Origin of the sequence: Arsenophonus symbiont of Ornithomya chloropus (assembly GCF_964026495.1) — a bacterium.
Taxonomy (GTDB): domain Bacteria; phylum Pseudomonadota; class Gammaproteobacteria; order Enterobacterales; family Enterobacteriaceae; genus Arsenophonus.
Map to the genome: position 1 here is coordinate 865,070 of NZ_OZ032148.1, position 57,671 is coordinate 922,740.

The 57,671-nt window shown below is 24.7% G+C and carries 43 protein-coding genes, 2 tRNA genes and 1 pseudogene (2 of these 46 running past the window's edge); 17 read left to right on the forward strand and 29 right to left on the reverse strand.

What is annotated here, in order from left to right:
- Nucleotides 1–66, forward strand: the 3' end of a protein-coding gene (locus ABNS14_RS03225) for a major outer membrane lipoprotein (RefSeq protein WP_348666292.1). It extends 171 nt beyond the left edge of the window; only the last 66 of its 237 coding nucleotides appear in the window; its start codon lies beyond the left edge, outside the window; its stop codon occupies nt 64–66.
- A 79-nt stretch (nt 67–145) separates the two neighbouring features.
- Here the strand turns inward: ABNS14_RS03225 and ABNS14_RS03230 are convergent, their stop codons facing one another.
- From ABNS14_RS03230 to sufA, 6 genes are all read right to left on the reverse strand, one after another.
- A complete protein-coding gene (locus ABNS14_RS03230) occupies nt 146–1,093 on the reverse strand; it encodes a L,D-transpeptidase family protein (RefSeq protein ID WP_348666294.1) in 948 nt (315 codons plus the stop codon).
- Nucleotides 1,094–1,179: 86 nt separating this feature from the next.
- Nucleotides 1,180–1,596, reverse strand: coding sequence for a cysteine desulfuration protein SufE (gene sufE / locus ABNS14_RS03235; RefSeq protein ID WP_348666296.1), 417 nt, complete (start codon nt 1,594–1,596; stop codon nt 1,180–1,182).
- 33 nt (nt 1,597–1,629) lie between these two features.
- A complete protein-coding gene (locus tag ABNS14_RS03240; protein WP_348666298.1) occupies nt 1,630–2,886 on the reverse strand; it encodes a SufS family cysteine desulfurase in 1,257 nt (418 codons plus the stop codon).
- Nucleotides 2,887–3,561: 675 nt separating this feature from the next.
- Nucleotides 3,562–4,308 carry a Fe-S cluster assembly ATPase SufC gene (sufC, locus tag ABNS14_RS03245; RefSeq protein ID WP_348666300.1) on the reverse strand — a complete coding sequence of 249 codons (747 nt, stop codon included), beginning with the start codon at nt 4,306–4,308 and terminating at the stop codon, nt 3,562–3,564.
- Between the two features lie 44 nt (nt 4,309–4,352).
- Nucleotides 4,353–5,798 carry a Fe-S cluster assembly protein SufB gene (gene sufB / locus ABNS14_RS03250; RefSeq protein ID WP_348666301.1) on the reverse strand — a complete coding sequence of 482 codons (1,446 nt, stop codon included), beginning with the start codon at nt 5,796–5,798 and terminating at the stop codon, nt 4,353–4,355.
- Between the two features lie 56 nt (nt 5,799–5,854).
- On the reverse strand, nt 5,855–6,220 hold the full coding sequence (sufA, locus tag ABNS14_RS03255; RefSeq protein WP_348666302.1) for a Fe-S cluster assembly scaffold SufA: 366 nt from the start codon (nt 6,218–6,220) through the stop codon (nt 5,855–5,857).
- Nucleotides 6,221–7,670: 1,450 nt separating this feature from the next.
- On the opposite strand from sufA, the gene ydiK reads away from it, so the two are divergent.
- Nucleotides 7,671–8,735 carry an AI-2E family transporter YdiK gene (gene ydiK, locus ABNS14_RS03260; RefSeq protein WP_348666303.1) on the forward strand — a complete coding sequence of 355 codons (1,065 nt, stop codon included), beginning with the start codon at nt 7,671–7,673 and terminating at the stop codon, nt 8,733–8,735.
- Between the two features lie 416 nt (nt 8,736–9,151).
- Here ydiK and nadR read toward each other — a convergent pair whose 3' ends face one another.
- From nadR to ABNS14_RS03285, 5 genes are all read right to left on the reverse strand, one after another.
- Nucleotides 9,152–10,396: a multifunctional transcriptional regulator/nicotinamide-nucleotide adenylyltransferase/ribosylnicotinamide kinase NadR gene (nadR, locus tag ABNS14_RS03265; RefSeq protein WP_348666304.1), complete on the reverse strand. Its 1,245-nt coding sequence runs from the start codon at nt 10,394–10,396 to the stop codon at nt 9,152–9,154.
- Nucleotides 10,397–10,624: 228 nt separating this feature from the next.
- Nucleotides 10,625–11,335, reverse strand: a complete 711-nt coding sequence (gene deoD, locus ABNS14_RS03270) for a purine-nucleoside phosphorylase (RefSeq protein ID WP_348666305.1) — start codon at nt 11,333–11,335, stop codon at nt 10,625–10,627.
- Nucleotides 11,336–11,822: 487 nt separating this feature from the next.
- Nucleotides 11,823–12,008, reverse strand: coding sequence for a hypothetical protein (locus ABNS14_RS03275; protein ID WP_348666306.1), 186 nt, complete (start codon nt 12,006–12,008; stop codon nt 11,823–11,825).
- A gap of 392 nt (nt 12,009–12,400) precedes the next feature.
- A complete protein-coding gene (locus ABNS14_RS03280; RefSeq protein WP_348666307.1) occupies nt 12,401–12,685 on the reverse strand; it encodes a hypothetical protein in 285 nt (94 codons plus the stop codon).
- A 400-nt stretch (nt 12,686–13,085) separates the two neighbouring features.
- Nucleotides 13,086–14,378, reverse strand: a complete 1,293-nt coding sequence (locus ABNS14_RS03285; protein ID WP_348666308.1) for a NupC/NupG family nucleoside CNT transporter — start codon at nt 14,376–14,378, stop codon at nt 13,086–13,088.
- 1,214 nt (nt 14,379–15,592) lie between these two features.
- On the opposite strand from ABNS14_RS03285, the gene ABNS14_RS03290 reads away from it, so the two are divergent.
- Nucleotides 15,593–16,924: an MATE family efflux transporter gene (locus tag ABNS14_RS03290; protein WP_348666309.1), complete on the forward strand. Its 1,332-nt coding sequence runs from the start codon at nt 15,593–15,595 to the stop codon at nt 16,922–16,924.
- A 171-nt stretch (nt 16,925–17,095) separates the two neighbouring features.
- Here the strand turns inward: ABNS14_RS03290 and ABNS14_RS03295 are convergent.
- Nucleotides 17,096–17,177: transfer RNA gene (locus ABNS14_RS03295), tRNA-Leu, on the reverse strand.
- 554 nt (nt 17,178–17,731) lie between these two features.
- The gene (gene efp / locus ABNS14_RS03300; RefSeq protein ID WP_348666310.1) at nt 17,732–18,307 is read right to left on the reverse strand and encodes an elongation factor P; all 576 of its coding nucleotides are present in this window, start codon (nt 18,305–18,307) and stop codon (nt 17,732–17,734) included.
- Nucleotides 18,308–18,374: 67 nt separating this feature from the next.
- Between efp and epmB the strand changes: the two genes are divergently transcribed.
- Complete coding sequence (gene epmB, locus ABNS14_RS03305) at nt 18,375–19,385, forward strand: EF-P beta-lysylation protein EpmB (RefSeq protein ID WP_348666311.1); 1,011 nt, start codon at nt 18,375–18,377, stop codon at nt 19,383–19,385.
- A gap of 631 nt (nt 19,386–20,016) precedes the next feature.
- Here the strand turns inward: epmB and groL are convergent.
- The 8 genes from groL to dnaQ form a co-directional block, all read right to left on the reverse strand.
- Nucleotides 20,017–21,654: a chaperonin GroEL gene (groL, locus tag ABNS14_RS03310; protein WP_348666312.1), complete on the reverse strand. Its 1,638-nt coding sequence runs from the start codon at nt 21,652–21,654 to the stop codon at nt 20,017–20,019.
- A 47-nt stretch (nt 21,655–21,701) separates the two neighbouring features.
- Complete coding sequence (locus ABNS14_RS03315) at nt 21,702–21,995, reverse strand: co-chaperone GroES (RefSeq protein ID WP_348666313.1); 294 nt, start codon at nt 21,993–21,995, stop codon at nt 21,702–21,704.
- A 282-nt stretch (nt 21,996–22,277) separates the two neighbouring features.
- Complete coding sequence (gene fbaA, locus ABNS14_RS03320) at nt 22,278–23,354, reverse strand: class II fructose-bisphosphate aldolase (RefSeq protein ID WP_348666314.1); 1,077 nt, start codon at nt 23,352–23,354, stop codon at nt 22,278–22,280.
- Between the two features lie 46 nt (nt 23,355–23,400).
- Entirely contained in the window at nt 23,401–24,573 is a 1,173-nt protein-coding gene (locus tag ABNS14_RS03325) for a phosphoglycerate kinase (RefSeq protein ID WP_348666315.1), read from the reverse strand.
- A 94-nt stretch (nt 24,574–24,667) separates the two neighbouring features.
- On the reverse strand, nt 24,668–25,684 hold the full coding sequence (gene epd, locus ABNS14_RS03330) for an erythrose-4-phosphate dehydrogenase (RefSeq protein ID WP_348666316.1): 1,017 nt from the start codon (nt 25,682–25,684) through the stop codon (nt 24,668–24,670).
- A gap of 296 nt (nt 25,685–25,980) precedes the next feature.
- Nucleotides 25,981–27,978: a transketolase gene (gene tkt, locus ABNS14_RS03335; protein ID WP_348666317.1), complete on the reverse strand. Its 1,998-nt coding sequence runs from the start codon at nt 27,976–27,978 to the stop codon at nt 25,981–25,983.
- Between the two features lie 240 nt (nt 27,979–28,218).
- A tRNA-Asp gene (locus ABNS14_RS03340) sits at nt 28,219–28,295 on the reverse strand.
- Nucleotides 28,296–28,391: 96 nt separating this feature from the next.
- Complete coding sequence (gene dnaQ / locus ABNS14_RS03345; RefSeq protein ID WP_348666318.1) at nt 28,392–29,156, reverse strand: DNA polymerase III subunit epsilon; 765 nt, start codon at nt 29,154–29,156, stop codon at nt 28,392–28,394.
- Between the two features lie 63 nt (nt 29,157–29,219).
- On the opposite strand from dnaQ, the gene rnhA reads away from it, so the two are divergent.
- Nucleotides 29,220–29,681: a ribonuclease HI gene (rnhA, locus tag ABNS14_RS03350; protein WP_348666319.1), complete on the forward strand. Its 462-nt coding sequence runs from the start codon at nt 29,220–29,222 to the stop codon at nt 29,679–29,681.
- On the opposite strand, the gene ABNS14_RS03355 is transcribed toward rnhA, so the two are convergent.
- Nucleotides 29,674–30,411 carry a methyltransferase domain-containing protein gene (locus ABNS14_RS03355; protein ID WP_348666320.1) on the reverse strand — a complete coding sequence of 246 codons (738 nt, stop codon included), beginning with the start codon at nt 30,409–30,411 and terminating at the stop codon, nt 29,674–29,676. The two genes, rnhA and ABNS14_RS03355, sit on opposite strands and share 8 nt — an antisense overlap.
- A 39-nt stretch (nt 30,412–30,450) precedes the next feature.
- Here ABNS14_RS03355 and gloB point away from each other — a divergent pair, with 39 nt between their 5' ends.
- Nucleotides 30,451–31,206, forward strand: a complete 756-nt coding sequence (gene gloB, locus ABNS14_RS03360) for a hydroxyacylglutathione hydrolase (RefSeq protein ID WP_348666321.1) — start codon at nt 30,451–30,453, stop codon at nt 31,204–31,206.
- 91 nt (nt 31,207–31,297) lie between these two features.
- On the opposite strand, the gene eno is transcribed toward gloB, so the two are convergent.
- Together eno and ABNS14_RS03370 are read right to left on the reverse strand one after the other, a co-directional pair.
- Nucleotides 31,298–32,599: a phosphopyruvate hydratase gene (gene eno, locus ABNS14_RS03365; protein ID WP_348666322.1), complete on the reverse strand. Its 1,302-nt coding sequence runs from the start codon at nt 32,597–32,599 to the stop codon at nt 31,298–31,300.
- A 51-nt stretch (nt 32,600–32,650) separates the two neighbouring features.
- Nucleotides 32,651–34,285, reverse strand: coding sequence for a CTP synthase (locus tag ABNS14_RS03370; RefSeq protein WP_348666323.1), 1,635 nt, complete (start codon nt 34,283–34,285; stop codon nt 32,651–32,653).
- Between the two features lie 2,483 nt (nt 34,286–36,768).
- On the opposite strand from ABNS14_RS03370, the gene mtnN reads away from it, so the two are divergent.
- Nucleotides 36,769–37,497, forward strand: a complete 729-nt coding sequence (mtnN, locus tag ABNS14_RS03375; protein ID WP_348666324.1) for a 5'-methylthioadenosine/S-adenosylhomocysteine nucleosidase — start codon at nt 36,769–36,771, stop codon at nt 37,495–37,497.
- Between the two features lie 21 nt (nt 37,498–37,518).
- On the opposite strand, the gene erpA is transcribed toward mtnN, so the two are convergent.
- Complete coding sequence (erpA, locus tag ABNS14_RS03380) at nt 37,519–37,863, reverse strand: iron-sulfur cluster insertion protein ErpA (protein WP_348666325.1); 345 nt, start codon at nt 37,861–37,863, stop codon at nt 37,519–37,521.
- 220 nt (nt 37,864–38,083) lie between these two features.
- Between erpA and hemL the strand changes: the two genes are divergently transcribed.
- Nucleotides 38,084–39,370: a glutamate-1-semialdehyde 2,1-aminomutase gene (gene hemL, locus ABNS14_RS03385; protein WP_348666326.1), complete on the forward strand. Its 1,287-nt coding sequence runs from the start codon at nt 38,084–38,086 to the stop codon at nt 39,368–39,370.
- Nucleotides 39,371–39,421: 51 nt separating this feature from the next.
- Here hemL and mrcB read toward each other — a convergent pair whose 3' ends face one another.
- Complete coding sequence (gene mrcB / locus ABNS14_RS03390) at nt 39,422–41,758, reverse strand: bifunctional glycosyl transferase/transpeptidase (RefSeq protein WP_348666327.1); 2,337 nt, start codon at nt 41,756–41,758, stop codon at nt 39,422–39,424.
- A gap of 945 nt (nt 41,759–42,703) precedes the next feature.
- Between mrcB and dksA the strand changes: the two genes are divergently transcribed.
- The 3 genes from dksA (at nt 42,704) to folK (ending at nt 45,658) form a co-directional block, all read left to right on the forward strand.
- A complete protein-coding gene (dksA, locus tag ABNS14_RS03395; protein WP_348666328.1) occupies nt 42,704–43,159 on the forward strand; it encodes an RNA polymerase-binding protein DksA in 456 nt (151 codons plus the stop codon).
- Between the two features lie 612 nt (nt 43,160–43,771).
- Nucleotides 43,772–45,100: a polynucleotide adenylyltransferase PcnB gene (gene pcnB, locus ABNS14_RS03400; RefSeq protein WP_348666329.1), complete on the forward strand. Its 1,329-nt coding sequence runs from the start codon at nt 43,772–43,774 to the stop codon at nt 45,098–45,100.
- Nucleotides 45,101–45,178: 78 nt separating this feature from the next.
- The gene (folK, locus tag ABNS14_RS03405) at nt 45,179–45,658 is read left to right on the forward strand and encodes a 2-amino-4-hydroxy-6-hydroxymethyldihydropteridine diphosphokinase (protein WP_348666330.1); all 480 of its coding nucleotides are present in this window, start codon (nt 45,179–45,181) and stop codon (nt 45,656–45,658) included.
- Between the two features lie 924 nt (nt 45,659–46,582).
- Here the strand turns inward: folK and ABNS14_RS03410 are convergent.
- From ABNS14_RS03410 to hpt, 3 genes are all read right to left on the reverse strand, one after another.
- On the reverse strand, nt 46,583–47,353 hold the full coding sequence (locus ABNS14_RS03410; RefSeq protein ID WP_348666331.1) for an ABC transporter permease: 771 nt from the start codon (nt 47,351–47,353) through the stop codon (nt 46,583–46,585).
- The gene (locus ABNS14_RS03415) at nt 47,350–48,297 is read right to left on the reverse strand and encodes an ABC transporter ATP-binding protein (RefSeq protein WP_348666332.1); all 948 of its coding nucleotides are present in this window, start codon (nt 48,295–48,297) and stop codon (nt 47,350–47,352) included. Before ABNS14_RS03415 ends, ABNS14_RS03410 begins: the two co-directional genes overlap by 4 nt.
- A 451-nt stretch (nt 48,298–48,748) precedes the next feature.
- The gene (gene hpt, locus ABNS14_RS03420; RefSeq protein ID WP_348666333.1) at nt 48,749–49,285 is read right to left on the reverse strand and encodes a hypoxanthine phosphoribosyltransferase; all 537 of its coding nucleotides are present in this window, start codon (nt 49,283–49,285) and stop codon (nt 48,749–48,751) included.
- Between the two features lie 2,305 nt (nt 49,286–51,590).
- On the opposite strand from hpt, the gene sapB reads away from it, so the two are divergent.
- From sapB to ABNS14_RS03450, 6 genes and pseudogenes are all read left to right on the forward strand, one after another.
- Nucleotides 51,591–52,556: a putrescine export ABC transporter permease SapB gene (gene sapB / locus ABNS14_RS03425; protein ID WP_348666334.1), complete on the forward strand. Its 966-nt coding sequence runs from the start codon at nt 51,591–51,593 to the stop codon at nt 52,554–52,556.
- Nucleotides 52,543–53,433, forward strand: coding sequence for a putrescine export ABC transporter permease SapC (sapC, locus tag ABNS14_RS03430; RefSeq protein WP_348666335.1), 891 nt, complete (start codon nt 52,543–52,545; stop codon nt 53,431–53,433). The genes sapB and sapC overlap by 14 nt, the downstream gene beginning before the upstream one ends.
- 4 nt (nt 53,434–53,437) lie before the next feature.
- The gene (locus tag ABNS14_RS03435) at nt 53,438–54,430 is read left to right on the forward strand and encodes an oligopeptide/dipeptide ABC transporter ATP-binding protein (protein ID WP_348666678.1); all 993 of its coding nucleotides are present in this window, start codon (nt 53,438–53,440) and stop codon (nt 54,428–54,430) included.
- Nucleotides 54,427–55,236 (forward strand): putrescine export ABC transporter ATP-binding protein SapF, encoded by an 810-nt coding sequence (sapF, locus tag ABNS14_RS03440; RefSeq protein ID WP_348666336.1) that lies wholly within the window; start codon nt 54,427–54,429, stop codon nt 55,234–55,236. Before ABNS14_RS03435 ends, sapF begins: the two co-directional genes overlap by 4 nt.
- A gap of 180 nt (nt 55,237–55,416) precedes the next feature.
- Nucleotides 55,417–56,202 (forward strand): enoyl-ACP reductase FabI, encoded by a 786-nt coding sequence (gene fabI, locus ABNS14_RS03445; RefSeq protein ID WP_348666337.1) that lies wholly within the window; start codon nt 55,417–55,419, stop codon nt 56,200–56,202.
- Between the two features lie 921 nt (nt 56,203–57,123).
- Nucleotides 57,124–57,671: pseudogene (locus ABNS14_RS03450) on the forward strand (nucleotide sugar dehydrogenase); it runs 612 nt beyond the window's last position.

Genomic DNA, 57,671 nt, shown 5'->3' on the forward strand with positions numbered 1-57,671 from the left:
GCTAAAGATGAAGCTGATCGTGCTAATCAACGTTTAGACAATCAAGTACGTACATACAAAAAATAATTTAATTATTTATAACATTTGATGTATTTATTGATAAATAAGGTACCTAAAATATAGGTGCCTTATTATTTAAAGGTTTTTACTTTAGAAAAGTATTTATATCATTACAATTTATTTTATTGACTTTTACCGGCATTCCAGAACGTCGTGCAACAACTTCATCAACTAATTTTTTATCAATATCTTCTTGCTCTAAAAAAAATTTAAACTCATCACTGTATACTAATGGCATTGTTTGTGGATCATCGTACTCTGTTTTTGATAATGGTTGATGTACTTCTATATAATAACTACCATCAGATTCTTTATGATATTTAATAGGTTCATCAATTACTTGTACACGGGTTCCTAAAGGAATAGAATGAAATAATGTTTTTATATCTTCGGATCTCAAACGAATACATCCAGAACTAACACGTAATCCAATACCAAAATTGGCATTAGTACCATGAATAAGATATTGTCCTTTATCATAAGATAAGCGTAAAGCATAAAGTCCCATGGGGTTATCAACTCCAGGAGGTAAAACATCTGGCAAAATCACCCCATCCATAGCATAACGTTTACGAATATCAGATGTAGGAGTCCAAGTAGGATTCTTAATCAATTGATTTACAGTAGTTAACATTGTAGGTGTATCAGCTCCTAATTGACCAATACCAATTGGATAAACAATAACTTTATTTATATTTTTAGGAAAATAATATAATCTTAATTCTGGTAAATTAATAACAATTCCATCATGTTTCGTTGCTGGCAATAACATTTGTGATGGAATGATTAATGTATTTCCAGCTTTAGGCAAATAGGGATCTGTTCCTGGATTAGCTTCTAACATAGCAAGCATACCTATATGAAACTCTGTTGCAATCGCTTCTAATGTTCGACCATCACTGGGAATAGTATAATTAATATTCTCACCAATTAAGTGCGTAGTCGTAGATGGTAAAAGATATTCAGTAGCACTAATATTTACCATAATACTATGTAAAGCCCATAAAATGATAAAAAATAATTTCTTTTTCATATATGTTTTTTAAAAAAAATATATTAAATAATACTTCTCGTAACTTTTTGATAACATAAATTATTCAAAATATTTAAGATCTTAAGTTAGATAATTTTCTTAGTTCGTTGAAGGATAGTTTTAATAATAGCATATAGCCCTTGACTACGTGATGGTGTTAAATGTTGCTCTAATGATAATTTTTTAAAAAAATTTTTGGTATTTATATTTAAAATTTCTTGTCCAGTTTTATTTTGAAAAATAATTATTATAAGTGCAATTAAACCTTTAACAATAGCTGAATCACTATCACCTAAAAATTGAATTTTACCATCAATATCAACGTTCATAACAATCCATACCTGACTTTGACAACCTGTAATTTTATTTTTAGATTTTTTTTGTTCATCAGTTAAAGGTAATAATTTTTCTCCTAATTCAATCAAATAAAGATAACGTTCTTCCCAATTTTTACAACGCAAAAAATTACATAACAATTTATTTTTATCAGGTAAGCTAGACATTATTTTACTCTTATGTATGCTCTAATACATTCATTAGTTTAATAATTTTTCAATATGTTGCAAAATTTCTATCAAAAAATCGATTTCTTCTTTTTTTGTATAAATAGCTAAAGAAATCCGACACATTGCTGGTACTTTATAAAAATCCATCAATGGTAATGTACAATGATGACCTGTTCGTATTGCTATAGCGTAATTATCTAAGAGAGTTCCTACATCATAAGCATGATGATTACCTAAATTAAAAGCAACAACTCCTTGACGTTCATCAGAACCATAAATATGTAAAGAATTAACTTTTTTTAAAGAAAATATAGTATATCGCATTAATTCACTTTCATATTTATATATTTCTGCATAACCGATATTATTAACATAACGCAAAGCTTCACCTAAACCTATGATACTAACAATATTAGGAGTACCAGCTTCAAAACGCCATGGTGTTTTTTCATAAGTAATATTAAGTATGGGTGATTTTTTTAAATTCATATGTACAGTATTAACCATAGCACCACCACCTTCCCAAGGTGGTAAATTATCTAATAAAGACTTTTTACCATATAAAATACCAATACCAGTAGGTCCATATAATTTATGTGCTGAAAAAACATAAAAATCACAATCTAATTCTTGCACATCAACAATATTATGAATAATACCTTGTGCACCATCAATTAAAATTGATAATTTTGCTGTTTTTTTTTCTGCACATTTTCTTGCATAATTAATAATATCTTTCACTGGATTTAAAGTACCTAAAATATTAGACATATGTGTAAAAGATAAAAATTTTGTTTTACTATCAATTAATTTGTCTAATTTTTCAAAAATTAATTTACCATTTTTATTTATAGGTAATACGCGAATATTAAAACCAATTTTCATTGCAAGCAAATGCCATGGAACAATATTAGAATGATGTTCCATTTGACTAATAATAATATTATCTCCTGATTTAATAAAAGTATGTGCATAACTATTAGCAACTAAATTTATACCTTCAGTTGTTCCTTTCACAAAAATAATTTCTTCAACAGCAGAAGCATTAATAAAATTAGCTACTTCTTTACGAATATTTTCTACCATAATTGTTGCATCAGTACTCAAAGTATGAATACCTCGATGTATAGCAGAATAATGTTCAGAAAGAAAAATACGTTCTTTTTCTATTACTTGAATAGGTTTTTGTGCACTAGCAGCACTATCTAAATAAACCAATCGTTTACCATTTATAATTTTTGCTAACATAGGAAAATCTTTACGAATAGATTCTACTGAAAATGCCATATTAAATCTCTGATAACAAATTAATTAATAACATTCGTGATATGTGTTTTAGTTAAAAATTATTGACAATATCTATTGATATAAATAAAAGATGATTCAGATATTATTTATATTTTTAATATCAATATTCAAAAAATTTACGTATATATTATAAATTAATTTATATATTTAAAATATTTATTATATTTGAGTATACAGTATTACTTTTAAAGTATTAATCAATATAATTTTAAATAAAATGACTCGGTTTCTTTTCTTAAGAGAAAATATATTTTTTATAATTTAAATTATTATAATTAATATTTTTACTTATCAAAAATATTTTTTTATAAAAAAAGCTTTTACATACTTAATGAATATCAAATTTAATCAACAAAATACTCAAAAAAAATAAAACATATCATTCAGTAATTAATACAAGCAAAAATTTTTATATGATAAGTATTTCTACAAAGGATTTAGGAAATTATTTTAATTTTTAATATATTAAAAATTAATGTTATTTATAATTTACTTTAATATCTTTTAAAAAAACATCTATTGACAAAAATAAAAATAACAATTTTTTGTTGTTACAGATAACTATAAATAAAAATCAAAAAACAAAAAACACAACGGGATTATTAATGAAATAAAATAAAATTTATTAATTAGATTTTTTCAAATACATTATTTTTAAATTTTATCAATAAGCCATCCGTAACCTTGTGATTCTAATTTCTTTGCCAATTTAAAATCACCAGATTTAATTATATTACCTTCATATAATACGTGTACAAAATCAGGTTTTATATAATCCAAAATACGTTGATAATGAGTAATAATTATAAAAGACCGATCTAAAGTACGTAATATATTCACTCCATTTGCAACTATTTTTAATGCATCAATATCAAGACCTGAATCAGTTTCATCTAAAATACATAATACAGGTTCTAAAAGAAACATTTGTAAAATATCATTTCTTTTTTTTTCACCACCAGAAAAACCTACATTTACTGATCTATCTAATAAATCTTCAGTCATGTTAAGAATATGCATTTTATCTTCAATAAAATCCTGAAACTCACATCTATCCAACAATTCTTGTTTACGATATTTTCTCACTGCATTAACAGCTGTTTGTAAAAATAACTTATTAGTAACACCAGGAATTTCTACTGGATACTGAAATGCTACAAATATACCCTCTCCAGCACGTTCTTCAGGAGATAATTCAAGCAAATTTTTATTTTTAAAAAAAATTTCACCCTTATCTATTTTGTATTCATCACGTCCTGCTAAAGTTGAAGACAATGTACTTTTTCCTGATCCATTAGGTCCCATCAAAGCATGTATTTCACCTACTTTTACTTCTAGATTTATTTCTTTGAGAATGGTGGTACCTTGAACACTAACATTCAAATTTTTAATACTCAACATTGCCTAATCCTTTAAAGAAACCAGTATTTTTTTTATAAAAACTATTAACCAATACTTTTTTCTAAACTAATCGCTAATAATTTTTGTGCTTCAACAGCAAATTCTAGTGGTAATTTAGAAAAAACATCCTTACAAAAACCATTGACGATCATAGAAATTGCATTTTCTTCACTGATACCCCGTTGCAAAAAATAAAAAAGTTGCTCTTCGCCAATACGAGATGTAGTAGCTTCATGCTCTAACTTTGCATTATGATTTTTAACTTCTATATAAGGAAATGTATGTGCACCGCATTCTTTTCCAATTAACATAGAATCACATCTAGTATAATTTCTAGAATTTTCTGCACTAGGTAATATTTTTACTAAACCGCGATAACTATTTTGACTTCGACCAGATGAAATCCCTTTAGAAATAATAGTAGAACTAGTATTTTTACCAATATGAATCATCTTCGTTCCAGTATCTGCTTGTTGTATACCATTGGTTAATGCAACAGAAAAAAATTCACCAACTGAATTATCTCCTTGCAAAATTACACTAGGATATTTCCAAGTAATAGCTGATCCTGTTTCAGACTGTGTCCATGACATTTTAGAATTTCTACCTTTACATAAAGCACGTTTTGTAACAAAATTCAAAATTCCAGCAGTTTTATTCGTATCACCAGAAAACCAATTTTGTACAGTAGAATATTTGACCTGTGCATCTTGATGTACAATAACTTCAACAACTGCAGCATGTAATTGATAAGTATCTCGAACAGGAGCTGAACATCCTTCAATATAACTAACAAAACTACCCTTATCAGCAATTAAAATAGTACGTTCAAACTGACCTGTATTTTCTTCATTGATCCGAAAATAAGTTGATAATTCCATAGGGCATTGCACACCCTGGGGTACATAAACAAATGTTCCATCAGAAGCAACTGCAGCATTTAATGAAGCAAAAAAATTATCTTGATTTGATACGACACTACCAATATATTTTTTTACTAAATCAGGATACTTTTGTATTGCTTCACTTAATGAACAAAAAATTATCCCATATTTTTTTAATGTACTACGATAAGTTGTTGAAACAGAAACAGAATCAAAAATGGCATCTACTGCAATAAAATTACCTTCACGTACTGGAATACCTAACTTATTGAAAGCATCTTCCACTTCTTTAGTTAAATAATTATTTTGGCAATGATTACATTTTGGTGCAGAATAATAAGAATATTTTTGATAATTTAAATTTGGGTAATAACCTTTTAACCAATGAGGTTCTTCCATATTTAACCAATATTTATAAGCCTCTAAACGAAACTGCAACATCCAGTCCGGTTCATTACGTTTATGAGAAATAGCATGAATAACATTTTCATTAATACCGACATCTAATTTATCGGTTTTTATTTGAGTAGAAAATCCTTCTTTATAATGATTTTTTTTTAACCATATTTTATGATCAAGATCATCTTCTAGATTACGATGTGACATAATTTAATTCACTTTAATATATTACTTACTTTTTTATTCAAAACTTACTTTTTTATTCAAATAGCAAAACTTTCACCACACCCACAAGCATGTTGAGCCTTAGGATTATTAAATTTAAATGCGTGATTAAGTCCTTCAGAAACATAATCAATTTCAGTTCCATCAATAAAGGGTATTACTTTTAAAGAAACAAAAACTTTAGCACCATTATTTTCAAATAATAAATATTCTTTAGTTGTATGATTGATCAATGTAATTGCATAAATAAATCCTGCACATCCTGATTTTTTAATATTAATTAATAACCCCTGACTATTTGGATTTTTTTTCATTAATTTACGAATTTGAGAAGCAGCTTTGTTTGTTATACTTAACCCATGCCAAGTTCTTTTATTGCATGAAAAATCAGTATGATTAATCATTTTAAACCCTCTACTAATTAGTAATTTAACTATTTATCACTATAAAAAAGCAGATTACTTTTATTTTTTATAATTTTTTTACTAATAAATTTTTCTGTTTTATTTAAATATTATATAAGTATTTAATATAATCATTAAACAAAATATTTACTTCCTATTTTAATAATATCAATTTAATGTTCATAAAAATTTTAAATTTTATAAAAAATAAGAAAAACTTTTAACAATATCTGCAGATAAATATATTATAAAAATTTTATAAAAATAAAAAATTCTTACTTAAAACTAATATTTTTTATGTATATATATAATAACATACATATGTATTTTTTTGTAAGATTCCATGAAAACTTAGATATAAGATTTTTAAAAAATTATAAATATTTTTTTAATTGATGAAGTTTTAAATAAAAATAGTAAAAAATTAAGATTTTTTTAAAAATCAAAAAGCACAAAAAAATATCATTTTTTAATTTAATTTTTGCACAAAAATTAGAAATTAACTAACGAATATAAATAAAATAATTAATCTCAAAATAATCATTACTGTAAAAAAATAGTTTTAACCGTCTTAATTTTTATGTAATATATATTTTAAATATATAAAATTTTTAAAAGATAATTTATATTTTTTACAAAAAATTAACATTCTTGGTCATACATTATATATAAATAATTCCAATAACAAAAAAATATTATAACACAAAAAATATATAAAAATAGATTATTCAAATTAAAAATTTTTTATATATTAAATACTAATATTAATAACTGAAAACATTTAAATATATTTTTTGTTCTCAATAATACAAAAAATTACAAATTTATTTATTAGATATTTTATTTTTAATTTTTTTATTAAAAAATATTAAAAAAAATCACAGAAAAACCTTTTTAAATTAAATAAACATATAAAAATATAATTAAATTTTATGATATTTTTTAAAATTATGTTAAATTATCATTAAAAAGTATATATGTAAAATATTTTTAATCTAAAACAATATATTTAATTACTGATACAACAAAAAAAAATGGTTATATAATAAATATCATAAAATTATTGCTTCATTAGTATATGATATAAAAAATATAAAATAATCAGTATATTATAGATGTTGTACAACATTATTATGTTAGAATCATCACAAAAAAACATACTTATTTTTATTTAAAATAGAGAAAATATTCTTTAAAAATCAATTATTTACAAATAACATTTTTATTTAAATAATCTACTAAAATATTTATCTATAATATTTTATAAAAATATTTTCATCCTTTAAATCAATTACATTTTTTTATATAACAATTATACTATTTAACTAAAATTTACCATCAAAATCTTATCAATAATAAGTATTTTAATAAGAATATTTTTTTAAAAAAAATCATTAATAATCAAAAAAAAATTACAATATTCAAAATAATCTCCATATATAAGGCTTATATGAAAAAACTTCCATATTACAATGATTTACCAAAATTTATTTTTAATATAATAGCTATTTTATTGATGATAATTGCATGTTTTTTTATATTAAAACCTTTTATATTGGGTTTTTTATGGGCAGTTATGGTTGTAATTACAACCTGGCCACTATTTATGAAACTCAGTTCAAAAATAAAACATAAAAAATGGTTAGCAAGTATAATAATGATATCATTAATCATTTTATTATTTGTAATTCCATTAGGAATATTAATTGGCAGTATTTTGCAAAACAGTGGACCATTAATTGAATGGGCAAAATCTCCAAAAAATATTCAACTACCACATTTTTTTTGGTTAGAAACCATACCATTAATAGGTAATAAACTTTATTATGCTTGGCACACATTAGTAATCAACAGAGGAAACTTATTTATAGGGAAATTACAACCTTATATTGGAGAAACTATTATTTGGTTTTTGACACAATTAATTAATATTGGACGTTTTGTATTTCATCTGATCGTTATGTTACTATTTACTGGATTATTCTATCTAAAAGGTGACCATATTATATTAAATGTTCGTCATTTTGCTTTTAGACTTGCTGGGATACAAGGTGAACAAACCATTCAACTTGCTGGGAAATCTATTCGAGTTGTAGCTTTAGGTGTAATCATTATAGCATTAATAGAAGCAATTATTAGTAGCGTAGCTTTATGTTTAGCTGCAATACCTTATACGGCTATATTAACTATTCTTATTTTTATATGTTGTGTAGCACAAATTGGACCATTGGTTATTATGATACCATCAATAATATGGTTATTTTATTCAGGTAATACTCATTGGGGTATTATGATGATAATATGGAGCATCATACTTTCGATCATAGACGGCATCTTACGTCCTATATTAATAAAAATAGAAGGAGGTTCATCTATGATACTGATGTTGATTGGTGTAATTGGTGGTATTTTATCGTTTGGTTTAATTGGACTTTTTATTGGACCAGTTGTTTTAGTTATATCTAATAATTTATTAATTGCTTGGATGCATGAAGTTTCTAAACCATATCAATAAAAATCATTATTAAATAAAAAACAATTTTTTATTTTGTCAAATTAATATTTCTTAAATAATTTTTGTAAATATTATTTCTTAAAAAATAAAAAAATGTTGTATTCTTTAATATATTTTAATATTCATTATTTAATGCCAAATTATTTATTTTTGATTCTTTCATTTCAAAAAAAATAAGACGCCATATTTTTTATTATTTTTTGTTCTTTTATATTAATTTATATTAATTTATATTAATTAAAATATTTTTATTATATCCATAATTTATATCATATAAATAAGATCAAAAAATATTAATACATTTATTTAAGTATAAAATTTAATAAATTAAATTTTTAGAAATATTTTTAAAATAACCTAACTTTATCAAAAATAATTACAAGAAAAATAAAAATATAATATAAAAAATGAATTCACTAAAAACAAGATTGCTTATCCATCATGAGTAAATTTTGCACTAACTTAATACAACGTAAAAAACGAACATCATAATCAGGAGAATTCACAACAACAAATTCTACTTGATTTTTAAGTAATAAATTAATTAATAAATTTTGAAAATTTGTACGTTCTTTATCACTACCTAAACTACGTAATCCATCAGAAATCCATGGTGTATTATTCTCTAATAAAATTACCAAATCAAACCGATATTCATTAATTAATGCCTGCACAAATGGATGAGATTTACCTTCATATCGTTGACAAAAAGCTTGAGTTGTAATAAAATCAGTGTCAATAAAAACAACTTTATTAGCATATTTAACTGCAAAATCAATATATTTTATATGACCTAAAGCAATTTTGTCATAATCAGAATATTGTAATGCTCTTTCATCACCACCTAAATGGGAGAAAATATAATCACGACCGTACTCCCATGCACTAGTTGTATTAAAAATATTAGCTAATTTATTTACTAAAGTAGATTTACCACTTGATTCTCCACCTAAAATCACTACTTTACGAACAAAAAAAGGTTTTACTTCTGTTGGAATATATTCCCAATAACGAAATGGATCTTTTCTAATTTGATGTCCAGTAATATTCATAAATGTATGATCTGGATCAATTAGTATAACTTCCATACCAAAATATTTTTTATAATACTGAACATCTTTTATTTCCCCAGAATAAATCAATTGTGGTCGAATATTTTTTTTTATCAAAAATTTTTTCATTTCCATACTCCAATATTCCCATCCATTGGGGTATGGTTCTATTCCATTCTCATTAAAAGAATGAATATAAATATTTTTCTGATATTTAAAAGTTTGTAATAACCAACGAAGTCTATCACTTACTGTAGGTTGTTGTGACATAGAACTATCTACAAAAATAGCTTTATCATATTTCTCATCATGGCATAAAATAATATATAATTCATCAAGTTGACTACATGCACGTTGTATAAGATAAATGTGTCCAGTATGCAATGGATAAAATTTACCAAAAATAATACCAATTTTTGAAGATTGTAATGGATGTTTAATATTTAAAAAACGATGCAAAGAAGTAAGTTTTTCTATGCTAGGATTTTTAATTTTACTACTAATTAAATTATTTAAATAATCTAGAGAAATATCACAAATAGAAGAAATTATGTCTAAAGTATAACCAGTTTGCTTAATTGCTTCTTTTAAATAATCAAACTGTTTCATAATTATTTCCTAACAAATATTTTTTATAAATAAATATCTCTTTTAAAATCTCTTAACAGTACATAATAAAATATCAAATAGTAGGAATAAAATTATATAATAAAAATAGAAAATTAGATTTAAGATTAAATGTAATATACAATATTCATTGTATTAATATTTATATGTTATCTTAAAATAAAGAGTGATATTAAATTCAAAAAATAAATTTAAGCATCAATTCAAAAATTAAATTAATAATAATGATTCTAATGCAATTTCAATCATATCATTAAATGTATTTTCTCGTTCTTTTGCAGCTATTTTTTCACCAGTAAAAATATTATCAGATACAGTACATATAGTTAATGATTTTATGCCATATTCTGCTGCAGTACCATATAAACCAGCAGCCTCCATTTCTACTCCTAATATACCATATTTTTTTATTTTATGAAAAAAATCTATTTTAGTTTGATAAAAAAGATCGGTAGAAAAAATATTTCCTACACGAATATTTGTGTTTTTTTTCTTAGCAACAGAAACTACATTATTAATCATCTCATAATCTGCAATAGCAGCAAAATCATTATCATTAAATTTTAAACGATTTACTTTAGAATCAGTACATGCTCCCATACCAACAATAATATCTCTCAATTTTACATCACTAGCAATAGCACCACAAGATCCTGTTCGCAATATCACTTTAACACCAAAATCTACTACTAATTCTTGTACATATAATATACAAGAAGGTATTCCTATTCCATGCCCCATTACAGAAATTATACGACCTTTATAATCTCCAGTAAAAGCTAACATACTACGAATATTATTTACTTGATAAGCATTACTCAAAAATTTTTTTGCAATATATTGTACACGTAAAGGGTCACCTGCCATTAAAACGATATTTGAAAAATCACCAATTGAAGCATGTATATGTGGAGTACTCATAAATATCCTATGTATATTTTGATAAATTAAAAATTTGTACATAACTAAAAAAAATATTCAACAATATTTTTATTTGATTTTTACAATAATGTCTCCCCATTTTTTATTAGAAATAAACTATAATATTTAGCAATTGTTCATACAACATCAACATTTTTTCGATAACTTAATCTACCTTTTTTTTATTTTTCCACAAATAAGAACAAGAATATTTTATCTTGTATATAATCAGATCCTGTTCACATTAAATCACAACCATGATCAACTTTAATATTTTAAAAATCATCTTTTTTTAAAAATTTTAATATTTCTGATAACCAACAATCAAATAACTTTAATTCTCGTGCATAATCAACAGCATCACAACAATTTTCATAATAAGAATCAAAATCAAAAAATAATAAATATTATAGTATCATTTTAAACTATTTTAATCTTCTGAAAGTAGTATTTAATACAATTTTAATCCCTACTGCCTTTATTTTTTTTATGGATCCCTACATGTGTATAAATATTTGCATTTTTTTTTAATTCCAACAATTTTAGCTTTTTTTATATAATCTTTTAAAAAAGTATCCGTTATAGGAGATAAAACAGAATAATCAAAACCATTACCTTTATATTGAAAAAACCACTGTTCTTTTATAAAGGAACGAGCTATAAGATGAGTCATATTATAAACATCATCATCTAAAATTTTTCTTAGTATTTTTAAAATTTTATAAAGATTTTTCAGAACAAAAAATTTAATAATATGCTATTTAAAAACCAGAATTAGAAGAGATGAAAAAATAGGTTTACAAATTCTTATTTGAATTTTACCTAATTAATCTAAAATTATTATACCAAAAATATGACAATTACCAAGTTAACCAAACAAAAGATAAATAAGTTACTTAAATAACTTTATTCAATAACTCTTGTAGAAAACTTTAACTCTTTTAGAAAACTTTTTTATTTTTTATTAAAATATCTCCATTCCATAAAACAAAAACTCCTTTAAGTTTTCAATAATCAATCCGAAAGTGTATCTTTACCTCAAGATAAAAAACTAACATAAGCATATTAACTAATAATGTTAGTTGAATATTCTATTCTTACTAGAAATATATTTGATGATTTTTCTACAACTTTACCTAAACCTAAACGCGATAAATTTGGTAAATATAATTTACTTTTTGTGCCATGATCTTCCATTCCTTTCGTACATGCTTTAGCGATATTTACTAAAAAATTAACGCCGATATCGCCAAATTTATCCGCATTAGGAAATCCTCCTAATACAAAAAAAATTAAAAAAAAATAAACATACGCTTCGTAATTTCCTGCTGCATTAACGAATTTGAACACAATAGTTATTGTATTTAAAAAAATATAAAAATATAACTTTTATAAAAAAATAATATTTTTAAGAATCAGTTTATTAAAATTTTCAAAAAAAATATCATATATTATATCATGGGTAATAAAATATAAGCTGTAGTAATTTATCAAATAAAATCAAATATATATATTGACATGGAATTAAAATAAAATAAATTATTCTAATAAATAAAAAATTATGATATAAAAAAATCTATTTTCATAATCATAAAAATATAAAAAAAATCACTAATTAATTACGATATTAAGATAAAATCAATTTTTATATTTTTTATTAAAATTAAATTTTAAATATTATTTTAATTTTTGTTTTTTTAAAATATTTTTATATCATTTTCAAATATAGTATAGAAAAAACAAAATTATTTTATAATTTAGCACCTAATGATAAAAAAAAGCCAGCAATCGTAGCACTCATTAAATTTGATAAAGAGCTGGCCAATATTGTTTTTAAACTTAATTGCGCAACATCTTTACGACGACTTGGAGCAATACCTCCTAAACAACCTAATAATATTGCAACTGATGAAAAATTAGAAAAACCACATAATGCAAAAGATATGATTGCTTTTGTATTTTCAGAAAGCACTTGTTTACCTGTCAAAATAAGATCATTATCAGATTTTAAGTATTCACTAAAATTCATATAAGCAATAAATTCATTCATAACTAACTTTTGTCCAATAAATGAACCAACAATTTTTGCTTCATTCCATGGAATTCCAATAAGATAAGCAATTGGTGAAAAAATATATCCTAAAATTAATTCTAATGAAAAATTAGTTATATTCATCCAATTTCCAATTACACTTAAAATACCATTTAATAAAGCAATTAATGCAACAAATGCCAAAAGCATACCACCAACATTTAAAGCAAGTTGAATTCCAGTAGAAGCACCAGATGCAGCAGCATCAATAATATTAATAGGACTTTCTTCCTTATTATTATTTACATAAATCATATTAATTTCATTACAAATTTTTTCTGTTTCAGGTACAATCAATTTAGCAAATAATATCCCTCCTGGAGCAGACATAAAGGAAGCTGCGATAAGATATTCCATTGGAATCCCCATTTGGGAATAACCTGCTAATACAGAACCAGCGACTGAAGATAGTCCGCCACACATAACAGCAAATAACTCAGAATTTGTCATAGTGCTAATATAAGGTTTAATTACTAAAGGAGCTTCAGTATGTCCAATAAAAATATTAGCCGTTGCAGATAAAGACTCAGTGCGTGAAATTCCTAACACCCATTGAAAAAAACCACCTACAATTTTGATAAAAAGTTGTATTATACCAAGATAATAACATACTGAAATTAATGAAGAAAAAAAAACAATAATAGGCAAAATACGCAAAGAAAAAATAAAACCACTACTGCCAAACAAATCTACCATTTTGTCAGATACCAAAGCGCCAAAAATAAAATCTATCCCAATTTGACCATAAGCAATGACACTGTACACTACATCAGATAATATTATTAAAATATTACGACCAGATGGAATATAAAGAACAAATGCTCCGATAATTATTTGAATTAAAAAAGCACCTAAAACAGTACGTAATTTTATAGATCGACGATGATTAGAAAAAATAATAGCAATGAAAATTAATACTATCATTCCTATCATACTCATGATACATTGCATAAATTATATCTCTATTTGATTAAATCAATCTATAACTAAAGTTTGCTAAAACTTAGTTAACACAATTTTTTTTGCTATAAAATTAAAATATTAAACAATATTGATAAAAAATTTAATTTTTAATCCTAAATTTAGAAAATTATCTTCAATTGCTTTTTAAAAAAATATTTATTATATATAATAATATAATGAAAATTCAAATTCTCATATCAGTATTTTATTAAATTTTTAAAACATATTCTATATTTTATGATAATATAATAAGTATCAAATCTATTAATTATTATTTAAATCTTTTTTTAAAATTGATAGATAAATTAAAAATTTTAAAAACAAATGATCACAACTATAATTAATTTTAAAGAAAAAGATTTTAGATATGTATTTTATAAAAATAAATATAATATTTATGTTTTTACGAAATATATTACACAAAAAATATATTTATATAAATTTAAAAACATTAATAGTTATTATTATATCTATACATAAATACAATAAAAAATAATACATTAGATATCAAATAAAATTAGATGCATAAAAAATACTAAAAAACATATTTTTTACTTTTTTTATGTTTTAAAAATCAATAAATATTAAAAAATAATACAAAATACCTAATATCATAATCTTTAAAATAACATTTATAAAACCATTAACATTCTTATATTAAATATATATCTAAAAAATAGATATAAAATTATTATACTAAATATTTACTTATTTTTTTATGAGCATATCAAAAAAACAAAAAAATACATTTAATACTTTGATATAATTTTTATTATAGAAAAATAATTTTTATATATAAAATAATGATAAAATCAAAAAAATTGCAATTATTATTTTATACATAAATATATGAGCATTCTAAAATGCATTTAATCATATTATTAAGATAATTTTTAATAAAAAATGAAACATTATAATTTACAAAAAAATAAAATATTTATATAAAATATAAAAAAAATATAAAAATTATATATCAATATTTTAAAAAAAATTATCTAATTTTATTTAATGCAATTTAAAATGCTATTTGTTAATAACATTATTTTATCATATAACATACTTAAATGTATTTATGAAAATATAATTTTCTATTTATAACAATAAAATAAATAATAAATTATCATACAAAAAAATGTGTAAAATATTTAATTATCCTTATATATTTCATAAAAACCCTTCTTATTTACCAAAAAAGGTGCATAATGCATTCATTTGATGTTACCAAACGTTCACTGTATTCACTAAGTTGGCCCATCTTTATTGATGTTCTATTACATTTTTCCACTTTACTTATCAACACTTACATGGTAAGTCATGTTTCTACATCATATTTGGCTGCAATGGGTGTAGGAAACCAAGTTTTTGATCTTTTTATAACTATATTTAATTTTATTAGCATAGGATGCAGCGTTGTTATTGCCCAATATTTAGGTGCAATTAAAACAGAAAAAGCAACCCAGGCCATTCATATTGCTATTGCTTTTAATTTTTTATTAGGATTTTTAGGTGCTGTAATTATTTTATTTCTGGGCCATAAAATACTTGGTATAATGAATACACCAATACATTTACTACATGATGGTTATGCTTACTTACATGTACTTGGTTTATGTTTAATCCCAGAAGCAATATCAATTATATTAGCTGCTTGCTTACGTGTTTATGGAAAATCAGAACCTGCCATGTGGGCAACATTTATTGCGAATGTCATAACCATTATTGGTAATGTAATTGTTTTATATGGTTTTTTTGATTTACCAAAATATGGATTAATTGGAGTTGCATATTCTACTACTATTGGTCGGATAATAGCTACCATATTACTCTTTTTTCTACTTTTTAGCAAATTAAAAATTAAATTTTCTCCTAATTTACTTTTTAATTGGTCAAAAAAAATAGTTAATAAAATATTACATATCGGGATTCCTTCTGCAGGTGAAAATTTAGTATGGATTTTACATTATATTATTGCTTCTGCTTTTATTGGTATAATGGGAGAAATATTCCTGGCAGCACAAACGATTTATTTTCAATTGTCATTATTCATCATGTTATTTGGAATTTCTATCAGCATTGGTAATGAAATCATAATTGGACATTTAATTGGATCTAAACGTTTTAAAGATGCATACAAAAGAGCATTTAAAAGTTTAAAATGGGGATTTTGTATTACAATTTGTATTGTTTTCATTTTTTGGTTATTTCGTATATCTATATTAAACATAGTTACTCAAGATTCCAAAATAATGACATTATTACTTCCGCTTTTTTTATTATCTGTTTTTTTAGAACCAGGAAGAACAGTGAACATTATCATGGTAAATGCTTTACGTGCTGTTGGAGATGCTAAATTTCCTTTTTGCGTTGCTTTAGTTTCCATGTTTGGAATAGCACTTCCAATTAGTTATTTATTAGGTATAAAAATGCAAATTGGATTATTAGGTATCTGGCTTGGTTTTTTATGTGATGAATGGCTAAGAGGTTTACTAAATACTTGGCGATGGAAATCTAAATATTGGCAAAAAAAAAATTAGCAACATAAAAGTATATAATGCTATACATATTTTATATATTATATTTTATAAAAATAAAAAAACAAATTTAAACACTATTTATACATTAAAAAATTAATAATTATCAGAAATTAATAAAATTTTTTAAGAAATACTAAAAAAGATTTCATTGATTATCAAAAAATATTTTTATGCCGAAGGCCGGGATCGAACCGGCAAACCATAAGGCGATTGATTTTGAATCAATTGCGTTTACCAATTTCGCCACTTCGGCTTTTTTTTAAAATTAAAGAAATATTATTATAATCATTAGTACATAAAAAACAAGTTATGTTTTAATAAAAATTTTAATTTTAATTCAATCAATATATATACAATATCTATTAAAATTATTTTTAAAAACGAAAATTTCATGTTATACATACATATCGTAATATTTTATATGACTAAAAAATTATTATACAAAAAATTAGATAATATAATTTTTAGAATTCATAAAAGTTTTTATAATTAATTAAAAACAAATATAAATATATTTGATCAATATCACAATATTTTTATTCAAGCAATTGTAAAGTATTTTTTTTAAAAATTTCAATAATACATTACATAAAAATGTACTAGAACAAATATCAACAAAATATTTTTTTTAGAAAAAATTAACACAAAAAATAATTCGTTATTTCTTTTTTTATATAACAAAAAAAAACAAACATTTTTCTAAAAAAAACAAAATAAAAAAACTAAAAAACACATATTTTAATACAAAATAGAATAATAAATAGATATTTTTAAATAAATTTAAAAATTTTTACATTCAAAGAAATGTTATTTTATACGAGAAACATATTCACCTAATCTAGTATCAACTTTAATAATATCACCAATTTTAATAAACAAAGGAACTTTCAATTTTACTCCAGTAATTAATATTGCATCTTTTCCTCCGCTAATACCACCACCTAATGTATCACCTTTTAATCCTGGATCAGTATATACTACTTCTAATGAAACAAAATTAGGTACAGTTATAACAATAGGTTTTTGATTCCAAAATGTCACAACACAATTTATCTGATTAGTTAACCATTTTTTATTATCAGCAATAACTAAATGATCTACTGAAAATTGTTCAAAATTATCATAATTCATAAAATACCAAAATTTTTTATTATTATATAAATACATTAAATTTAAGTCTATAATATCAGCACTCTTTAAAAAATCAGTTGACTTAAATGTTTTTTCTAATAGTTTATTAGAAATTAATTTACGCAGACGTACACGAGAAAAAACTTGACCTTTACCTGGTTTAATAAATTCACTCTCAACAATTATACAAGGCTCCTTTTCTAAAATAATTTTTAAACCAGGACGAAATTCGTTAATACTATAAACAGTCATAAAAATCCTTTAATTTTTTTAAAAAAAGTAACATTAATAAACAAGAAAAATACAAAAATTAAAAACAATGAACATTATCAATCAAAATATAAAAAAAAAAGAGATTTGGATAAAACAACTTAATGAATCTGTCACAAATCATCATGAACTACTAAAATTACTATCACTACAACATGATCCAGAATTATCTTCCGGAGCTCCAGCTCATACTTTATTTCCTTTACGTGTACCCCACCCTTTTATAAAAAAAATGAAAATTGGTGATCCTCAAGATCCTCTTTTACGACAAGTTATCACTTTAAAAGCAGAATTTAATATTACACCAATGTTTTCTGTTGATCCATTAAATGAACAAAACAATCCTATTCCGGGAATATTACATAAATATTATAATCGAATATTACTTTTAGTAAAAAACAGATGTGCTGTTAATTGTCGCTACTGTTTTCGACGTCATTTTCCTTACAAAAAAAATAAAGGTAACAAAGAAACTTGGAAAATAGCCTTAAAATATATTCAACAACATAAAGAAGTAAATGAAATTATTTTTTCAGGCGGAGATCCATTAATGGCAAAAGATCATGAGTTAGATTGGTTGATTACCCAATTAGAAAAAATCACTCATATCAAAAGATTAAGGATACATAGTCGATTACCGGTAGTTATTCCTAGACGTATTACAAATATATTATGTCAGCGTTTTTATATTTCACGATTACAAATTATCTTGGTTACTCATGTTAATCATCCAAATGAAATGGATGATATTTTTTATAATTCTATGAAAAAATTAAAAAAAGTAAATGTTACCTTACTCAATCAAAGTGTTTTGTTACGAGGTGTTAATGATAATGCTCACACTCTTGAAAAATTAAGCGATAAACTATTTCAAAATGGAATTTTACCTTATTATTTACATTTATTAGATCAAGTTCAAGGTTCTTCTCATTTTCTTGTAAATGAAGAAGAAGCTAAAAAAATAATGAAAACACTCATGAAAAGAATTTCTGGATATCTAGTACCTAGATTAACAAAAGAAATAGCTGGAAAATTAAATAAAATCTACATTAATTTATAATTATCAAAATCATTTTATTATATCTATAACTCGTATATTATAAAATTATTTATTATATAAAATTACTTACAGATAAAATCTTTTTGTTATTTTATTAAATTTATTACAAAATTAAATAATTTTAAATAAAAATATTTCATGTAAATAGATATACCAATACTAAAAAATATTTTAAATATATTCAATACAATGTATATAACATATATACATTTTTATATATCAAAAAATAATTGATATATAAAAAAATCATTTTATTTATGATATTTATATGATCAATAAAGAAATTATTATCATTAATAAAAAAATATTTATAATTTAAAATTTACGAATTCATAAGTACTTAATAATATCAATTACTTCTAATATTTATTTAAATTTGTAATATGTTTACTTAAGTTTTAAAAAAAATAAACTTTTATTTATTTTAAAATTTATGTTTACTGATTATATTTTATCTTTTATCAGAAATTTCAAAAAAAATTATCTATACTTTAATTAATGTAATTATATGATACATAAAAAAACCCTGAGGGTTTTATTATACCCTCGGGTTTTTTATAATAAAGTTATTTGAAAAATTATACTATCTAATAGTACAATAATCTCAAAAAAAACTATAAACTTCTTATATTTACATCATTCCGCCCATGCCGCCCATATTACTGGAAGCACTAATATCGGATTTTTCTTCTTTCGGCAAATCAGTTATCATAGCTTCAGTTGTAATCATCAAACCTGCAATTGAAGCTGCGAATTGCAAAGCAGAACGTGTAACTTTTGTTGGATCCAAAATACCCATTTTGATCATATCTCCATACTTTTCAGTAGAAGCATTATAACCATAATTATCTTTTCCTTGTTTAACATTGTTGACAACTACTGCTGCTTCTTCACCAGAATTTTCAACAATTTGACGCATAGGAGCTTCCATTGAACGTAATGCAATACGAATACCAACTGTTTGATCTTCATTATCACCAGTTAAATTTGTTAATGCAGTTGCAACACGTACCAAAGCAATTCCACCACCTGCAACAACACCTTCTTCTACAGCAGCACGAGTTGCATGTAATGCATCATCAACACGCGCACGTTTTTCTTTCATTGCAACTTCAGTAGCAGCACCAACTTTAATAACAGCTACACCATCAGATAATTTAGCAATACGTTCTTGTAATTTCTCACGATCATAATCTGATGTTGCTTCATCACGTTGTTGCATTATCTGTTTAATTCTATCTTTAATCGTGTTTTTTTCACCCATACCATCAATAATAGTAGTGGTATCTTTATTAATAACAATACGCTTAGCTTGTCCTAAATGTTCTATAGTAGCTTTTTCTAATTCCATTCCTATTTCTTCAGAAATAACAGTTCCATTAGTTAAAATTGCAATATCTTGTATCATCGCTTTACGACGATCACCAAAGCCTGGGGCTTTTACCGCAGCAACTTTTACGATGCCTCGTAAATTATTTACAACCAATGTAGCTAATGCTTCACCTTCAACATCTTCAGCAATAATCAAAAGTGGTTTCCCTGCTTTGGCCACACTTTCTAATACAGGTAACAGTTCACGAATATTAGAAACTTTTTTATCTATAAGTAAAACGTATGGATTTTCTAATTCAGCAACTCCACTGTCTGGTTTATTGATAAAGTAAGGCGATAAATAACCACGATCGAATTGCATTCCTTCAACAACATCAAGTTCATCTTCTAATCCTGAACCTTCTTCAACCGTAATTACTCCTTCTTTACCAACTTTTTCCATTGCTTCTGCAATTAATTTACCAACTGTTTCATCAGAATTAGCAGAAATCGTACCTACTTGTTCAATTGCTTTATTATCAGCACAAGGTGTAGATAATTTTTTTAATTCCTCAACTCCAGCAGCAACTGCTTTATCAATACCACGCTTTAAATCCATTGGATTCATACCAGCCGCTACTGCCTTTAAACCTTCGCTAACAATAGATTGCGCTAATACTGTTGCAGTGGTTGTTCCATCACCTGCTGCATCATTTGCTTTGGAAGCAACTTCTTTTACCATCTGGGCGCCCATATTTTCAAATTTATCTTCTAATTCAATTTCACGGGCAACAGACACACCATCTTTAGTAATTGAAGGTGCTCCAAAAGCTTTATCTAAAATTACATTTCTTCCTTTCGGACCTAAAGTAACTTTTACTGCATCTGCAAGAATATTTACTCCACGGAGCATTTTTATACGTGCATCAGTACCAAATTTTACGTCTTTAGCTGCCATTGTTTCTTTCCTTTAAATTCTTTCATTCAGAAGATCTAAACTAGAAATTATTTTTCGATAATTGCCAAAATATCGCTTTCTGACATAATCAACACTTCTTCCTCATCAATCTTCTCTGTTTTCACACCATAACCGTCGTTAAAAATAACTATATCATCGACTTTCACATCTAATGGTTTAGTCTGACCATTTTCTAAGATGCGACCTTTACCAATAGCCAGCACTTTACCTCGAGTTGATTTACTTGCTGCAGTACCAGTTAAAACAATACCTCCTGCAGATTTAGATTCAACTTCTTCGCGCTTGATGATAACTCGATCATGCAATGGACGAATCTTCATGAATAGATCTCCTATAAATACAATCCACGTAAAGTAAATGAAGGATAACGCTAGTATACTTTAATATTACTAGTACCCTATTGAATATATGGGGTCAATAAAAACCACTTCAAGGGGTACTATAAAAATTTTTTATATTTTTTATTATCAATAATAATTATAGGATATATCCAAAAAAAATATTTTTCAAAATTATATTATACAAAAAACAATCATAACATAAAATTAATATACTTTTTAAAATATCATAATATAAGTATCATTAAAAATTAAAAATAATGATTAAAAATCAATACAATTTAAAGCTCGATATGCCTTTTCTAAACGCTCTATCATAGCAATCTGCCCAGCTCGCATCCAAATACGCGGATCATAATATTTTTTGTTTGGTTTATCCTTACCTTCTGGATTACCTAATTGAGTTTGTAAATAACTCTTATTTTTTTTATAATAATTTAATATACCTTTCCAGGTTGCCCATTGTGTATCCGTATCAATATTCATTTTTACAACACCATAATTGATAGCTTCTTTAATATCTTCCAGAGAAGAACCAGATCCACCATGAAATACGAAATTCAAATTATTTTTTTTCGGTAAATGAAACTTTTTAGCAACATATTCTTGTGAATTTTTAAGAATCTTAGGCGTTAATTGAACATTACCTGGTTTATAAACACCGTGAACATTGCCAAAAGATGCTGCAATCATAAATCGATCACTAATTTTACTTAATTTTTCATAAGCATAAGCAACATCTTCAGGTTGTGTATAAAGCAATGCACTATCTATTCCAGAATGATCAATTCCATCTTCTTCACCTCCAGTACAACCTAACTCAATTTCTAATGTCATCTCTATTTTACTCATTCTTTTTAAATATTGAGCACAAATCTTAACATTATCTACTAAAGATTCTTCTGATAAATCAATCATATGTGATGAAAATAATGGTTTTCCTGTCATTTGATAAAATTGTTCACCTTCATCTAGTAAACCATCAATCCAAGGAAGCAAGTTACGTCTACAATGATCAGTATGTAAAATAACAGGTACTCTATAATATTTAGACATTTTATGTAAATAATGAGCACCAGAAATGGCACCTAAAATTGCTGCTTCTTGAGCTTGTACCTGTAAACCCTTACCTGCAATAAATGCAGCTCCACTATTAGAAAATTGCACAATAACTGGAAATCGAATTTTAGCAGCAGTTTCTAAAACAGCATTAATAGAATCTAAACCGAAACAATTAACTGCTGGTAATGCAAATTTATATTTTTTTTCAATAGAAAAAATTTTTTGCACATCATCCCCAGTAATAACGCCGGGATTAATAAAGTTAAAAATATTTAACATAAGATAAATTCCTATTTTACATAAGTCATTAATCTTACCTATTATCTCAAAAATGATTACTGTTTTGCCATTCTTCTAACGCAACAATTGCAGGTAATTTCTTATTTTGAATAAATTCTAAAAAAGCTCCACCACCAGTAGAAATATAAGATATTTTATCTATAATACCAAGCATATCAATAGCTGCTATTGTATCACCACCACCTACAATAGAAAAAGCTTTGCTTTTTGCAATAGTTTTTGCTATCACTTCAGTAGAATAACGAAAATTAGCAAATTCAAAAACTCCAAGAGTACCATTCCATAAAATTGTTTTTGCTTTTTTTAAAACATCCACTAAAGAATTAACGGTTTTATTACCTAAGTCTAAAATTTGTTCATTATCTTTAATATCATTAATAGACTTTATAATTCCTATAGCAGTCTCTGATTTTTTTGTTGTAACACATACATCAATTGGTAGAATAATATTAAACTTTGATAATATTTTTTTTGCTTTTGAAACAAAAGATTGTTCATATAAAGAACATCCGATTTTATAATTAGCAGCAGCAATAAAAGTATTAGCAATCCCACCTCCTACAATAATCTGATCAGCAATCTCTACTAACGAATTTAATATATTTAATTTACTTGAAACTTTTGAACCACCAATAATAATCACCATTGGACGTGCAGGATTGTTTAAAACTTTGCTTAATGACTCTAATTCAAAAGAGAATAATAATCCTGCACATGCTAAAGAAGCAAATTTCACTACACCATAGGTTGATGCATGAGTACGATGAGCTGTTCCAAATGCATCCATTACATAAATATCACAAAGTGCAGCATATTGCCTAGATAAAGTTTCATCATTTTTTATTTCACCTCTATTAAAACGTACATTTTCAAAAACTATTAATTCATTAGTTTTTACTTTGACTCCATTTAAGTAATTTTTCACTAAACGAACAGGATAATTAAGTTTATTTGCTAAATATTTTACAATAGGTATTAATGAAAATTTATGATCATATTCACCTTCAATCGGACGACCTAGATGAGACATAACCATTACTTTAGCACCTTTATCTAATGCAAATTTAATTGTAGGTAAAGAAGCACGAATGCGTGCATCAGAGATAATTTTTCCATCTATAATGGGGGCATTTAAATCAGCTCTAATCAATACTTTCTTATCATTTAAGTCTAAATCAATTATCTTAATCATAGACATACATAATAAATCCTCTTAATGATTTTTTTGTAATATATACAAAATATAATTTTTCTCCTAACGATATATAAAAAATAAACAACAATATTTTATTCTAAAATCCAGTAGCAGCCATTGCCAATGTAGTATCAAGCATACGATTAGCAAATCCCCATTCATTATCACACCATACTAAAATTTTGATTAAATGCTTTCCACTTACGCGTGTTTGAGTACCATCTACAATAGCACTATGTGGATCATGATTAAAATCTGTTGAAACTAATGGTAATTCAGTATAATCAACAATCCCACAAAATAATTCTTTTGCTGATTTTTCTAAAATTCGATTAACTTTATTAACTGTAACTGTAGATTGTACTGTTACACTTAAATCAATTGCTGTTACATTAATAGTAGGCACACGAACTGATATTGCTTCAAAATGATCTTTAAATTTAGGAAAAATTCGTGTAATACCAGAAACTAATTTCGTATCTACAGGAATTATAGATTGACTAGCAGCTCTTGTTCGACGTAAATCTTCATGATAAGCATCAATGACTGGTTGATCATTCATGGCAGCATGAATAACTGTTACTGTACCAGATTCAATCTTTAAAAAAGTATCTAATATTTTTATTACAGGAATAATGCAATTAGTCGTACAAGATGCATTTGAAACAATTTGATCAGTATTTTTTAAACTACTTTCATTAACACCATAGACAATAGTTGCATCAAGATCAGCACTACCTAAATGAGAAAACAAAACTTTTTTTGCACCACTAGATAAATGAGTATAACCATCTATATTTGAGCCATAAACACCAGTGCAATCTAATACAATATCAACATCTAATGCACCCCATGGTAATTTTTCTATCTTATATTCATGAAATAGATAAATGATATCATTACCAACTAATAATAAATCCTTATCAATACTGACATCCCAAGCAAACTTACCATGACTAGAATCATATTTTAATAAATGTGCCATACCTTCTGCAACAGCAATTTCATTAATTGCAATAACCACAATTTTAGTACGATGACCTGATTCATAAAGCGCTCTTAATACGCTACGTCCTATTCTTCCAAAACCGTTAATGGCTACCTTAATTATCATATTAATCCTTCAATTCAACAAAAAATATTAACGGTGAAAAATACTGATAATTATAGTTTTTATACTAAATATTTTTTATTACTCTACACAAAACTTATAAAACATCTTACTTACAAAACATCTTTATGTGTAGTATAGTAACTACATTTTATAAAAAATATATTTTTCTATGAAAATAGAATCAAACTTCTTTAAAAATAAAACTATAAAAAAAATCTTACTTTTACTTAATTTTATATTTTTTTAAAAAAAATATAAAATAATAAACCCTTTATGTTTATATATTTCTTAATAAATTAATTCAATAAAGATTTAGCTTGACTAAGTACATTTTTAATATTAAAACCAAATTTATCAAATAATATATCTGCTGGTGCTGATTCACCAAAAGTATTGATACCAATAATTTTACCATTTTTACCAATATATTTATACCAATAATCAGGAATACCAGCTTCAATTACAAGACGAGCAGTGACTGAAGATGGTAATACGGATTCAATATAATCTATATGCTGCTTTTCAAAAGTATCTGTTGATGGTATGGATACTACCCGTACTTTATATCCTTCATCGCTCAAATGTTGATATACTGTGACAGCTAATGCAACTTCAGAACCTGTTGCAATTAAAATAATTTCAGGAATACCTATTTCAGTATCTTTTAGAACATATCCGCCCTTAATAATATTACACAATTGTTTTTCATTGCGTACTTGTTGTTGTAGATTTTGACGAGAAAAAATCAAAGCACTTGGACCTTCAACACGCTCGATTGCATACTGCCAAGCAACCACTGCTTCAACTTGATCACAAGGACGCCAAGTGCTCATATTTGGTATCATACGTAAACCAGCTAATTGTTCAATTGGTTGATGAGTAGGACCATCTTCACCAATACCGATAGAATCATGAGTATAAACAAAAATAACGCGAATTTTCATTAATGCCGCCATACGTAATGTCTTCCTTGCATACTCAACAAACATTAAAAATGTACCACCATAAGGTATAAAACCACCATGTAATGCAATTCCATTCATAATAGCTGACATTCCAAATTCACGTACACCATAATGAATATAATTACCACCTAAATGGTGATGTATTGCTTGCGAACCAGACCACATAGTTAAATTACTTGGTGACAAATCAGCAGAACCACCTAACATTTCAGGCAGTTGTCTGCCAAATACTTCTAATATATTTTGTGAAGCTTGCCGACCAGATATATTACGTGGATTAGATTGTAATTGAATTATCAAATTATTAACAGTAGATGTCCATGTGTCAGGAAAATATCCTTTTATACGACGCAAAAAATCTTTGGCAAGTTCAGGAAATTCTTTTTCGTACTCTACAAACTTTTTATTCCAAATATCTTCTTTTTTTTGACCTATTTTTATAGCATTCCATTTTTTATAAATCTCTGATGGTATTACAAAAGGTGGATGTGGCCAATTTAATGCTTTTCTGGTTGCAAGAACTTCACTTTCACCTAACGGAGCACCATGAACTTCTTTTGAACCCGATTTATTTGGAGATCCATAACCAATAATTGTTTTACAAATTAATAAAGATGGCTTATCAGTAATATTACGTGCTTCCTCTATTGCTACTTTAATTTGTTTAGAGTCGTGTCCATCAATATTTTGAATAACATGCCAATTATAAGCAGAAAAACGTAAAGATGTGTTATCAGTAAACCAACCTTTTACTTGACCATCAATTGAAATATTATTATCATCATAAAAAACAATAAGTTTTCCTAATTTCAATGTTCCAGCTAATGAACAAACTTCATGTGAAATCCCTTCCATCATACAACCATCACCGACAAAAACATAAGTATAATGATTAATGATCATATGGCCAGGTCGATTAAACTGTGCAGCTAAAGTTCTTTCTGCAATTGCAAATCCTACAGCATTTGCAATTCCTTGTCCTAAAGGACCAGTGGTTGTTTCAACTCCCGGTGTATAGCCATATTCTGGATGTCCTGGAGTACTAGAATGCCATTGACGAAATTTCTTTAATTCTTCGATAGATAAATCATAACCAGTAAGATGTATCAAACTATACAATAACATCGACCCATGCCCATTAGATAATATAAACCGATCACGATCTATCCAGTTTGGATTAGATGGATTATGATTCATATAATCACGCCATAATACTTCAGCAATATCAGCCATTCCCATTGGAGTACCTGGATGTCCTGATTGTGCATTCTGTACCGCATCTATACTTAAAAAACGAATGGCATTAGCAAGGATTTTACGATTTATCATTTGTTTTCTCCACATGAAATCAATAATGCAATCAATAATATGATACTTTTTATAAAAAAAATTTTATTTTAAAAATACTTTTAAAAGCATATATTCATCAAATATAGAAAATATAGAAAAGTAAAAATAAATAATCTTAATTTTTTTTAAAAAAAATTAATTTATTGTTTATCTAAAAATAAAAACCTTTTACAAAACAACAATCAATTTGTTAAAACTTTGATAAGGTTTTGATAATATTGGCGGTGCGGACGGGACTTGAACCCGCGACCTCCGGCGTGACAGGCCGATATTCTAACCGACTGAACTACCGCACCAATCCTATTAATTGAATTAAAACGAGTAATGATATTACGAATCTAGTATCTATACGTCAATCTTTTTTAAAAAATATTTTCAAAAATTATTATCTTTTATGTTTTAGTTGAATAATCTTTTTGAAAATTTAAACGCCAAAGAGACTTTCTCTTAATTTTATTTTCAATAAAATTTAACTTTTCTTCATGAGCAATCCTTTCCGAATGATTCGCATAAATTACAGTTAATTTATTTTTTAAGGTTTTTAATCGTTGAATTTCATTTACAGAAATTTGCCTATTTACCTCTGAATTAATCGCAAAAGATAATGACATTTGACCTCCAGTCATTGCTATATAAACTTCTGCTAAAATAGAAGCATCAAGTAGTGCTCCATGTAATATACGTTTTGAATTATCAATATGATAACGATTACACAAAGCATCAAGATTATTTCTTTTACCAGGAAAAAGTTTTTTTGCCAAAAGTAAACTATCTGTTATATGACAAATAGTTTCTATTAAAGGAATATTTTTTTTTAATTTAGAAAATTCATAGTTTATGAATCCAACATCAAAAGGTGCGTTATGAATAATTAATTCACTGCCTTGAATGAAATTTAAAAAATCATCGGCAACTTCTGAAAAAGTTGGCTTATCTACTAAAAATTCATTAGTAATTCCATGAATAGCAAAAGCTTCAGGATCAATTAAACGATTGGGTTTTATATAAACATGAAAATAACGGTCTGTTAAATGTCGATCAATAATTTCCCAAGCACCAATCTCAATAATATTATGTCCTTCATAGGGTACTCCAAACTTATTTATTCCAGTTGTTTCTGTATCAATAACGATTTGTCGTCTAATCATTATGCTCATCTTACTTTTTTATGTCACACTAAGAAAAATATTAATTATAAATATATAATGAGTTTCTCAAAAATGAAAAAACAAGTAGAAATTTTTACTGATGGTTCTTGTTTAGGAAATCCAGGTCCAGGTGGTTACGGTATTTTATTAAGATATCATAAATATCAAAAAACTTTAAGTAAAGGATATTTTTATACAACAAACAATCGAATGGAATTAATGGCTGCAATTATTGCATTAGAAACACTTAAAAAACCATGCAAAATTATTTTTAAAACAGACAGTCAATATGTTCGCCATGGTATTACACAATGGATACACAATTGGAAAAATCAAAAATGGAAACGCACTGCTAAATTGCCTGTTTTAAATATAGATTTATGGAAAAGATTAGATGCAATTATTATAAAACATACAATAGAATGGCATTGGATTAAGGGACATTCTCAAAACAAAGAAAATGAGTTATGTGATACATTAGCAAAACATGCAGCTTCTTCACCAACAGAAGAAGACAAAGGTTATTTCAAATAAAAAAAATATTATAAAATTTATAACAATTTTTAACAACACCTAATATATTACTTATTTTTATACGATTTTTTATAAATTTTATTGGTTTTGGTGTTAATGGTAATGTTCTTTTTCGAGCAATAACAAGAGCAATACAACCTGCAAATTTAAATTTTTTATTAATAAAGTGATAAGGACTTCTCCATGGTATGATTTGAAAGGTTTCTTGCAATAATATTTCATAATTCAACAAAGTTAACCAATCAAGCAAAATATACAATGAAAACATAGGACTATCACATCTATATAACTGGGATTTACGAAAAAATGGAATAGTATTTTTAATACCCAACAAACTCATAGGATTCAAATTAGATATAATCAACCAACCATCGTCAACTAAAATTCTATCTGTTTCACGCAATAAAGAATATGGTCTATTACTATACGCAAGTTCTTGTATCAATAAGCAAACATCTATTGATTTATTTTTGAAAGGCATTTCATTAGGATTACCCAATAATTGAAAATTTTTTCCAACCATATTCATGCTAAACTGATGATTAATAAGAGATGATCGAGTATCAATATCTAAACTAAATTGACCAATTTTTAATAAATGAAATCCAAATATTTTTGGCCACCATAATTGAAGTTGTTTATTTAATGCAGTACAATAATGTTCTCCCCATGGTATATTTTTCCATGCATTAAAACTTTGATATGTTTTATTAAAAAGCACTGACTTCATTATTATATCCTGTTAACAAATGAGATACTAAATATCATTATGGAACTTGTAAGAATTCCTTCCTTAATTGATAACTACATATGGTTATTAGTTCATAAAAAAAAATGTATTATTATTGATCCTGGTATTGCTAAACCAGTACAAAAATTTCTAGAACATAATGTTATAACACCAATCGCTATTTTACTGACTCATAATCATAATGACCATGTTGATGGAATTAAAAAATTAAAGAAATTTTATCCAAAATTAAATGTTTATGGGCCAATGGAAACTTATAGAAAGGGGGTAAGATACATCATAAAAAACGGAGATATTTTAAATTTTTTTGGATTTTCATTAAATGTGTTTGCTGTTCCAGGGCACACCCTAGGTCATTTAGCTTATTATCAAAAACCTTATTTATTTTGTGGTGATACTCTATTTTCTGGTGGTTGTGGACGTATCTTTGAGGGGGATAGTCAACAAATGTATCATTCCTTGAATATTTTAAAACAATTACCTGATGAAACTTTTATATGTTGTGGACATGAATATACTGCTAGTAATATGGCATTTGCCAGTTATTTATTACCTAATGACGAAGCAATTAAAAATTATAGCTTAATAGTCAATCAAAAACAAGCAAAAAGAAAACCGACAATTCCATCAACACTGAAACTTGAAAAAAAAATTAATATATTTTTAAGATCTTACGATTACAGTCTAAAAAAAGCATTAGGATTTTCTCCTCATATATACTACTCAAATTATGAAGTATTTAAAAAAATACGTAAACTGAAAGATTCTTTCTAAGATTTTTTTTAATATAATCGTAATCAAAATATGAAAAATTATAAATTTAAATAATTTATTAATTATATAAAAATTATAACATATTATAAATTTAAAATTGACAATTTACTTCTTGTAAACCATTAAAAAAAACTTTTTGACCTAATTCTTCTTCAATACGAATCAATTGATTATATTTAGCTAATCTATCAGATCTACTCATTGAACCTGTTTTTATCTGACCTGCAGCAGTTCCTACTGCTAAATCTGCAATTGTAGTATCTTCAGTTTCACCAGATCTATGTGATATTATTGTAGAATAACTCGCATTTTTTGCCATATTAATCGCTGATAAAGTTTCAGTTATAGTGCCGATCTGATTAAATTTAATTAAAATTGAATTAGCTATACCTTTTTTTATTCCATTTTCTAAAATCTTAGTATTGGTTACAAATAGATCATCACCTACCAATTGAATTTTATTACCTAAAACTTTAGTTTGATAAATAAATCCATCTAAATCTGATTCATGAAGCCCATCTTCAATAGAAACAATCGGATATATTTTAGTTAATTCTTCAAGATAATGAGTAAACTCTTGAGAAGAAAAAGTTGTTCGTTCACTTTTTAAGTTATAAGTTTTCGTTGCACTATCATAAAACTCAGAAGCAGCACAATCTATTGCCAAAGTGATATCTTTACCTAAAACATAACCAGCTACTTCAACAGCTTCCTTAATTAATTCTAAAGCTAAAAAATTCGATTTTAAATTTGGTGCATAACCACCTTCATCCCCTAATGCTACATTGATACCTTTTTTTTTCAAAACTCTTCCTAAATGATGAAAAATTTCAGATCCCATACGAACTGCTTCTTTAAAATTTTTAGCACTAATCGGTTGAATCATAAACTCTTGAATATCGATATTATTATCTGCATGTTTTCCACCATTTATAATATTTATCATAGGCAAAGGCATTGATAATTTACCAGAAATGCCACTTAATTCAGAAATATGTTGATATAAAGAAATACCTTTCGCTGCTGCTGCTGCTTTAGTATTAGCAATAGAAACTGCTAAAATTGCATTTGCACCAAATTTAGATTTATTTTCTGTACCATCTAATTCAATCATAATTTTATCAATATAAGATTGTAATATAGCATCTTTTCCAATTAATGCATTCATGATTGGCCCATTAACTGCAGCAACAGCTTTTAAAACACCTTGACCTAAAAAACGAGTATTATCAAAATCTCGTAATTCCAATGCTTCTCTTGATCCTGTTGATATACCAGATGGTGTGGCTGCTAAACCATAAAAACCACCTTTTAAATGTACTTCTGCTTCAACTGTAGGATTACCACGAGAGTCTATAATTTCTCTTCCAATAACTTTTACTATTTTTGACATTATATTTTCCTTAAAATATTTTTTAATTAACATAATGAATAAATATATTTTTTATATTTTTAATTTTTTTTTCTGATATTCTTTGGCCGCTTTAATAAAAGAAGAAAATAAAGGGTGACCATCTCTTGGAGTAGAAGTGAATTCAGGATGAAATTGACAACCAACAAACCAAGGATGCTTTGGATTTTCAATAATTTCTACTAATTTATTATCTACTGAACGTCCTGTAACACACAAACCTGCTTTTTCAATACGTTCCAAAAACATATTATTTACTTCATAACGATGACGATGTCGTTCTACAATAGTATCCTGATTATATAATTTTTTAACTTTACTACCTGCCATTAAATTACATTTTTGAGCACCTATACGCATAGTAGTAAAATTATTAATATTATCTATTTTAATTTTATTATAATTCTCAAACCGTTCAGTAATTAAAGCAATAACTGGATATTTACAATTAGGTGAAAATTCTGTAGAATTTGCTTCTTTCATGTAAGCAACATGACGTGCATATTCAATAAATGCTACTTGCATACCCAAGCAAATGCCAAAATAAGGAATTTGATTTTCACGAGCATAACGAGCAGTAGCAATTTTTCCTTCAACACCACGCCCACCAAAACCTCCTGGTACTAAAATAGCATCTAAACCTTTTAAAGAATCAGTGCCATATACTTCAATATCTTCAGAATCAATTAATTTAATGTTAACCCTTAAACGATTTTTAAAACCACCATGTTGTAAAGCTTCAATAACAGATTTATAAGCATCAGGTAATTTTATATATTTACCTACCATACCAATATTTACTGTACCTGAAGAATTACGTTGCGCATGAATAACTTGTTGCCATTCAGATAAATCAGCTGATTGAAATCCTAGTTTGAATTTATTACAGATGTAATCATCTAAATGCTGTGATTTTAATAAAATAGGAATTTCATAAATTGAATTAACATCCATTAATGATATGACTGCTTTTTTTGATACATTACAAAAAAGAGCAATCTTTTCTCTTTCATGAATCGAAATCATTTTATTTGAACGACAAATTAATACATCAGGCTGAATACCAATAGAAAGCAATTCTTTAACTGAATGTTGAGTAGGCTTAGTTTTAACTTCAGAAGTTGCAGACAAATACGGGACTAAAGTAAGATGAATAAAAAGAGTATTTTTTCTACCAAAATCAAAAGCCAATTGACGAATGGCTTCCAAAAAAGGTAAAGATTCAATATCACCTACTGTCCCACCTACTTCAACTAATACAATATTATAACCTTCTCCTCCATTAATAATTCGTTTTTTAATTTCATCAGTAATATGGGGTATAACTTGAATAGTTTCACCTAAATAATCACCACGACGTTCTTTACGTAATACTTCAGCATATACACACCCAGTTGTAAAATTATTACGACGAGTCATTTTTGTACGAATAAAACGTTCATAATGTCCTAAATCAAGATCAGTTTCTGCACCATCTTCTGTAACAAAAACTTCTCCATGTTGAATTGGACTCATTGTACCTGGATCAACATTAATATAAGGATCCAATTTAACAATTGTGATATTAAGTCCACGTGCTTCAAGTATAGCTGCTAAAGAAGCTGATGCAATACCTTTTCCCAGCGAGGAAACTACTCCTCCAGTTATAAAAATATAATTTGTTTTCATGTTAAACCTAAAAGGTTAAATATAAAAAATATATACATAAAATAACAAAAAATATATTATGTATAATATCTATTTCTAAAATGTTATCTATCTTTTATTAAAAAAAATTAAAATTAAAAATTAATTTTAATTAATTTATCATATAAACTAAATAACCGATAAATTTTTAAAAATAATTAATAATATTAAAATATGTATTATTTCATATAATAACCTGTTACCAATTAAAGTTTTTATTTATTAATATTTTTTTTAAAAAAATACATATTATTATATAAATGCAGTAATTCATGAATAATTAATTTTTTTTTAAACATAACATCAATAGTTTAATACCTTGCCTTATATAAGAATATATTTTAAAAACTTATCATCATAATATCAAAATTATTTTTTTAAATAAGAAATTATGTTTTATAAAAATAATATTAAAAATATCTATCTAAATTTAAATAAAAATTAGCACTGATTTTTGTTGTATATAAAATTCATTAATAAAAAATAATTACTTTTTTAGTATTAAATTTTAAATATTTTATTTTTTGTATTTTCAATAATATTTTTAAATAAATCATGAAAAATATAAAATATTACAATATTTTTACATAAAATTAATGATTAATTATTAATTACTAAAAATATTATTAAATATAAAAAATACTTAGATTATTAAATAATAATTTTTTACATATTGAAATAATAAAAATCATAAAAAATATAATTTTTAAAAATCTGTCCTTAAAAACCTATAGAAAACATTATATGTTTTTTATATTAAATAAGTAAATAGTGAATATCATGTTTTAAGATTTTATTTTTAACAAATTATTATATAAATATATTAACTGTTAATAATTATGCCAATTATTACATTAATTAAAAATTCATGAATAAACTATTATTTATCAACAATTTTGAAATAACTTTATTAATTAAAGAAAAACTTTATTGATTAAATAAAATTAGATAAATTATTAATAAATCTAACTGAAATGTAAAATATATATAAATTAATAATGTAAAAATATAAAAAATGAAAGTTTGCTTTCCATTAAATATCTTTATTACTTTACTATTTTAATTTTTGTAATTTATTCAAATTATTCATTTTTATTTTTTCATAATTATTTTTTAATTTTCATAAAAATATTCTCTTTATATTTCCAAAATATGAAGATATCTCATTCTACATTTTTATGAACATATTAAATATAAAAATTTGTATTTTAATTTTTTGTTATTGGATATTAAAATAAGAATATCTTGTCGATTAATCAATTTTTAGATAAAAAAAAAGATAAAAAACATAATCATTAAATTGATAAAATAAATAAAAATTAATAACATTAAAACTCTTACAAAAATTTTGTTGAAAAATATAAAAAATATTTTAAAATTCAATATTCTTGTAACACTCTCTTCCAAAGAGTATACATAATTTAATCTGATCATACATTTTAGATATAATATTTTCCTATAAGAAAACATCACGAAACAAAAAAAATCAAATACTATTTTAGTGTTCATTCAATTTAAAATTCATACAGTAATTTCTTTATTGTTTCTATTAAAATAGATAAAATCACAAAAATAAAAAATTTCAAATAAAACCTATTTTAATTGAAAACTTCTAACATGATTTAGTAAAAAATATTAAAAAAGTAGTTAATTACAAATTTTTTTCTAAAATACAATCTATTTTATTAAAGGAAAATAAATAATACATTCTACTATTTTTATTTTTCATAAAAAAATATATTTTTATATCTATCTATATTGTTTGTATTTAGTAAATAGAGTGTTGACTTTATACTAGAAAAGAATAATTAGTTAGTATTTTATAATGCTAAATTTAATATAATAAAAATATCAAAAAACCTATTATTTTTTTAATTATCATTAATAAATTTAATAAAAAATTTTAATTTATTAAATATAATTCTTGTTATAAGAATTTAATAAGTATAAAATTTTATAAAATATTTTTGTATATTTTGCATTAAAACGATTTTTAAAAAATATAAATAATAATATATGATTTAATTTTTTTAAGAATTATTATAAATATTTATTTTAATAAACAATCCCTACTTGACAGAATTCATAAAAAATCAAAAAATGCGCATAAAATTTTAAAATGTTAAATAAAACTGATAATTTAAATAAATAAAACTATTGACAGATTTTTTATAAAAAACATTAAATATCAACTATTTAATTAAAATATCATTTTAATAGATTTTCATCTATATCATTACTTTAACTGTCAATATATATTTAATAATAAAAAATATTTTTACTTATATTAAATTTAATTAATACTAAAATAAATACTATTATATAATATATTTGTAATAGTACATTATTATTTTTTCAATAAGAATTTTATTATATTTTATATAACTATAATTTTTATCAATAGTAATTCTTAATTTATGAATTTCTTAAAATGTTTAATCAACAACATAAAAACTATATAAAAAATGAAAATAGCAATAATCACTGCAATGAATCCAGAAATGGAGTTATTACGTAATATAACTAATGCTTATCTCTCATTATCAATAGCAGGATGTGATATATATCATGGAAAATTTGATCATCTTCATATCGCATTATTAAAAACAGGAATAGGAAAAGTCTCCGCAGCAATTGGAACAACATTACTCATAAAATATTTTTCACCTAAATATATCATTAACACTGGTTCCAGTGGAAGATTATTTCCAACTTTAAAAATTGCTGATATTGTGATTTCAACCCATGTGTGTTATCATGATGTGAATGTTACAGCTTTTGATTACCAATTAGGTCAAATGGCACAGTGTCCTGCTACTTTTATAGCAGAAAAAGAATTGATATTAACAGCAAAAGAATCTATAAAAATCCTTAATTTACATGCTATGTACGGTTTAATCTGCACTGGAGACAGTTTTATAAATAACATAAAAGACGTGAACTACATTAGAAAACATTTTCCTGATGCACTTGCTGTTGATATGGAAGGAGCTGCAATTGCTCATGTATGTTATAAATTTAATATCCCATTTATTGTTGTACGTTCAATTTCTGATATTGCTGATGAAAAATCTAATTTTTACTTTAATAATTTTTTACCTATTGCTGCTCAACAATCAAATCGAATAGTAGAAACTATGTTAATACTTTTATCAAAAAAAACAAAAAATAAAAAATTATATCAAAATCAGTAGGCATAATAAAATTTTAGGAAATTAAATACTAAAAGAAGAACCACATCCACAAGTTGTTTTTGCATTGGGGTTTACTACTACAAATTTTGATCCTTCTAATTCTTCAATATAATCTACGCAACCACCTACTATATATTGAAAGCTCATAGGATCAATAATTAATTCTACTCCTTGATTTTCAATTTTAAAATCTCCTTTTTCTATTTTATCATCAAAAACAAAACCATATTTAAAACCACTACATCCTCCACCAGTAATATAAACACGTAAACGCAAATTTGGATTTTTCTTGCCTTTTATTAATGATTTAATTTTATTTGCTGCAGTATCAGTAAATTTTATAGGCACTTGATTTTTATCAATCATTTTTTTATTCCACTTCAATTTAAAACTCATCAAAAAACAAAAAAATTTGATTATAGAATAATATGTTGTTTTATTAAATTATTTAGTTCAAGATAAAAATTTATTTATTAAAATTAAATATTATACTATTTTTTTAAATTTAACATTTAATTTAGTATGAATATTTCTTAAAAAAAAATCAATAAACATCTATTCATATTATAAAAATTAGGAATTCTTTATGAAAAAATCTGAAATATTTTATAAAAAAGCAAAAAAAATTATTCCTGGTGGGGTTAATTCACCAGTACGTGCATTTAATGCTGTTGGTGGTTATCCATTATTTATCAAACGAGCTAAAGGGGCTTATATTCATGATGTTGATAATTTTTCCTATATTGATTATGTAGGATCTTGGGGAATTATGATTTTAGGTCATAATCATCCTAATATTCAAAAATCAATTATCAAATATTCAAAAAATGGCTTAAGTTTTGGCGCACCAACTTCTATTGAAATAGAAATGGCGGAATGTATTACTCAACTTGTACCATCCATAGAAATGGTACGAATGGTAAATTCAGGAACAGAAGCTACCATGACTGCAATTAGAATTGCTAGAAACTATACTGGGCGTAACAAAATCATTAAATTCGAAGGATGCTATCATGGACATTCAGACTCTCTATTAGTACAAAAAACTTCTTACACTTCAAATAAAGAAAAAATTAATACTAATGGAATTCCAAATGATTTTATTAAACATACTCTTCTTTGTAAATTTAATGATTTAAATTCAGTAAAAAAAACTTTGAATCAATATCCAAAAGAAATAGCTTGCATCATAGTAGAACCTGTAGCAGGAAATATGAATTGTATTTTACCTAAAAGTGATTTTTTACCAGGACTAAGAACATTATGTAATCAATTTGGTGCATTATTAATTCTAGATGAAGTTATTACAGGATTTCGTATTTCATTAGGTGGAGCACAAGAATACTTTCATATTACACCTGATCTAACGTGCTTAGGGAAAATAATTGGTGGTGGAATTCCTATTGGTGCATTAGGTGGTAAACGCACATTTATGGAAACATTAGCACCAATAGGTACAATTTATCAAGGAGGGACATCATCAGGTAACCCATTAGCTATGGCAGCAGGCCTTGCTTGTTTAAAAGAAATAGAAAAAATAAATACTTATATAAAATTAAAAGAATTAACAAAAAAACTTGCTAAAGGTTTACAAAAAAAAGCTAAAGAAGCAAAAATTCCATTTGTTATAAATCATATAAATGGCATGTTTGGTTTATTTTTTACTAATTCAAAAAAAATTAATTGTTATGATGATGTCATAACATGTAACTTAGAAAAGTTTAGGCAATTTTTTCACCTAATGTTAGCTGAAGGAGTTTATTTAGCACCTTCTCCATTTGAAGCTAATTTTATTTCATTATCACATACTGATACTGAAATCAATTTTACAATCCAAGCAGCAGAAAATGCTTTTTATAATATGAAAAAATGAAATTTATATTAACTATTATAGAATATATATTAATTATTATAAATATGATTTTTAATCAAAAATTTCTTTAATCCAAAGAGGAGGAGTATTTTGTTTCTTTTTTTGTTCTTTTTCATTTACTTGATATTTTGAATTTAATGATTGAACACCTTCTTCACATAATGCTAAAGAATTTTTAGCCCAAATAGGTAAAACACGATAACCACCACCGAAACAATTAAAACTACCATCAAAATTAATTTTCATCTCTATAATACCTTCTGGAGGTCGATTATCCAACACTAATGGAATTTGATTCTCTAAATAACGACGATAAATATGTAATGCGCCACTTGCACCCGTTAAATTAGTTGAACCATTATTATCACGACCAACCCATGTAACCACAACTTCTTTACCATCAATACCTACAAACCAACTATCGCGTAAATCATTAGTAGTTCCTGTTTTAGCTGCTAAATGATATTGAGAAAATTTATTTGTTAAAGAACTTGATGTACCTCGATCAACAACTTGTTGCATACCATAAAGTGTTAAATAAGCAGCTTGTGGAGAAACTACTTGTTTTGCTAAAGGATAACTTTTATAACATTCATTACCATCACCATCAATCACAGAACGTAATGCTGATAATTGCGCTCGATTTCCACCACCACTAATCGTTTGAAACATTTGTGCTGTCTCAACTAAAGTCAAATTTAACGATCCTAATAACATTGCCGGTACCTGTGTGATGACATCATTAGGAACGCCAAGATTCACTAATACTTTACTTACTTTATTTAAACCAAGACTTAATCCAATATTTACCGTAGGTATATTCAGTGAACTTGAAAAAGCATCAATTAACATTACTTGACCTCTGAACCTGCGATCGTAATTCTTTGGTTCCCAAATTTGATTATCAAATTTTACAATAATAGGTTCATCAGGTATCCAAGTGTTCAAACGAAACTGATGAGGTTCACTTAATGCTGTTAGATAAGTAGATGGTTTCACCAATGAACCAATTGACCGACGAGCATTTAATGCTCGATTAAATCCAGAATATTGTGGTTGAGAGCCTCCAACCATAGCGCGAATTTCACCATTGATACGATCAACTACTACCATCGCTCCTTCAAGATCAGATAATTGAAAATCTTTACGTAAATCTAATATCCCATTTTCTATCGCATTTTCAGCCTCTTGTTGAGAAATAGGATCTAAAGTAGTAAATATCTTCGCACCAGAAAGATTATTAGCTTTTTCACCTAATGTTTTAAATAATTCTTGTCGAATAAGCTGCATAAAAGCAGGTTGAGGTGTTAAAACATCACTTTTAGATTTTACTCCTAATGGTCGAGCATATAATATAGGATAGATTTCATGACCAATAATTTTATTCATTTCTAAAAGTTTTAATACCAAATTACGACGTTCAAGTGCTAATTGAGGATTACGCCATGGATTATAAAGTGATGCTCCTTTAACCATACCAACTAATAATGCTTGTTGATCAATACTTAATTCATCTATTGGACGACTAAAATAATACAGACTAGCAAGTGGAAACCCGCGGATTTGATCATCTCCACTTTGACCTAAATATACTTCATTAAGATAAAGCTCAAGAATACGTTCTTTTGTATAATGAAAATCCATCAAAAGAGCCATATACGCTTCATTAACTTTACGCATTAATGTTCGTTTGTTGTTTAAAAACAAATTTTTTACTAATTGCTGTGTTAAAGTACTGCCGCCTTGAACAGTTTTACCGGCTATTAAATTAGCGATAATTGCACGTCCAATAGAATAAATGCTAATTCCATCATGTTTGTAAAATTGACGATCTTCAGTTTCAAGTAACATTTTCACCAAAGATTCTGGAAAATCTTTTATTGGTAAAACTAAACGTTTTTCGTTATTAACTGATTGCATCATAGTAATTAATTTAGGATCAAGTCTAAAAAAACCAAAAGAACGACCATTATTAATATTAATTATATTTTTTAATTTAGTATTATCAAAACTTAATTTTACAAAAATTTGTTCTTCTTTTTGATCAGGAAATGAGAATGGTCGACGTAACATTTCTATAGTGTTATCTATTACTATATATTCACCTGGCAAAGTAATTTTTTTTACTTGACGATATTGCATACCATCCAATAAACGAATCATTTCTTCTTTATTATAGTTCATTCCTGGTTCAAGATTAACCATACGACCATAAATAGCTGCAGGAAGATCCCAAACTTTTCCATCTAATCGATAAATAATTTTATGATACAAATAAAAACCATAAATACCAATTAATAAACTAAAAACTATTATAATTTTAATAAACAAGAAAAAACAATCTGATTTTTTTTTATGTAACTGATACCTATTTTCTTTTTTTATCATTATCTTGCTTCTTTTAATCAAAATATTTATCCTTATACTAATTATGATTATCTAAATATTTTTATAATCAAATTTAATTCTTTATCAGAAAATTATTTTGATAATAAAGTAAAATATTTACATACCACTGCTATATCTTTAATTATTAGAAATAAATTAATAATATATGCGAAATAAGATAACAATTTTTTATGAATGATTAATTTTTATTTTTAAAATTGATTTCTAAATATTAATGATTAGATAACATAAAAATAATATATTAAATATTTTTTAAATCATATCTCAAAAAAACATTATTTTAATTATTAAAAATAATTGATACGACTATTACAATAATTATCGCATCTTGTATTTATTAAAAAGATATTTAAAAAGAATGCAAAAAATTGATTCAGCAAATTAAAAAAACAAAAATATATTCAATTAAAAATACTAGAACCAATTATCAAAATAATTAAAATTTATCCAAATAAATACCAATAATATTATTTATATCAATATCTAAGTAGTATTTTAAATATTTTATTAATAAAACTATATTTTTTATATTTATATGATTTAAATAATCAAATATGATATATTATATCAAATACATAACATGAAATAATCAATAAATTTTCTGAATAGCAAAACAAAAATTTTTTATTTTCATTAGAAATTAAATATGCAATATTTTTTTTGAATATCAATAATACAAAAATATTTTTCTTCAAAAGAAAGATGATGTATCTTGATATAAAAGAAAAATATTGCAAAAATTTATTTTATTGATACATAATGTTTCTTTATATGAAATATAAAATACATCTATCTAAATTGATATACTGAATTATAGCAATAATTTTCGATTATATAAATTTTTGATATTTATCATTATTTTGTATCTCCTTATCCCCCGCTATAATGGAGATATTCTTAATATTTTTTTTATGGAGAAAAAATATGCAAGAAGGGCAAAAAAATAAACACTCGTCCTTAAGCATTCTTGCCATTGCAGGAGTAAAACCTTATCAAGAAAAACAAGGCGAAGAATATATGAATAATGCTCAATTAATACATTTTAAACGTATTCTTGAAACATGGCACAATCAACTTATAGATGAAATGGATCGCACTGTTACTTATATGCAAGATGAAGCTATAAATTTCCCTGACCCTGTAGATAGAGCAGTACAAGAAGAAGAATTTAGTCTTGAATTACGTAATCGCGATCGTGAACGTAAATTAATTAAAAAAATTGAAAAAACACTCAAAAAAGTTGCAAATGAAAATTTTGGTTATTGTGAAAGTTGTGGTATTGAAATTGGTATTCGTCGATTAGAAGCAAGACCAACAGCTGATTTATGTATTGATTGCAAAACATTGGCAGAAATACGTGAAAAACAAATGACAGGATAATCTTAATGTTATATTAACGGTAAGTTTTATATGTGTACCGTTAATATAACTTTTATCATTTCAATAAACAAAAATATCCGTTTAATCATAAATTTTTTATTAAGATTTTATTTTAAAACGCAAAAAATGCAATGCTAAAAAAAATTGATACAATGAAAAACATACAAAAAATAATTTTACTTTTTAATAAAAAGTAATCTCAAAAAACAAAAATAATTTTTACAAAAAATTATTAAAAAAAACTGATAAGTATTTTTTGAATAAATACAGTTTTCTGAAAATATTTTTATATTAAAAACAATTAAAAAAATAAAAAATTAAAGATCATTAAATAATATAAGTTTCATATTAATTAACAAAAATTTTGTTTATTAAATTTCAAAAAAATATTAATTAATATATAATTTATAATTAACAATCAAATATTACGGAACATATTCTAAAAAGAAAAAATACAATAAAATTATACACTTTCCATAAAAAAGTATTATATCAAAAATATTTTCTTATAACAAAAACTAATTTATACTATTAAAATTAAATATAAAAATAAAAAAATAAATAATAATTTATTTCATAACTAAATAACTCATACATAAATAATGCAACATAATGGAAAAAGATTCCTCAATAAAAAAACAAAAAAATAAGCGTTTGATCTATAAACTAATTCCCTTTTCCACCATAAATAATACAATATCTGTTATCAAAAAAGAAAAAAATCTTATATCAAGAAAATATATTAGTGATAATGCATTAAAAGTACTATATCGTCTAAATAAAGCAGGCTATGCAGCCTATCTTGTTGGTGGTAGTGTTAGAGATTTATTATTAGAAAAAAAACCTAAAGATTTTGACATAACTACAAACGCAACACCAGAACAAATTTATAAACTATTTCGTAATTGTCGTTTAGTTGGCCGTCGTTTCCGTTTAGCACATATTATTTTTGGTTATGAATTTATTGAAGTTGCTACCTTCCGTTCTTCTTTACCAAATAATAACCTTAATCAAAACATTTCACATAGAACTCATAATGGTATGTTATTAAGAGATAATATTTTCGGAAATATTGAAGACGATGCTATACGTCGTGACTTTACAATTAATAGTCTATATTACAGAATTAATGATTTCACGCTTCATGATTATGTCGGTGGATATAAAGACTTAAAAAATGGTATTATTCGTTTAATTGGTGATCCAAAAATTCGCTATAGAGAAGATCCTGTCAGGATGCTACGAGCTATTCGATTTTCATGTAAATTAAAAATGAACATTGATAATAATACGACAAAATTTATTCCAAAATTAGCATGTTTATTAAAAAATATTCCATCATCACGTTTATTTGAAGAATCTATTAAGTTATTACAACAAGGTCAGGGTTACGAAACATATCAAAAATTAAAATATTATGATCTTTTTCAAGTTTTATTTCCAATAATCGCAGAAAATTTTAGTAATAATAAATTTCCTATGGACACTCTCATTAATCAGGTATTAAAAAATACTGATTTTCGGATAAAAAGTAATAGACATGTTAATCCTGCATTTTTGTTTGCAACCATGTTATGGTATCCATTAGTAAACTATGCAGAAAAGCTTTCACAAAAAAAAAATTTAACTTATTATGAAGGTTTTTCGATTGCAATGAATGATATACTTAATGAACAATGCCGTTCTATTGCAATACCTAAAAGGCTAACCACAATTATGCGTGATATTTGGAAACTACAACTAAAATTACCCTGGTATTACAAAAAAAAAGCAAACATACTTTTTGAGCATCCTAAATTTCGTGCAGCCTTTGATCTACTGGAGTTACGCTCAAATGCAGAAAAAATCACTGAACTAAAAGAAATTACTAATTGGTGGGCTAACTTTCAAGAAAAAAACAACACTTTAATACATAAAAAAAACAAAATTTTAGCACTTTAACTCCTCAATTATCATCTTGATTTTAAAATATGTCTAGATTATTATTTAGCCAATAAAAAACAAACGAGTACAATGAAAATGAACCGTGTTTATATTTCTATTGGTAGTAACTTGCATCAACCTTTAGAACAAGCAAAAAATGCTATCAAAAAAATACATCGATTACCTAATACGAAATGTGTTGATATTTCTTCTTTTTATCGTTCTAAACCTATGGGTAAAAAAAATCAACCTGAATATTTAAATTTAGTTATTGCTTTAGAGACTACTTTATTACCTCATAATCTATTAAAATATACTCAAATTATTGAACACATCCATGGAAGAAAACGCACAAGTAATCGTTGGATACCAAGAACTCTTGATTTAGATATTATATTGTATGGGAAAAAAACTATTCAGACAAGTTATTTGACTATACCACATTATGGTCTTAAGGAACGAGAGTTTATACTGTATCCATTAGCTGAAATTGCTCCTAAATTACGTTTTCCAGATGGAGAATTACTTTCTGATAGACTAAGATTAATTCCTGAAAACGATCTCAAAATATGGTAAAGTTATTTTTACCTTTTTAATTTTCATAATACACAAAAAATAATTCTTTTATATTTATCACCATAAAAAATTTAATTTTTAAAAAAGTTTTTTAATATAAAAATATCTGACGATCAAAAAATTAATAATTTTATATAGAAATTTATTTCATTAAATAAAAATCACAAATTATGTATTAATTGTTATTTAATAAAATTTAAGAAAAATATTTATATTTACTTTAAAAGATTTCTTAAAATTAATATATATAAGTATTATTTAATTAAATTATTATATTTTAATTGTAAAATAATGCGAAAATTTAAATTTTATTTATTTTTTATAAAAAATTTTATTAAAATAAAAAATATTTTTTTATGAAAAAAGACTATTAAATTTAATTATTATTAAATAATTTTTATTATTTATTTACAAAAATATAATTTTAATAATTAACTTTTCTCTAAATTTATTTATAATTATAATATTTATTTATAATATATTTATAATAAAATTAAGTATAATACATAAATGATATATATACATTGTGTAATAATTAGTTAAGATTTTTTTTAAAAAAATAAAAAACTTTTCAAAAAATCTTATGTTTTTTATATAAATTTTAAGATATATTATCAGTATAATTATATTTTTTTAAAAAAAAACAAATATTTCTTTAAAAATATACTATACGGTATCTTTACAATTAAGAAAATATGCTTAAATATTAGTTTCATATTAAACATATCATTAAAAAGTAAATAATACTGAAGATTTATTATAATAAAATCAATTTTTTTATAGCATTATTCATTTAAACATATTTTAATAATCAAATTATAATTAAATCAGAAAAAATACAAATTATAAAAATACGATATCAATATAATTTTTTATTATAATAAATACAATGTATTAAGTAATAATTAAGTTTTTGATCCTTAATTAAGTTTTTAATCCTTCTCCTTTTTCAATCAAATACCATGTAACAGTATACAAAATAATAATAAAAATAGTTAACATAAATAAAGTAATGGATAACTTAACATCACTCATACCAAGAAATCCATAACGTAATCCACTAATCATATATACAATAGGATTTAATTTGGAAACCATTTGCCAAAACTCAGCTAAAAGAGATAAAGAATAGAAAACACCTCCTAAATAAGTTAACGGTGTTAAAACAAAAGTAGGAATAATACTAATATCATCAAATGTTTTAGCAAAAATTGCATTTAATAACCCAGCTAATGAAAATAAAATAGCTGTTATTACAATAGTAATGATAACCACAAACCAAGAATAAATATGTAATGGTACAAAAAAAAGGGAAACAATTGTAACTAATATACCAACTAAAATACCTCTAGCAACACCACCACCAATAAATCCAATTATTAGAATATGAGTAGGAACTGGAGCTACTAATAATTCTTCAATACTTTTTTGAAATTTTGCTCCAAAAAAAGAAGAACAAACATTTGAATAAGCATTAGTAATAACCGACATCATAATTAATCCAGGTACAATAAATTGCATATAATTTACACCATCCATCTCCCCAATTCTAGAACCAATTAAACTTCCAAAAATAATAAAATAAAGAGACATAGTAATAACAGGAGGCAATAAAGTTTGCACCCAAATACGAGCGAAACGTGTTATTTCTTTTATCCAAATCGTTTTCATAGCGACCCAGTAAAGCTGAATCATTCCTTCATCCCTTGATTATTAATAGATATGCAATATTGTTTATTCATTAAACCAACAAATAATTCTTCTAAACGATTAACCTTATTACGCATACTTAGTATTTCTATACCTTGTTGCGATAATTGCTTAAACAAACTATTAAGACCTTGATTTTTTATTACATCTACTTCTAATGTTGTATTATCTAAAACTCTAAATTTATAACCTTCTAACATAGGAATCAAACCTTTTGGAGTAAGATCAAAAATAAAAGTTTCTAATTCCAATTGATTAAGTAATTTTTTTATAGTAGTATTTTCAATTAATTCACCATATTGAAGAATACCAATGTTACGACATAGTATTTCCGCTTCTTCTAAATAATGTGTTGTTAAAATAATTGTTGTTCCTTGTTCGTTTAATTTTTTCAAAAAAGACCACATTGAACGACGTAATTCAATATCTACTCCTGCTGTTGGTTCATCTAATATTAATAATCTTGGTTGATGCATTAACGCACGCGCAATCATTAAACGGCGCTTCATACCGCCAGAAAGATCTCTCGCGGGTTTATGACGTTTATTCCATAAAGAAAGTTGACATAAATAAATCTCTGCTCGTAATAATGCTAATGAACGTCGAACACCATAATAACCTGCTTGATTTAAAACTATTTGTAATACAGTTTCAAATGGATTAAAATTAAATTCTTGTGGTACTAAACCAAGTTGGCTTTTTACATGAACAACATCCTTGTCAAGATCGTAACCAAAAACTTTTACTTTACCACTAGTTTTTTTTATCAATGAACTAATAATACCAATTATCGTTGATTTACCAGCACCATTAGGTCCTAATAAAGCATAAAAATCACCAACATTAACTGTCAAATTAATACCACTTAATGCTTTTATAGCACCTGGATAATTTTTTTTAAGTTGAAACAACTCCAAAGCATAAGTCATAAAAAACCTATCTTATTATTTATAATCATCCATAATAAATCATATGACGCATTATAATTTATTATATTATTAGCAATTATTTCAATTCAATTAAATTTAAATGAAACTATACATTATAACAATTATCAGATATATCATAAGCAAAATATAAAAAATATCTTATATAATTTTTTCTTAATTAAATATAAAATTTTTTAATTTTTAATACTTAAATATAACAAATCTTAAATAATGATAATTATTATATAACTTAAAATTATAATTTTAAATTTAATAATTTTTATAAAAACAAATCATAAACATAAAATTATATTTTTTATTTAATTTCTTATTTATTACATTAAATATAAAATTTTAAAAATTAGTACATAAAATAAAAATCAATAAAAATCAATGAAATCATTAGTATATATAATTTAATATTATATATTAATAATTTACATAAATTATTTTAATTATCTAAAAAAACAAAATGTCCAATATAGGGTAAATAACGATATTGTTGAGCATAATCAATTCCATAACCAAAAACAAATTCATCTTGAATAGAATAACCAATCCATGATACAGGAACTTCAACTTCACGTCTTGACGGTTTATTTAATAATGTACAAATTGCAATAGATTTTGGATCTCGTGATTCTAAGATTTTATATAATTGTTTTAATGTATAACCTGAATCAATAATATCTTCTACGATCAAAAGATGTTTATCACGAACATCTTCACGTAAATCATTAATAATATTTATATTATGTGTAGAAATTATTCCATTGTCATAACTTGATACTGTCATAAAATCAATTTTATGAGGAATATGAATTTTTCTACATAAATCAGCCAGAAAAATAAAGGCACCTTTCAAAATACCAATTAAAACTAAATCATCTTTTAATAATTTATAATGCTCAACAATTTCTTTTGCTATTTGATCAATACGATCTTGAATATTTGCTTCTGAAAACATCACTTCTACAAGTTGTTTCATAACTTTATTTTATAAATGGAAGTAAAAATATCAATTTTAACACAAGGTAAATTGTGACGCTATAAATGATCTGATACAAAATTTTTTATATATTTTATAAAATTTTTAATGAATTAATTTTATATTCTTCTAGTTTTTAAATTTCTGATTTATAGCATATTTTAAATCTTATCGAAGTATATTTTTATTAGATATCATAACATAATATATCAAACTTATTTATCACAAAAAATATATTATTTATAAAGTTTTTCTACACAAAATATTGTATTTATATATTTTTAATATAATATTTTCAGACTTTAACTTTATAAAATTAAATTACAGTTTTTCTTAAAAATATAATTTTTATTTTTTATGAGTTTTAAAAATTTATACACAACAAAATTTATATATTTTTTTAAAAAATTATTATTACTAATATAATATTGAACATGATTTTTAATATTTGTTGATTCATCAAATTTCACAAAAAATATTAAATTGTATAATAAAAATCATAGAATTATTGTTTTATTAATACATATTTTTTATCTATTTTAATTTTATTTATAGATATTATACAAACTAATCAATTTTCAATAATTTTTTTAATAAATATTCTATAAAATATAAAAAATCTTCAAAATATAAATTTTAATGATACATTACCTAATTTTATTTGCAATTTTAATAAACACATCAATAAAAAAGTTATTAGATAATACTATCCTTCTCAAAATTCATAAAACTAGTTTTATTTATTCCATTCATGGCATTATTGCTAAATTTATTTAAATAACAACTTAAAAACACAAATTCAATCATTGCTTTACCAACTTTGCAAATTTATATACAGATTATAAGTAAATCTGTTTACTTATAAATTAAATCCTGCACTCCTTACAAATTAATTATCATGTGATACATGATAAAATTTATCGTTTTTAAAATATTCAATTTCAAAAAAATTGCTTTATTCCAATGAAAATGCTAAATGTAAATGATGTAATATTTAGTTTTTAAATACGTTTAACAAAAAACATCCATACAATTATTTTAATTATGGAAAACATCCTTACTTTTGATAGTCTTCGTCTTTAAACAAAAAATAACATTCAATGTATCAAAAAAATAATAGTTATACTATTTAATGAATTGAAATTATATTTGCCTAATACCTCATTTCTTTGGCATCTTACAACTGATTAAACAGCAATTATTTCAACAGAATATCCTCAATATCTGTATAAAATCAGTTATAAAAAATCATGTACATCCACTGCTCTGGTTGATAGATCCTTTTATTCTAGTCAACTACAAAATAATCAATTTATTAATCTAATTAGATATGATAACTTTTAGAAAAAGCAATTTAATAAATAAAATTATACTAAATCCTGGATCAGGAAAACAAAAGGCATATCTAAATTACTTATAGGAGAATATAAACCATTCGCTTATCGATCTGTCAATCAATTAGAATTATTCAAAATAATACTTGTTTGCAATTATCCATACTGCCTTTGCTTACAATTATCTATTATACTACTTAATATAAAAGTATCGCTTATCTTATTTTAAATACTCAAGTCTATTTATTAAATGAATGAAAAATCAGAAAAGCTATTGAATACAAAATCAAAAAAATAATACAATCTTTTTTATTATAAAATAACAAAATAATATAGCTACTTCTATCATTAGAAAAACTACATAGGCTTATAATAAAATTTAAATAACAGAAACAAAAAATCCTTTAAAAAACAAATTTATCTAATATAAAATTAAAAATTTTAGTATCTGTTATTTCTAAATCATATAATTCAAAGCCCCTTAAAAATTGCAGAATTTATTCAAGATAACTTAACAAAAGCAGGAATAAAAATATTTTTTTAATTAATAAGAATTCATTACATAAAAAAAATCATGAATATGATATAATATTTGATAGTTGATAAAATAAATAATAATAACCAAGATGGTTTTTTATTTTTTATTAAGTTTTCAAAAAAATAAATTCTTATACCAATTGGAGTAAATAGTGTAATCTATATTTTGATAATATTTTAAATAAAGCTTTTATAAATCAAAATATTAAATTTAGAATTAATTATTATTATCCAATAGAATTTTTACCAAAAAAGAATTACCAATTCTACCTTTAGCTTATTAATTATATTTACAAGTTTATGACTATAATATAAAAGATTTAATCACTAATTCTTTTGATAATTCATATTTTACAAATGTGTATCGCGACAAATATTTTAATATTTCTTTTAACTACTAATAATATTAATTTTTATACACTAGGAGAATCATAGTGATTATTTATTTATTAAAACGATCATTACTATTAATAATTACATTTTTTTTACTTACACTAATTAGTTTTAGTTTAAATTATTTTACCAAAGATGCTTCATTAAATACATTATCTTTAATCAATGATTATATTTCATATTTTGAAAATTTATTACATTGGAATTTTGGAATTTCTGCTGCAAATGGTCAACCTATTAGTGATCAAATTCATTCTGCTTTTCCTGCTACAATAGAATTATGTTTAATATCATTTTTATTAGCTTTAATAATTGGCATTCCAACTGGAATTATTGCAGGTACTCGAAAAAACAAACCTATTGAATATATTATTAAGATTTTCACATTAATAGGTTTATCTATCCCAATTTTCGCATTATCTTTATTATTAATTTTATTATTCTCCTTAAAACTAAACTGGTTACCTAATTCTGGACGAATTGATTTACTATATGATCTAAAAACTATTACTGGTTTTTTACTCATTGATGTTTGGTTGTCTGATTCAACACATCGTTACGAAATGTTTTTAGATATAATTAAACATTTAATTTTACCAGTTATTACATTAGCTATTGCACCAATTTCTGAAATTATACGATTTACAAAAAACAGTATCGAATCAGTTATGAATAAAAATTATATTACAGCAGCCAAAATTAGAGGACTTTCTAAGTTTACTATAATAAGACGTCATGTATTACACAATGCACTTCCACCTATTATTCCAAAATTTGGTTTACAATTTTCTAGAATGATTACACTAGCAATAATCACAGAATTCATTTTTAATTGGCCAGGATTAGGTTATTGGTTAATAACATCTATTCGAAAAAATGATTACTCAGCTATTTCTTCCAGTATAATGATTATTGGTAATTTAGTTATTTTTATAAATTTTGTATCAGACATTTTAAAAACTAAAACAAACCCTTATAAATATAAAAATCAATATGTTTTCAGATAATTTTTATTATGAACAAAAAATAGCATCTCCAATTAAAATAATATTGCATTATTTTTATAATGATATTTTTGCTATGACCGGATTTTATGGAGTCTTATTTCTTTTATTTTTGAGTTTATTTGGTACTTACCTAGCACCTTATAGCATTAATGAACAATTTTTAGGATATCAATTACTACCCCCATCTTGGTGCCATCATGGTAATATCACTTTTTTTTTAGGTACTGACGATCTTGGAAGAGATATTATGAGTCAATTACTTATTGGAACAGCATCTACATTTGGTTCTTCATGTATCATTACCATTAGTGTAATGCTTTTTGGATTAATCTTTGGATGTTTGGCTGCTATTACTAATGGATTAAAATCAGTTATTTTACATCATATATTAGATACATTATTATCCATTCCATCATTACTACTCTCCATTATCATTATTACTTTTTCTGGTGCAAGTTTAAAAAATGCAATAATTGCAATTTGGTTAGCATTATTACCAAGAATAGTAAAAACAGTTCACAGTACAATTTCTAATGAACTAGATACTGAATATGTTCTTGCAGCACGCCTTGATGGCGCTTCAAATTTTTATATTATATGGTATACAATATTACCAAATGTTATACATATTTTAGTCATTGAAATTACCTATACATTATCCATAGCCATTCTTGATATAGTGGCATTAGGTTTCCTTGATTTAGGTGCAAGATTACCTACTGCTGAATGGGGAGCTATGGTTGGCAATAGCTTGGAATTAATTTACATTGCACCATGGACAGTTTTTTTCCCTAATGCAGCCATTATGATCAGCATATTATTCATTAATTTATTAGGAGATGGTTTACATCGTGCCATCAACGCAGGAATGGAATAATAAAATGTTATTAGATATCCGTAATCTCACAATTAAATTTATCACTAATAAAGGATCAATAAAAGCTATTGATAATATTTCTTTACAATTACATGAAGGAGAAATTCTTAGCTTAACAGGAGAATCAGGATCAGGAAAAAGCTTAATTGCTAAAGCTATTTGTGGTATTCATCAAGAAAATTTGAAAGTTACTGCTGATCGTTTTTATTTTCTAGATATTGATTTTCTAAAACTTAATCCAAATCAAAGACGCAAAATAATAGGACATAATATTTCAATAATTTTTCAAGAACCTCAATCTTGTTTGGACCCAGTTATCAAAATAGGAAAACAACTCATTCAATCAATACCAAACTGGACTTTTAAAGGTACATGGTGGCAAAAATTAACTTGGCGTAATCGACGTGCAATTGAATTACTTCATCGTGTAGGATTTAAAAATCACCATAATATTATGAATAATTATCCGTATGAATTAACTAAAGGTGAATGTCAAAAAGTTATGATTGCTATTGCATTAGCAAATCAACCTAAACTATTAATTGCAGATGAACCAACAAATAACATGGAATCTACTATCCAAAATCAAATTTTTCGTCTTCTTTACAGATTAAATCAAAATAACAATATGACAATTTTATTAATTAGTCATGATATGCAGATTATAAGTAAGTTAGTTAATCGTATTAATATACTTTATTGTGGACAAACTGTTGAAAGTGCAACTCCTAAAGAATTACTTACTCTGCCTCATCATCCTTACACTCAAGCTTTAATAAGAGCAATCCCTAACTTTGGAAATCCATTACCCCATAAAAGTCGACTCAACACACTTTCTGGTTCTATTCCTTCTTTAAAACATTTACCAATTGGTTGCCGTCTTGGACCTCGTTGTCCATATGCACAAAAAAAATGCATTACTACACCCCAATTACGTATTATCAAAAATCGAACATTTGCATGTCATTTTCCTCTTAACATGAACAAAATACCATGAGTACAACATTATTAGAAATAAAAAATTTAAGTAAATTTTTTTATCATCGTATTAATTTGTTTAACAGTCAATTATTAGAAGCAGTGAAACCTTTAAGTTTTACTTTAAACAGTGGAGAAACATTAGCTATTATTGGTACTAATGGATCTGGTAAATCAACTCTAGCACGTATGTTAGCAGGTGTTCTTGAACCAAGTAATGGAGAAATTTTTATTAATGGTCATAAACTAAATTATGGTGATTATAGTTATCGTAGTCAACATATAAGAATGATTTTTCAAGATCCAAGTACTTCCTTAACACCTAAAAAAACCATTGGACAAATTCTTGAATTTGTATTGATATTAAATACTTCATTATCTATTATAGATCGCAAAAATCGCATAAAAACAACACTTCGTCAAGTTGGATTATTGCCATATCATGCAGGATATTATCCTCGTATGTTAGCTGTAGGTCAAAGACAAAGAGTAGGACTAGCCAGAGCGTTAATTTTAAGACCTAAAATTATCATCGCAGATGAAGCATTAGCTTTATTGGATATGACAATCCGTTCTCAAATTATTAATTTAATGATTGAATTACAAGAAAAATATGGAATTTCTTATATTTATGTTACCCAAAATCTTGGTATGATGAAACATATTAGTGATACTGTATTAGTAATGAATAATGGTACTGTAGTTGAAAGAGGTAACACAGCAGAAGTTCTTGCTTCACCTTTACACGAAGTAACTCGACGTTTAATCTCTAGTCATTTCGGTGAACTTTTATCAGCTGATTCATGGCGTCAAGAAATTACATAAAAAACTACAAAATTTTAAAAAAATCAGAATTATTCTTGTATTAAATTATATCATATTTTAATGACATATATCATAAATATGATATAATAATTTAATTAAAAACGAATTTAAAATAAAAAATTAACTTTATCCATAGAATTAATTTAGTGATTTAATCATGTAAAAGGGATGTAAAAAGTCATGTGTTTTCTAAAAGGTAAAAATATTTTAATTACTGGTATATCTAGTAAACTATCTATTGCTTATGGGATTGCGCAAGCAATGCATCAACAAGGTGCAAACCTTGCATTTACTTATCAAAATAACAAATTAAAATCTCGTGTAGAAGAAATAGCACATAAATTTAATTCAAATATTGTTTTTTCATGTGATGTTGCTTCAGATAGCAGTATTAAAGAATTATTTTTTAAATTAGAAAAAATATGGAAAAAATTTGATGGTTTTGTTCATTCAATTGCTTATGCACCTTCAGATCAATTAAATGGAAATTATATCGATACAGTTACTCGTCAAGGGTCACAAATTGCGCATGATATTAGTTCATATAGCTTTATTGCATTAGCAAAAGCTTGCAGAAATATGTTAAATTCTCATTCTGCTTTAGTTACTCTTACGTATTTAGGATCAGAACGTGCTATACCTAATTATAATATCATGGGACCAGCTAAAGCTTCACTCGAAGCAAACGTGCGTTATATGGCTAATGCTATGGGGCCTGAAAACATTAGAGTAAATGGTATTTCTGCAGGACCAATACGCACTTTAGCTGCATCTGCTATTAAAGATTTTCGTAAAATGTTATCACATTGTGCATCAATAACACCAATTCGCCGAACGGTAACCATTAAAGATATTGGTAATTGTGCTGCTTTTTTGTGCTCTAATTTATCATCTGGTATTACTGGAGAAATTATACACGTTGACGGTGGTTTTAATATTGCTTCTTTAAATGAAATTAATACATAAAAAATAAAATTTAATTTTTTTAAAAAAATATTTTTAACTACAGTAAATATTTATTTTTTTATAAAAATTTTAGATTAACAATATTCTCATTGTGTTTATTTCAAAAAAAATCAGTAAAAAACTATTTTTAAAAATTTTTTATCAAAAATTATAAGTTTATTAAAAAATCAAAATATTATTATATAAAACATTATTAATGATATATTATCAAATAATTAATTGCTTTAAAAAAATATTAAGCAATGATCAAAAAACATATCATTAACAAAAATTAACAAACAAATTGTTTATTATAAAATTAATAATTGTTTTTATGCAAAAATATTATTTATATAAAAAACTCAAAAATAATCTTATGAAATCATCATATTTTATGAAATATAAACATTTAAATAACTTTTTTAAAAAATATTAAAATGATAATTTTTAATAAAAATAATTTGATAAAAAACATATTGACTTTTTTTTAAAATATAATTATTCTATTTTAGAATAAAAAAATATGGTTTCTTATTTTCAATATTTTATATAAAAATTGAAAATCAAAAACACAAAAAGAGAATTTATAAATTAGTAATAAATTACTATATTATTTTTGAAATTATGAAAGAATTTTTTTAATTATACTTAAAATTTATTTATATAATATGAATTATTTTATAATCATTACTTCAAAAATCTTTTATTTTCATTTTTTTTATTGAAAATAAAAGATCAATTTTTAAACATATCAATGTTTTACAAAACATCTATTTCAAGATAAAAATTACATTATTCATTAATGTAATGATAATTATTTTTTTTAAAAAAAACAGTTTATTAAACACTTTTAATCAAAAATAACTATCAATATTTCTTGAGTAATTTAAAACACATAATATGATTGATTTTTTATAGAAAATATTTTTTAAGAGGTTAATATTGAAAATTGCTATTGTAGGAATAGGTTATGTTGGTCTCTTAAATGCCATGTTATTAGCACAGCATAATTAGTTGCTTTAGATATTATTCCTGAAAAAGTAAACATGCTAAATAAGCAACAATCACCAATAAATGATAAGGAAATTAAAAAATTCTTAAAAGAAAAAAATTAAACTTTATAGCAACAACAGAAAAAAAATAGCTTACAAAAATGCAGATTTTGTCATAATCTCAACACCTACTAATTATGATAATACAATTAATTCTTTTAATACCTCTTCTATTGAATCAATAATTGATGAAATACATACTTTTAATCCAATTACAACAATTATTATAAAATCAACTATTCCAATTGGTTTTACTAAACGAATAAAAAAAGAAAAAAACACAAAAATATTATTTTTTCACCAGAATTTTCGAGAGAAGGAAAAGCCTTATATGACAATCTATATCCTTCCCGTATTGTAATTGGTGAATATTCTAAAAAAGCAAAAATATTTGCTGAATTATTATTAGAAGGTGCATATAAAAAAAATATTACCGTT

What these genes read in the sequence shown, in the direction of transcription:
- ABNS14_RS03230 (WP_348666294.1), bottom strand. Translation starts at nt 1,093, where the DNA reads ATGAAAAAGAAATTATTTTTTATCATTTTATGGGCTTTACATAGTATT.
- sufE (WP_348666296.1), bottom strand. Translation starts at nt 1,596, where the DNA reads ATGTCTAGCTTACCTGATAAAAATAAATTGTTATGTAATTTTTTGCGT.
- ABNS14_RS03240 (WP_348666298.1), bottom strand. Translation starts at nt 2,886, where the DNA reads ATGGCATTTTCAGTAGAATCTATTCGTAAAGATTTTCCTATGTTAGCA.
- sufC (WP_348666300.1), bottom strand. Translation starts at nt 4,308, where the DNA reads ATGTTGAGTATTAAAAATTTGAATGTTAGTGTTCAAGGTACCACCATT.
- sufB (WP_348666301.1), bottom strand. Translation starts at nt 5,798, where the DNA reads ATGTCACATCGTAATCTAGAAGATGATCTTGATCATAAAATATGGTTA.
- sufA (WP_348666302.1), bottom strand. Translation starts at nt 6,220, where the DNA reads ATGATTAATCATACTGATTTTTCATGCAATAAAAGAACTTGGCATGGG.
- ydiK (WP_348666303.1), top strand. Translation starts at nt 7,671, where the DNA reads ATGAAAAAACTTCCATATTACAATGATTTACCAAAATTTATTTTTAAT.
- nadR (WP_348666304.1), bottom strand. Translation starts at nt 10,396, where the DNA reads ATGAAACAGTTTGATTATTTAAAAGAAGCAATTAAGCAAACTGGTTAT.
- deoD (WP_348666305.1), bottom strand. Translation starts at nt 11,335, where the DNA reads ATGAGTACTCCACATATACATGCTTCAATTGGTGATTTTTCAAATATC.
- ABNS14_RS03275 (WP_348666306.1), bottom strand. Translation starts at nt 12,008, where the DNA reads ATGACTCATCTTATAGCTCGTTCCTTTATAAAAGAACAGTGGTTTTTT.
- ABNS14_RS03285 (WP_348666308.1), bottom strand. Translation starts at nt 14,378, where the DNA reads ATGCAATGTATCATGAGTATGATAGGAATGATAGTATTAATTTTCATT.
- ABNS14_RS03290 (WP_348666309.1), top strand. Translation starts at nt 15,593, where the DNA reads ATGCATTCATTTGATGTTACCAAACGTTCACTGTATTCACTAAGTTGG.
- efp (WP_348666310.1), bottom strand. Translation starts at nt 18,307, where the DNA reads ATGACTGTTTATAGTATTAACGAATTTCGTCCTGGTTTAAAAATTATT.
- epmB (WP_348666311.1), top strand. Translation starts at nt 18,375, where the DNA reads ATGAACATTATCAATCAAAATATAAAAAAAAAAGAGATTTGGATAAAA.
- groL (WP_348666312.1), bottom strand. Translation starts at nt 21,654, where the DNA reads ATGGCAGCTAAAGACGTAAAATTTGGTACTGATGCACGTATAAAAATG.
- ABNS14_RS03315 (WP_348666313.1), bottom strand. Translation starts at nt 21,995, where the DNA reads ATGAAGATTCGTCCATTGCATGATCGAGTTATCATCAAGCGCGAAGAA.
- fbaA (WP_348666314.1), bottom strand. Translation starts at nt 23,354, where the DNA reads ATGTTAAATATTTTTAACTTTATTAATCCCGGCGTTATTACTGGGGAT.
- ABNS14_RS03325 (WP_348666315.1), bottom strand. Translation starts at nt 24,573, where the DNA reads ATGTCTATGATTAAGATAATTGATTTAGACTTAAATGATAAGAAAGTA.
- epd (WP_348666316.1), bottom strand. Translation starts at nt 25,684, where the DNA reads ATGATAATTAAGGTAGCCATTAACGGTTTTGGAAGAATAGGACGTAGC.
- tkt (WP_348666317.1), bottom strand. Translation starts at nt 27,978, where the DNA reads ATGATAAATCGTAAAATCCTTGCTAATGCCATTCGTTTTTTAAGTATA.
- dnaQ (WP_348666318.1), bottom strand. Translation starts at nt 29,156, where the DNA reads ATGAGCATAATGATTAGACGACAAATCGTTATTGATACAGAAACAACT.
- rnhA (WP_348666319.1), top strand. Translation starts at nt 29,220, where the DNA reads ATGAAAAAACAAGTAGAAATTTTTACTGATGGTTCTTGTTTAGGAAAT.
- ABNS14_RS03355 (WP_348666320.1), bottom strand. Translation starts at nt 30,411, where the DNA reads ATGAAGTCAGTGCTTTTTAATAAAACATATCAAAGTTTTAATGCATGG.
- gloB (WP_348666321.1), top strand. Translation starts at nt 30,451, where the DNA reads ATGGAACTTGTAAGAATTCCTTCCTTAATTGATAACTACATATGGTTA.
- eno (WP_348666322.1), bottom strand. Translation starts at nt 32,599, where the DNA reads ATGTCAAAAATAGTAAAAGTTATTGGAAGAGAAATTATAGACTCTCGT.
- ABNS14_RS03370 (WP_348666323.1), bottom strand. Translation starts at nt 34,285, where the DNA reads ATGAAAACAAATTATATTTTTATAACTGGAGGAGTAGTTTCCTCGCTG.
- mtnN (WP_348666324.1), top strand. Translation starts at nt 36,769, where the DNA reads ATGAAAATAGCAATAATCACTGCAATGAATCCAGAAATGGAGTTATTA.
- erpA (WP_348666325.1), bottom strand. Translation starts at nt 37,863, where the DNA reads ATGATTGATAAAAATCAAGTGCCTATAAAATTTACTGATACTGCAGCA.
- hemL (WP_348666326.1), top strand. Translation starts at nt 38,084, where the DNA reads ATGAAAAAATCTGAAATATTTTATAAAAAAGCAAAAAAAATTATTCCT.
- mrcB (WP_348666327.1), bottom strand. Translation starts at nt 41,758, where the DNA reads ATGATAAAAAAAGAAAATAGGTATCAGTTACATAAAAAAAAATCAGAT.
- dksA (WP_348666328.1), top strand. Translation starts at nt 42,704, where the DNA reads ATGCAAGAAGGGCAAAAAAATAAACACTCGTCCTTAAGCATTCTTGCC.
- pcnB (WP_348666329.1), top strand. Translation starts at nt 43,772, where the DNA reads ATGGAAAAAGATTCCTCAATAAAAAAACAAAAAAATAAGCGTTTGATC.
- folK (WP_348666330.1), top strand. Translation starts at nt 45,179, where the DNA reads ATGAACCGTGTTTATATTTCTATTGGTAGTAACTTGCATCAACCTTTA.
- ABNS14_RS03410 (WP_348666331.1), bottom strand. Translation starts at nt 47,353, where the DNA reads ATGATTCAGCTTTACTGGGTCGCTATGAAAACGATTTGGATAAAAGAA.
- ABNS14_RS03415 (WP_348666332.1), bottom strand. Translation starts at nt 48,297, where the DNA reads ATGACTTATGCTTTGGAGTTGTTTCAACTTAAAAAAAATTATCCAGGT.
- hpt (WP_348666333.1), bottom strand. Translation starts at nt 49,285, where the DNA reads ATGAAACAACTTGTAGAAGTGATGTTTTCAGAAGCAAATATTCAAGAT.
- sapC (WP_348666335.1), top strand. Translation starts at nt 52,543, where the DNA reads ATGTTTTCAGATAATTTTTATTATGAACAAAAAATAGCATCTCCAATT.
- ABNS14_RS03435 (WP_348666678.1), top strand. Translation starts at nt 53,438, where the DNA reads ATGTTATTAGATATCCGTAATCTCACAATTAAATTTATCACTAATAAA.
- sapF (WP_348666336.1), top strand. Translation starts at nt 54,427, where the DNA reads ATGAGTACAACATTATTAGAAATAAAAAATTTAAGTAAATTTTTTTAT.
- fabI (WP_348666337.1), top strand. Translation starts at nt 55,417, where the DNA reads ATGTGTTTTCTAAAAGGTAAAAATATTTTAATTACTGGTATATCTAGT.